The organism is Pseudomonas delhiensis (assembly GCF_900187975.1).
GTDB classification, from domain to species: Bacteria; Pseudomonadota; Gammaproteobacteria; order Pseudomonadales; family Pseudomonadaceae; genus Pseudomonas; species Pseudomonas delhiensis.
The window spans coordinates 111612-166369 of the sequence record NZ_FZPC01000016.1 but is presented as its reverse complement, the minus strand read 5'-3'; the positions used below and the strand labels follow the sequence as shown (position 1 = coordinate 166369).

Annotated in this window: 44 protein-coding genes and 2 pseudogenes (1 of these 46 only partly in view); 23 read left to right on the top strand and 23 right to left on the bottom strand. The window is 69.2% G+C overall.

Features of this window, described 5'->3' with window-relative positions:
* Positions 1-368 (bottom strand): annotated as a pseudogene (locus CHC02_RS16080) (outer membrane protein assembly factor BamA); the annotation flags it as partial.
* A 225-nt stretch (positions 369-593) separates the two neighbouring features.
* Here CHC02_RS16080 and CHC02_RS16075 point away from each other — a divergent pair.
* Both CHC02_RS16075 and CHC02_RS16070 read left to right on the top strand, forming a co-directional pair.
* Positions 594-1283, top strand: a complete 690-nt coding sequence (locus tag CHC02_RS16075; protein ID WP_089392460.1) for a response regulator transcription factor — start codon at positions 594-596, stop codon at positions 1281-1283.
* Positions 1280-2539: a HAMP domain-containing sensor histidine kinase gene (locus tag CHC02_RS16070; RefSeq protein ID WP_089392459.1), complete on the top strand. Its 1260-nt coding sequence runs from the start codon at positions 1280-1282 to the stop codon at positions 2537-2539. The genes CHC02_RS16075 and CHC02_RS16070 overlap by 4 nt, the downstream gene beginning before the upstream one ends.
* A 118-nt stretch (positions 2540-2657) precedes the next feature.
* On the opposite strand, the gene CHC02_RS16065 is transcribed toward CHC02_RS16070, so the two are convergent.
* From CHC02_RS16065 to CHC02_RS16055, 3 genes are read right to left on the bottom strand one after another with little or no spacing between them, the layout of a single operon-like run.
* A complete protein-coding gene (locus CHC02_RS16065) occupies positions 2658-4040 on the bottom strand; it encodes an efflux transporter outer membrane subunit (RefSeq protein WP_089392458.1) in 1383 nt (460 codons plus the stop codon).
* On the bottom strand, positions 4040-7177 hold the full coding sequence (locus CHC02_RS16060) for an efflux RND transporter permease subunit (protein ID WP_089392457.1): 3138 nt from the start codon (positions 7175-7177) through the stop codon (positions 4040-4042). Before CHC02_RS16060 ends, CHC02_RS16065 begins: the two co-directional genes overlap by 1 nt.
* 9 nt (positions 7178-7186) lie before the next feature.
* The gene (locus CHC02_RS16055; protein WP_089392456.1) at positions 7187-8362 is read right to left on the bottom strand and encodes an efflux RND transporter periplasmic adaptor subunit; all 1176 of its coding nucleotides are present in this window, start codon (positions 8360-8362) and stop codon (positions 7187-7189) included.
* A 153-nt stretch (positions 8363-8515) separates the two neighbouring features.
* Between CHC02_RS16055 and CHC02_RS16050 the strand changes: the two genes are divergently transcribed.
* The 6 genes and pseudogenes from CHC02_RS16050 to CHC02_RS16030 all read left to right on the top strand — a co-directional run bounded on the left by CHC02_RS16050 (position 8516) and on the right by CHC02_RS16030 (position 13945).
* Entirely contained in the window at positions 8516-9910 is a 1395-nt protein-coding gene (locus CHC02_RS16050) for an ATP-binding protein (RefSeq protein WP_089392455.1), read from the top strand.
* Positions 9907-10575 carry a response regulator gene (locus CHC02_RS16045; RefSeq protein WP_089392454.1) on the top strand — a complete coding sequence of 223 codons (669 nt, stop codon included), beginning with the start codon at positions 9907-9909 and terminating at the stop codon, positions 10573-10575. The genes CHC02_RS16050 and CHC02_RS16045 overlap by 4 nt, the downstream gene beginning before the upstream one ends.
* Positions 10576-10832: 257 nt before the next feature.
* Positions 10833-11261 (top strand): annotated as a pseudogene (locus CHC02_RS30565) (GNAT family N-acetyltransferase); the annotation flags it as partial.
* Positions 11247-11612 carry a DUF1801 domain-containing protein gene (locus tag CHC02_RS30560; protein ID WP_176450332.1) on the top strand — a complete coding sequence of 122 codons (366 nt, stop codon included), beginning with the start codon at positions 11247-11249 and terminating at the stop codon, positions 11610-11612. The pseudogene CHC02_RS30565 and the gene CHC02_RS30560, both read left to right, overlap by 15 nt.
* Before the next feature lie 96 nt (positions 11613-11708).
* A complete protein-coding gene (locus tag CHC02_RS16035) occupies positions 11709-12797 on the top strand; it encodes a glycerophosphodiester phosphodiesterase (RefSeq protein WP_089392453.1) in 1089 nt (362 codons plus the stop codon).
* A 206-nt stretch (positions 12798-13003) separates the two neighbouring features.
* A complete protein-coding gene (locus CHC02_RS16030; protein WP_089392452.1) occupies positions 13004-13945 on the top strand; it encodes an MBL fold metallo-hydrolase in 942 nt (313 codons plus the stop codon).
* A 112-nt stretch (positions 13946-14057) separates the two neighbouring features.
* Here the strand turns inward: CHC02_RS16030 and CHC02_RS16025 are convergent, their stop codons facing one another.
* Positions 14058-14372 (bottom strand): DUF2834 domain-containing protein, encoded by a 315-nt coding sequence (locus CHC02_RS16025; RefSeq protein WP_089392451.1) that lies wholly within the window; start codon positions 14370-14372, stop codon positions 14058-14060.
* A 108-nt stretch (positions 14373-14480) separates the two neighbouring features.
* On the opposite strand from CHC02_RS16025, the gene CHC02_RS16020 reads away from it, so the two are divergent.
* Positions 14481-15299: a helix-turn-helix domain-containing protein gene (locus tag CHC02_RS16020; RefSeq protein ID WP_089392450.1), complete on the top strand. Its 819-nt coding sequence runs from the start codon at positions 14481-14483 to the stop codon at positions 15297-15299.
* Positions 15300-15447: 148 nt separating this feature from the next.
* Complete coding sequence (locus CHC02_RS16015; RefSeq protein ID WP_089392449.1) at positions 15448-16197, top strand: DUF5677 domain-containing protein; 750 nt, start codon at positions 15448-15450, stop codon at positions 16195-16197.
* A 107-nt stretch (positions 16198-16304) separates the two neighbouring features.
* Here the strand turns inward: CHC02_RS16015 and CHC02_RS29975 are convergent, their stop codons facing one another.
* Positions 16305-16574, bottom strand: a complete 270-nt coding sequence (locus CHC02_RS29975) for a hypothetical protein (protein ID WP_139210196.1) — start codon at positions 16572-16574, stop codon at positions 16305-16307.
* A 569-nt stretch (positions 16575-17143) separates the two neighbouring features.
* Between CHC02_RS29975 and CHC02_RS16010 the strand changes: the two genes are divergently transcribed.
* Positions 17144-17416, top strand: coding sequence for a hypothetical protein (locus CHC02_RS16010; protein ID WP_089392448.1), 273 nt, complete (start codon positions 17144-17146; stop codon positions 17414-17416).
* Positions 17417-17512: 96 nt separating this feature from the next.
* On the opposite strand, the gene CHC02_RS16005 is transcribed toward CHC02_RS16010, so the two are convergent.
* Positions 17513-18346 carry an oxidoreductase gene (locus tag CHC02_RS16005; RefSeq protein WP_089392447.1) on the bottom strand — a complete coding sequence of 278 codons (834 nt, stop codon included), beginning with the start codon at positions 18344-18346 and terminating at the stop codon, positions 17513-17515.
* 24 nt (positions 18347-18370) lie between these two features.
* Here CHC02_RS16005 and CHC02_RS16000 point away from each other — a divergent pair, with 24 nt between their 5' ends.
* Positions 18371-19387 (top strand): AraC family transcriptional regulator, encoded by a 1017-nt coding sequence (locus CHC02_RS16000; RefSeq protein ID WP_176450329.1) that lies wholly within the window; start codon positions 18371-18373, stop codon positions 19385-19387.
* Positions 19388-19595: 208 nt separating this feature from the next.
* Here the strand turns inward: CHC02_RS16000 and CHC02_RS15995 are convergent, their stop codons facing one another.
* Entirely contained in the window at positions 19596-19937 is a 342-nt protein-coding gene (locus CHC02_RS15995) for a carboxymuconolactone decarboxylase family protein (RefSeq protein WP_089392445.1), read from the bottom strand.
* Between the two features lie 217 nt (positions 19938-20154).
* Between CHC02_RS15995 and CHC02_RS15990 the strand changes: the two genes are divergently transcribed.
* Positions 20155-21138: an AraC family transcriptional regulator gene (locus tag CHC02_RS15990; RefSeq protein WP_244160922.1), complete on the top strand. Its 984-nt coding sequence runs from the start codon at positions 20155-20157 to the stop codon at positions 21136-21138.
* A 35-nt stretch (positions 21139-21173) separates the two neighbouring features.
* Here the strand turns inward: CHC02_RS15990 and CHC02_RS15985 are convergent, their stop codons facing one another.
* The 3 genes from CHC02_RS15985 to CHC02_RS15975 form a co-directional block, all read right to left on the bottom strand.
* Positions 21174-23093 (bottom strand): tyrosine-protein phosphatase, encoded by a 1920-nt coding sequence (locus CHC02_RS15985; RefSeq protein ID WP_089392444.1) that lies wholly within the window; start codon positions 23091-23093, stop codon positions 21174-21176.
* 133 nt (positions 23094-23226) lie between these two features.
* The gene (locus CHC02_RS15980; RefSeq protein WP_089392443.1) at positions 23227-23619 is read right to left on the bottom strand and encodes a GFA family protein; all 393 of its coding nucleotides are present in this window, start codon (positions 23617-23619) and stop codon (positions 23227-23229) included.
* Positions 23620-23749: 130 nt separating this feature from the next.
* Positions 23750-24529, bottom strand: a complete 780-nt coding sequence (locus CHC02_RS15975) for an AraC family transcriptional regulator (RefSeq protein ID WP_089392442.1) — start codon at positions 24527-24529, stop codon at positions 23750-23752.
* Between the two features lie 323 nt (positions 24530-24852).
* On the opposite strand from CHC02_RS15975, the gene CHC02_RS15970 reads away from it, so the two are divergent.
* The 8 genes from CHC02_RS15970 (at position 24853) to CHC02_RS15935 (ending at position 36547) form a co-directional block, all read left to right on the top strand.
* Complete coding sequence (locus CHC02_RS15970; protein ID WP_089392441.1) at positions 24853-26481, top strand: APC family permease; 1629 nt, start codon at positions 24853-24855, stop codon at positions 26479-26481.
* Positions 26482-26549: 68 nt separating this feature from the next.
* Complete coding sequence (locus CHC02_RS15965) at positions 26550-27476, top strand: 4-hydroxyproline epimerase (protein ID WP_089392440.1); 927 nt, start codon at positions 26550-26552, stop codon at positions 27474-27476.
* Between the two features lie 52 nt (positions 27477-27528).
* Positions 27529-28476: a dihydrodipicolinate synthase family protein gene (locus tag CHC02_RS15960; protein ID WP_089392439.1), complete on the top strand. Its 948-nt coding sequence runs from the start codon at positions 27529-27531 to the stop codon at positions 28474-28476.
* Between the two features lie 89 nt (positions 28477-28565).
* Positions 28566-30155, top strand: a complete 1590-nt coding sequence (locus CHC02_RS15955; protein WP_089392438.1) for an aldehyde dehydrogenase (NADP(+)) — start codon at positions 28566-28568, stop codon at positions 30153-30155.
* Positions 30148-31437: an NAD(P)/FAD-dependent oxidoreductase gene (locus CHC02_RS15950; RefSeq protein WP_089392437.1), complete on the top strand. Its 1290-nt coding sequence runs from the start codon at positions 30148-30150 to the stop codon at positions 31435-31437. The genes CHC02_RS15955 and CHC02_RS15950 overlap by 8 nt, the downstream gene beginning before the upstream one ends.
* Positions 31438-31633: 196 nt before the next feature.
* Positions 31634-32788: a GGDEF domain-containing protein gene (locus CHC02_RS15945; RefSeq protein WP_089392436.1), complete on the top strand. Its 1155-nt coding sequence runs from the start codon at positions 31634-31636 to the stop codon at positions 32786-32788.
* Positions 32789-33302: 514 nt separating this feature from the next.
* Positions 33303-33881, top strand: a complete 579-nt coding sequence (gene gfa / locus CHC02_RS15940) for an S-(hydroxymethyl)glutathione synthase (RefSeq protein ID WP_089392435.1) — start codon at positions 33303-33305, stop codon at positions 33879-33881.
* A gap of 98 nt (positions 33882-33979) precedes the next feature.
* A complete protein-coding gene (locus CHC02_RS15935; protein WP_089392434.1) occupies positions 33980-36547 on the top strand; it encodes an excinuclease ABC subunit UvrA in 2568 nt (855 codons plus the stop codon).
* A gap of 42 nt (positions 36548-36589) precedes the next feature.
* Here CHC02_RS15935 and CHC02_RS15930 read toward each other — a convergent pair whose 3' ends face one another.
* The 7 genes from CHC02_RS15930 to CHC02_RS15900 form a co-directional block, all read right to left on the bottom strand.
* Positions 36590-37801, bottom strand: a complete 1212-nt coding sequence (locus CHC02_RS15930) for an MFS transporter (protein WP_089392433.1) — start codon at positions 37799-37801, stop codon at positions 36590-36592.
* A 265-nt stretch (positions 37802-38066) separates the two neighbouring features.
* Complete coding sequence (gene metE, locus CHC02_RS15925; protein WP_089392432.1) at positions 38067-40397, bottom strand: 5-methyltetrahydropteroyltriglutamate--homocysteine S-methyltransferase; 2331 nt, start codon at positions 40395-40397, stop codon at positions 38067-38069.
* A 334-nt stretch (positions 40398-40731) separates the two neighbouring features.
* Positions 40732-41430 (bottom strand): anaerobic ribonucleoside-triphosphate reductase activating protein, encoded by a 699-nt coding sequence (locus CHC02_RS15920; RefSeq protein WP_089392431.1) that lies wholly within the window; start codon positions 41428-41430, stop codon positions 40732-40734.
* Entirely contained in the window at positions 41427-41573 is a 147-nt protein-coding gene (gene nrdD, locus CHC02_RS30750) for an anaerobic ribonucleoside-triphosphate reductase (RefSeq protein ID WP_089392430.1), read from the bottom strand. The genes CHC02_RS15920 and nrdD overlap by 4 nt, the downstream gene beginning before the upstream one ends.
* A gap of 46 nt (positions 41574-41619) precedes the next feature.
* A complete protein-coding gene (locus CHC02_RS15910) occupies positions 41620-43644 on the bottom strand; it encodes a ribonucleoside triphosphate reductase (protein ID WP_089392429.1) in 2025 nt (674 codons plus the stop codon).
* 455 nt (positions 43645-44099) lie between these two features.
* Entirely contained in the window at positions 44100-46391 is a 2292-nt protein-coding gene (locus CHC02_RS15905; RefSeq protein WP_089392428.1) for an OsmC domain/YcaO domain-containing protein, read from the bottom strand.
* Positions 46392-46499: 108 nt separating this feature from the next.
* Complete coding sequence (locus CHC02_RS15900) at positions 46500-47285, bottom strand: substrate-binding periplasmic protein (RefSeq protein WP_089392427.1); 786 nt, start codon at positions 47283-47285, stop codon at positions 46500-46502.
* Between the two features lie 397 nt (positions 47286-47682).
* On the opposite strand from CHC02_RS15900, the gene CHC02_RS15895 reads away from it, so the two are divergent.
* Both CHC02_RS15895 and CHC02_RS15890 read left to right on the top strand, forming a co-directional pair.
* The gene (locus tag CHC02_RS15895; protein ID WP_089392426.1) at positions 47683-48426 is read left to right on the top strand and encodes an SDR family NAD(P)-dependent oxidoreductase; all 744 of its coding nucleotides are present in this window, start codon (positions 47683-47685) and stop codon (positions 48424-48426) included.
* Positions 48427-48542: 116 nt separating this feature from the next.
* Entirely contained in the window at positions 48543-49280 is a 738-nt protein-coding gene (locus CHC02_RS15890; RefSeq protein ID WP_089392425.1) for a class I SAM-dependent methyltransferase, read from the top strand.
* Between the two features lie 8 nt (positions 49281-49288).
* On the opposite strand, the gene CHC02_RS15885 is transcribed toward CHC02_RS15890, so the two are convergent.
* From CHC02_RS15885 to CHC02_RS15865, 5 genes are all read right to left on the bottom strand, one after another.
* Complete coding sequence (locus CHC02_RS15885) at positions 49289-49687, bottom strand: GFA family protein (protein WP_089392424.1); 399 nt, start codon at positions 49685-49687, stop codon at positions 49289-49291.
* A gap of 87 nt (positions 49688-49774) precedes the next feature.
* Positions 49775-49996: a formate dehydrogenase subunit delta gene (locus tag CHC02_RS15880; RefSeq protein ID WP_089392423.1), complete on the bottom strand. Its 222-nt coding sequence runs from the start codon at positions 49994-49996 to the stop codon at positions 49775-49777.
* On the bottom strand, positions 49993-52872 hold the full coding sequence (fdhF, locus tag CHC02_RS15875; protein ID WP_089392422.1) for a formate dehydrogenase subunit alpha: 2880 nt from the start codon (positions 52870-52872) through the stop codon (positions 49993-49995). Before fdhF ends, CHC02_RS15880 begins: the two co-directional genes overlap by 4 nt.
* Positions 52869-54431 (bottom strand): formate dehydrogenase beta subunit, encoded by a 1563-nt coding sequence (locus CHC02_RS15870; protein WP_089392421.1) that lies wholly within the window; start codon positions 54429-54431, stop codon positions 52869-52871. Before CHC02_RS15870 ends, fdhF begins: the two co-directional genes overlap by 4 nt.
* On the bottom strand, positions 54425-54758 hold the 3' portion of the coding sequence (locus tag CHC02_RS15865) for a formate dehydrogenase subunit gamma (protein ID WP_089392420.1). Its footprint extends 149 nt past the window's final position; only the last 334 of its 483 coding nucleotides appear in the window; its start codon lies beyond the right edge, outside the window; its stop codon occupies positions 54425-54427. The genes CHC02_RS15870 and CHC02_RS15865 overlap by 7 nt, the downstream gene beginning before the upstream one ends.

The window sequence follows — 54758 nt, the reverse complement described above, 5'->3', positions numbered from 1 at the left end:
ATCTCGCCTTCGGCCAGGCCCGACTGCTTGAGGCCCTTCATCAGGTCTTCGGTGCTGATGGCCTTGTTGCCCTCGATCTCGATGCTGGAGATGGAGGGGCGCTCGACCACGTCCACCACCAGCACGTCGCCGTCGCGGCCGAGGTGGATGTCCTGGAAGAAACCGGTGCGGAACAGCGAGCGCGAGGCCTCCACCAGGGCGTGGTCGTCGGCCTGGTCGCCCACGTTCAGCGGCAGGGCGGCGAACACGCTGCCGGCGGAGACCCGCTGCAGGCCGTTGACGCGGATGTCGGCGATCTTGAAGCCTGCGGCATGGGCCAGGGTGGCGTTGAACAGCAGGATCGGGAACAGCAGGCGGGTAGGGCGCATCGTGACTTCCAGGCAGGCGGTGGCAGGGGGCGCGGACGGCTCGCACGGCGATCGTCCGGGCGCTGCCGCCCGGCCCGGGCTGGCGGCCGATGAGGATAAGAGCGGGCTGTGTTCGGCGCGGTTAACCCAGGGTAAAGATGTGTAAAGTTTGCCCATGCGGCGGTGACACGGCGGCCTGGCGGAAGGGATCATTGCGGCTTCCAGGCCTTGAACCGCGTGCCCTCCATGATTCCCGTACTGCTGGTCGACGACGACCGCGAACTCACCGAAATGCTCGGCCAGTACCTGGCCCGCGAGGGCTTCCGCGCCACCGCCGTGGGCACCGGCGAGGAGGGCGAGGCCGAGGCCCTCGGCGGCGCCTACGCGCTGGTGGTGCTGGACGTGATGCTGCCGGGCATCTCCGGCATCGAGGTGCTGCGGCGCATCCGCGCGCGTAGCCAGGTGCCGGTGCTGCTGCTCACCGCCCGGGGCGACAACATCGACCGCATCGCCGGCCTGGAGCTGGGCGCCGACGACTACGTGCCCAAGCCCAGTTCGCCCGGCGAGCTGGTCGCCCGGCTGCGCGCCATCCTGCGCCGGGTGCAGCCCCAGGCGCCGGCCGAGAGCGCCCCGGAGGCGGTCGGCAGCGGCGCCCTGCTGCTCTGGCCCGGCAAGCGCCAGGCGCAGTGGCGCGGCCAGCCGCTGGAGCTGACCGGCACCGAGTTCAGTCTGCTGGAGGTGCTGGCCCGCCAGGCCGGGCAGCTGGTCGGCAAGCAGGACCTGTCGCTGAATGCCCTGGGTCGCCCGCTGACCCGCTACGACCGGCGCATCGACGTGCACATCAGCAGCATCCGCCAGAAGCTCGGCCCGCGCGCCGACGGCAGCAGCTGGATCCAGAGCGTGCGCGGCATGGGCTACCTGCTGATCGTCGAATGAAGCGCGGACGCCTGTTCTGGAAGCTGTTCCTGGCCTTCTGGCTGGCCAACGGCCTGACCTTCCTGGTGGGCGCCGGCGCCTTCATGTTCGACGAGCTGCGCGGCGACACCCCGGCGCTGCGCTCGCTGCTGGCCACCGAGGTGCGCCTGCTGCAGCGCTTCGGCGAGGCGGCGGGGCGCCAGTTGCTGGAGGTGTCGCCGCAGCCGCCGGACGTCCAGGTGGGCCTCTACGATGCCCGGGGCGGGCTGCTCGCCGGGCGGGCGGTGGCCCCGGTGCGCTTCGAGCTGGCGGTCACCAGCCAGGACGGCCAGCGCCTGGTGCTGCGCGCCTCGGCCGCCAGCTCCCTGGACCAGGCGCCGCCGCCGCGCTCCCTCGGCCCGCTGCTCACCGGCACCCTGATGAGCGCGCTCTTCGCCCTGCTGCTCAGCCACTACCTGGCCCGGCCGCTGGCCTGGTTGCGCCAGGCCATGGGCGAGGTCGCCCAGGGCCGCTTCGAGGTGCGCGTCAGGCCGCGCCTGGGCCGGCGCCGCGACGAGATCGTCGACCTGGCCGAGGACTGCGATCGCATGGCCGGCCAGCTCAAGGCCCTGGTGGAGGCCCAGCAGCACCTGCTGCACGACATCTCCCACGAGTTGCGCTCGCCGTTGACGCGGATGAACGCCGCCATCGGCCTGCTGCGGCAGGTGCCCGGGCAGCCCGGCATGCTGGAGCGCATCGAGCGCGAGTCGCGGCGCATGGACGAGCTGATCGAGCAACTGCTCACCCTGGCGCGGGCGCAGTCGCGCCAGGACAACGGCGAGCGCCGCCTGCTGGACGTCGTCGAGCTGCTGGCGCAGATCGTCGAGGACGCCCGTTTCGAGGCGGCGGGCAAGGGCTGCCAGGTGCGCCTGGTGGCCGACCAGCCGTTCCTCGGTCGCGCCCACGAGGAGTTGCTCTACCGGGCCTTCGAGAACGTCATCCGTAATGCCGTGCGCTACACCGCGGCGGGCACAGAGGTGCGCGTCGGCGCGAGCCTGGTGGAGGGGGGCGAACGCCTGGTGGTGTGCATCAGCGACCATGGGCCGGGCGTCGACGGGAGCCGCCTGGGCCGCATCTTCGAGCCCTTCGAGCGCGGCCCCGACGCCGGCCCGGACGGCTTCGGCCTGGGCCTGGCCATCGCCAGCCGCGCGGTGCAGCTGCACCGCGGGCGGATCACCGCCGAGCCCGCCGAGGGCGGCGGGCTGCTGGTGCGCATCGAGTTGCCGCGGCTGTTCTGAGGGCGCTATTCACGATCTCGCGAGCTGGAGCAGAACAAGGCAGAAACCGGCGAGGAAGCCGCTGAATGAGCATTCCTCGCCTGTTTCCAACGCAGTCATGCCGGCGCGCGGCTGATCGTCAGCCCTGCCAGCCGCCGCCCAGCACCTTGTACAGGGTGACGCGGTTGACCTGCTCGGACAGCTCCAGGCTGATCAGCGTCTGCTGCGCCGAGTACAGCGAGCGTTGCGCGTCGAGCACTTCGAGGAAGCTCTGCGAACCCTGCCGGTACAGCGCCAGGGACAGCGCGTAGCTGCGGTCGGTGGCCTGGGTCAGGCTGCGCTGGGCGTCGAGCCGCTCGCTGATGTGGCTGCGCACGGAGAGGGCGTCGGCCACTTCGCTGAAGGCGGTCTGCAGGGTCTTCTCGTAGTTGGCCACGTCGATGTCGCGGGTGATCTTCGCGGCGTCGAGGCTGGCGCGGTTGCTGCCGGCGTCGAAGATCGGCAGGTTGATCGAGGGCGCGAAGCTCCAGGCGCGGCTGCCGGACTTGAACAGCCCGGACAGCTCGCTGCTGGCGCTGCCGCCGCTGGCGGTGAGCGTCACGCTGGGGAAGAAGGCCGCCCGCGCCGCGCCTATGTCGGCGTGGGCCGCCTTGAGCGTGTGCTCGGCGGCGAGTACGTCCGGCCGCCGTTGCAGCAGCGTCGAGGGCAGGCCGGCCGGCACGCCGACCAGCAGGGCGACATCCAGTTTGGCGTCGCCCGGCAGCAGGCTGTCGTCCAGGCGCTCGCCCACCAGCAGTTCCAGGGCGTTGCGGTCCTGTTCCACCTGGCTGGCGTAGTTGGCCACGTCGGCGCGGGCCGACTCCACCGTGCTGCGCGCCTGGGCCAGGCTCAGCCCGGACTCGCCGCCCAGGCCGTGGGCCTGTTGCACCAGCGCGTAGGTCTTCTGCTGGCTGGCGTAGGTGTCGCGGGCCAGCTCGAGCAGTTGCCGGTCGGCGGCCAGGGTCATCCAGGCGCTGGCGACTTCCGCCACCAGGCTGATCTGGGTGCTGCGGCGGGTCTGCTCCAGGGACAGGTAGTCCTCCAGGGCGGCGTCCTTGAGGTTGCCCAGGCGGCCGAACAGGTCCAGCTCGTAGCTGCTCACCCCCAGGCCGACGCTGTACTGGCTGCTGACCGTGTTGCCGCTGCCTTCGGCCACGCCGCGCTGGCGGGTGCCGTCGGCGGTGGCGGAAAGCGTCGGGAACAGCTCGGCGCGCTGGATGCGGTACTGCGCCTGCTGGTACTTGACGTTCAACGCGGCCACCCGCAGGTCGCGGTTGTTGGCCAGGGCGCGGGCCACGGTGTCGCGCAGGCGGGTGTCGACGAACAGCTCGCGCCAGGCGATGTCGGCGCTGGCCTGGCCGGCCGCGGTGGCGCCGGGCCACTGGGCGGCCACCGGCGCCTCGGGGCGCTGGTAGTCCGGGGCGAGGTTCACGCAGCCGCCCAGGGCCAGCACGAGAACCAGGGGTAGAGGCGTAAGGCGCATCAGGCTTCTCCTTGCGCGCTGGCGGCATGGTTGGCGGCGGCCAGGCGCCCGGCCAGGCGTTGCACCAGCACGTAGAACAGGGGGATGAAGAACAGGCCCAGCAGCGTGGCAGCGAGCATGCCGCCGAGCACGCCGGTGCCGATGGCCTGGCGCCCGCCGGCGCCGGCGCCGCTGCTCAGGGCCAGCGGCAGCACGCCGAGGATGAACGCCAGCGAGGTCATCAGCACCGGGCGCAGGCGCACGCGCACGGCTTCGAGGGTCGCCGCGAGCAGGTCCTGGCCGCGTTCGAGGTTCTCCTTGGCGAACTCGACGATGAGGATGGCGTTCTTCGCCGCCAGGCCCACGGTGGTCAGCAGGCCGACCTGGAAGTAGACGTCGTTGGACAGCCCGCGCACGCCGGTCAGCAGCAGCGCGCCGAGGATGCCCAGCGGCACCACCAGCATCACCGCGAAGGGCACCGACCAGCTTTCGTACAGCGCCGCCAGGCACAGGAACACGAACAGGATGGAGATGGCATAGAGCAGCGGCGCCTGGTTGCCGGCCAGGCGTTCCTGGTAGGACTGCCCGGTCCAGGCGTAGCCGATGCCCTCGGGCAGCTGCGCCATGATCTCTTCCACCGCCGCCATGGCCACGCCGGAGCTGACCCCGGCCGCCGGCTCGCCCACCAGCTCGTAGGCGCCGAAGCCGTTGTAGCGCTCCAGCAGCGGCGAGGCGGTGCTCCAGCGGGTGCTGACGAACGAGGACATCGGCACCATGGCGTCGTCGCTGTTGCGCACGTACCAGTCGCCGATGTCCTCGGCCTGCATGCGCTTGTCGACGTCGCCCTGCAGGTAGACCTTCTTCACCCGGCCGGCGTCGAGGAAGTCGTTCACGTAGCTGCCGCCCAGGGCCACGCTGAGGGTGTCGTTGATGTCGCTGGAGGACACGCCCATGGCGCCGGCCTTGCGGTCGTCGATGGCGATGTCGAGTTGCGGGGTGTCCTCCAGGCCCTGGGCTCGCACGTTGGCCAGGCGCGGGTCCTTGCCCGCCAGTTCGAGGAACCTGTCGCGGGCCTTGAGCAGCTCGGCGTGGCCGAGGCCGCCGAGGTCCTGCAGCTGCACGTCGAAGCCGGAGCTTTCGCCCAGGCCCATGATGGCCGGCGGGGACATGACGAAGACGTTGGCGTCGAGGATCTTCATCAGCGCCATGTTGGCCCGGCGCGCCACCGCCGCGGCGCCGTGCTCCTCGCCGCGGCGCTCGGACCAGTCCTTGAGCTTGACGAAGGCGCGCCCGGAGTTCTGCGCGTTGCCGCCGTTGCCCAGGCCGCGCACGGTGAGGATCGAGGCCACCTCCGGCTGCGCGAGCATGTATTCCCGCACCTGCCGGGTCACCGCCTGCAGGCGTTCGTCGGTGCCGCCCACCGGCAGGGTCATCTGCATCATCAGCATGCCCTGGTCCTCGTCGGGGAGGAACGCGGTGGGCAGCTTGTGGAACAGCAGCGCCACGCCGCCCAGCACCAGCGCGTACACCAGCAGGGCGCGCAGCGGGCGCGCCAGCACCGCCCTGACGCCGCGCCGGTAGCTCTGCGAGCCGCGCTCGAAGGTGCGGTTGAACCCGCCGAAGAAGCCGCGGCGCTCCCCGCCATGCGCCTTGCCCGGCTTGAGCACGGTGGCGCACAGCGCCGGGGTGAGCGTCATGGCCACCAGCACCGAGAGCGCCATGGCGGCGACCATGGTCACCGAGAACTGCCGGTAGATGACGCCGGTGGAGCCGCCGAAGAAGGCCATGGGCACGAACACCGCCGAGAGCACCACGGCGATGCCGACCAGCGCGCCGCTGATCTCGCCCATGGATTCGCGCGTGGCCTCGCGGGGCGACAGGCCCTTCTCGGCGATGATCCGCTCGACGTTCTCCACCACCACGATGGCGTCGTCCACCAGCAGGCCGATGGCCAGGACCATGCCGAACATCGTCAGGGTATTGATCGAGTAGCCCATCAGCGAGAGCACGCCGAAGGTGCCCAGCAGCACCACCGGCACGGCGACGGCCGGGATCAGGGTGGCGCGCCAGTTCTGCAGGAACAGGTACATGATCAGCACGACGAGGGCGATGGCCTCGAACAGCGTCATGACCACTTCCTCGATGGATATCTTCACGAAGGGCGCGGTGTTGTACGCCACCTCGGTGTGCAGTTGCAGCCTGCTGGGGAAGAACTTCTCCAGCTCGGCCATCTTCGCCTGCACCGCTTCGGAGACGTCCAGCGCATTGGCGCCGCTGGCCAGGCTCACCGCCATGCCGCCGGACTGCCGGCCGTTGTGCTCGGCCACCACGTCATAGCTTTCGCTGCCCAGCTCCACCCGGGCCACGTCGGCCAGGGTCACCACGGCGCCGTTGCTGGCGTGCTTGAGCACCAGGTCGCGGAACTGCGCGGCGGTCTGCAGCTTGCTGCGCGCGCTGATGGTGGCGTTGAGCTGCTGGCCGGGCCGCGCGGGGAGGGCGCCGAGCTGGCCGGCGGAGGTGTCGACGTTCTGCGCCTGCAGGGCGCTGCTGATGTCCGAGGGCATCAGCGCGTACTGCTTGAGCCTGTCCGGGTCGAGCCAGATGCGCATGGCGTAGCTGGAGCCCAGGGTGGTCACCTGGCCGACGCCGTCGACCCGGCTGATCTGGTCGTACAGCGTGCTGGAAATGAAATCGCTGATGTCGGTGGCGCTGACCTCGGGGTTGTCGGAGACCAGCGAGAGGATGATCAGGAAGTCGCTGGAGGAGTTGCGGATCTCGATGCCCTGCTGCTGCACCGCGTCGGGCAGCCGCGCCTTGGCCTGCTCCAGCTTGGTCTGCACCAGCATCTGCGCGGTGTTGACGTCGGTGCCGGCCTCGAAGGTCAGGGTGATGCTGGCGCTGCCCGCCGAGCTGCTGCTGGAGGACATGTAGGTGAGGCCGTCCAGGCCGGTCATCTGCTGCTCGATGACCTGGGTCACCGAGTCCTCCATGGTCTTGGCCGAGGCGCCGGTGTAGGTGGCGTTGAGGGTGATCTGCGGCGGCGCGATGTCGGGGTACTGCGCCAGCGGCAGCTGGACGATGGCCATGGCGCCGCCGAGCATCACCAGGATGGCGATGACCCAGGCGAAGATGGGGCGGTCGATGAAGAAACGTGCCATGGCGTGCCCTCAGTCGCGTGCGTCGTTCTGCGCGCTGAGCTGCGCGTCCAGTACCTTCACCTGCTGGCCGACGCGAACCTTCTGCGTGCCCTGGACGATGAGCTGGTCGCCCTCCTTCAGACCCTGGCCGACCCACCAGCGGTTGCCCACCGCGCGGGCCAGGCTCAGCTGGCGCTGCTCCACCTTGCCGTCGACCACCACCAGGGCGGTGGCCTCGCCGCGCTCGTCGCGGGCCACGCCCTGCTGCGGCACCAGGATGGCGTCCTGCTGCACGCCTTCCTGCAGCGTCGCCTTCAGGTACATGCCCGGCAGCAACAGGCCCTCGGGGTTGGGCACCAGGGCGCGCAGGGTCACGCTGCCGGTGCCCTCGTCGACGCTCACGCCGTTGAAGGTCAGGGTGCCTTCGTGGGCGTAGCGGCTGCCGTCCTCCAGCTCCAGGCTGATGCGCGTGGCGTCCTTGTCGTCGGCGGGGGCGAGCTTGCCCTCGGCCAGCTCGCGCTTGAGGCGCAGCAGGGTGGCGCTGGGCTGGGTGAAGTCGACGTAGATCGGGTCCAGTTGCTGCACGGTGGTCAGGGCGCTGGTCTGCTCGGCGGTGACCAGCGCGCCGGGGGTGACCGAGGAGGTGGCGGTGCGCCCGGAGATGGGCGCGTCTATCCGCGTGTAGCCCAGGTTGATGCGCGCCGTCTTCAGCGACGCCTGGGCCGACTGCAGGCTGGCGCGGGCCTCCAGCAGGGCGGCCTGGGCGCTCTCGTTGTCTTCCGCGCTGATGGCGTCGATCTTCACCAGCCGGGCGTCGCGCCGGGCCTTGAGCTCGGCCGCCTTCAGCGTGGCGCGGGCCGAGGTGACGCTGGCCTCGGCCTGGGCCAGGGCGGCCTCGTAGGGCTGCGGGTCGATCTGGTACAGCGCCTGGCCGGCCTTCACCGTCTGGCCTTCCTCGAACAGCCGTTTCTGGATGATGCCGCCGACCTGCGGGCGGATCTCCGCCACCAGGTGCGCGCTGGCGCGGCCGGGCAGGGTGAGGCTGAGCGCCTGGGGCGCGCTGCGCACCCGGTAGACGCCGACCTCCTGCAGGTCGGGCTGCGGCGGGGCCGCCCGGTCGTCGAGGCAGCCGCCCAGGGCGAGCAGGCCGGCGCCCAGCAGCAGGGCGCGGGCCAGGGTGGAAAGCGGGGGTACGAGCGAGGGCATCCGGGACTCCGATCCTGGGTTGGATTCAGTGTCCAGGGTGCTCGGCGAATGTGCAGGCAATGTGCAGAAATATGGGAGATTGCCCGCCGCGCCTTGAAGGACCGCGGGGGCCGCGCTTCAATGGCGGCATCCCGACAGCGGCGCGGCGGTGCCATGAAAATCAGCCTTTCCAGCAAGTTCTTCCTGGCCATGCTGGCGGTCTGCGCCTTCGCCGTGCTGGGCATGGTCTTCGCCGCCTACCTGAGCCTGAGGTACGGCTTCCTCGGCTACCTCAACCAGCAGGCCGAGGAGCGCATGGAGCTCATCGTCCCGCGCGCCGAGCGGGCCTTCGCCACCCACGGCAGCTGGGACTTCATCCGCAGCGACCGCGACCAGTGGTTCGACATGCTGCGCCCCGAGAAGGTGGAGCAGGACCGCGACTTCGACCCCAGCCACCTGACCGTCTCCGACCTCACCGGCGCCTTCGTCCGCTTCGCCCTGCTGGACGAGGCGCAGCGCCTGATCATCGGCTACAACGCCCCGCCGGCGGAGATGCTCCTGCGGCCGATCCACCACCAGGGCCGGGTGGTCGGCTGGATGGCTCTGGCGCCGCTGCAGTCGGTGACCAGCGTCGGCGACCGGCGCTTCCAGCTCAACCAGCTGCGCTCCAGCCTGCTCATCGGCCTGGCCTGCCTGCTGGCCACCGCGGTGATCGCCTGGTGGCTGACCCGCAGCCTGCTGCGGCCCATTCGCCAGGTGGCCGGCGCCACCCACCGCCTGGCCGCCGGCGACTACGCCATCCAACTGCCGGTGCGCTCGGCCGACGAGGCCGGCCAGCTGGCCGCCGACTTCAACCGCATGGCCGCCACCCTGGCCAGCAACGAACGCCTGCGCCGCGACTTCATGGCCGACATCTCCCACGAGCTGCGCACCCCGCTGGCGGTGATGCGCGCCGAGCTGGAAGCCATGGAGGACGGCATCCGTCCCCTGGACGGCACCGCCGTACGCTCGCTGCAGGCCGAGGTGGGGGCGCTGACCAAGCTGGTGGAGGACCTCTTCGACCTGTCCCTGGCCGAGGTCGGCGGGCCCACCTACCGCCGCGAGCGCATCGACCTGCGGGTGCTGCTGCCGGTGGTGGCCGACGCCTTCCGCGCCAGCTTCGCCGAACGCGGCCTGGGCCTGGACCTGGAGCTGCCGGACGAACCGCTGTGGGTGCTGGGCGACGAGTCGCGCCTGGGCCAACTGCTGCACAACCTGCTGGAGAACAGCCGGCGCTACACCGACCCTGGCGGCCGCACGGTGCTGCGCGCGCTGCGCGAGGGCGAACGGGTGCTGGTACAGTGCGAGGATTCCGCGCCGGGCGTGGATGCGGCGGCGCTGGAACGCCTGTTCGAGCGCTTCTACCGCGCCGAGCGCTCGCGCAACCGCGCCAGCGGCGGCACCGGCCTGGGCCTGGCGATCTGCCGCGGCATCGCCGAGGTGCACGGCGGGCGCCTGAGCGCCCGGGCTTCCAGCCTGGGAGGGCTGCTGATGACACTGGAACTGCCGCTGGCGGGAGACGCGCAATGAGCCAGGGCGAGATCCTGCTGGTGGAAGACGAACCCAAGCTGGCCGCGCTGGTGGGCGACTACCTGCGCGCCGCCGGCTACGACGTGGCGCACCTGGCCGACGGCAACGCGGTGATCCCGGCGCTGCGCGGCAAGGCCTACGACCTGCTGTTGCTCGACCTGATGCTGCCCGGCCGCGACGGCCTGGACATCTGCCGCGAACTGCGCGGCTTCAGCCGCATGCCGCTGATCATGATGACCGCGCGCGTAGAGGAAATCGACCGCCTGCTGGGCCTGGAACTGGGCGCCGACGACTACATCTGCAAACCCTTCTCTCCCCGCGAACTGGTGGCGCGGGTCAAGGCCGTGCTGCGGCGCAGCGGCGCCCAGGCGCCGAACCCGGGCCTGGAACTGGACCCGCGGGCCTTCCAGGCGCGCTACCTGGGCGTGGCGCTGGACCTCACGCCGGTGGAGTTCCGCATGCTCGTCGCCCTGGCCGCACGCCCCGGCCAGGTGCTGTCCCGCGACCAGCTGATGAACCACATCTACCAGGACCACCGCGTGGTCGCCGACCGCACCGTCGACAGCCACGTGAAGAACCTGCGGCGCAAGCTGGCGGCGGTGGCGCCGGGGCACGACCCGATCCGCTCGGTGTACGGGGTGGGTTATAGCCTGGAGGTGGGGTAGGGCGGCGTACACAACCATCCCTCCCCTGTAGGAGCGCTCCTACAGGTGGGCTCGGAGGTGGGTGAATTGTAGGAGCGAGCCGTGCTCGCCTGAAACGTCGCGATCCGGCCGCCAGGCCGGTGCCAGGCCTTATCGCGGATGAGGCGGATTGCTCCCATTCCCGGAACCTCGGCTAACTTCCCGATACACCTTCCTCCTCAAGGCCCAGGGCGGGAGGCCTATGCTCGACAACCCATGCAAAGGCCGGAGCCTCGAAGATGATCCATATTCGCCCCGCCACCGAGACGGACGTGGCGACCCTGTTCGCCATCCGCACCAGCGTGCGCCAGAACCACCTGTCCCACGAGCAGTTGGCCGAACTGGGCATCACCCCGGCCAGCGTGGCCGAGGCCATCCGCCTCGGCCCATGCTGCTGGCTGGCCGAGGCGGATGGGGTGGCCGCGGGCTTCGCCATGGTGGACGGGACGGCAGGGGAAGTCTTCGCCCTGTTCGTTCGCCCGGAATACGAAGGCCGCGGGGTAGGGCGCCTGCTGCTGGCGACGGCCGAGACGAGCCTGTTCCGCGAGCATGCGCGCATCTGGCTGGTCACCGACGGCTCGGACGGCATCCGCGCCAACGCCTTCTACCAGCGCCAGGGCTGGCGAAAGGTGGCCAGCCTCGATGCCCGTGACGTGCGCTACGAGAAACAGGCTGGCGCCGTCGACAGGCTGCTGCAGGACGTGCGCCTGGTCAGCGAGACGAACTTCCGGCTGCTCTGCCGGGTACGTGAACTGGCATTGGCGGTGGCCCCCGATGTCCACGACGAAGTGAAGTACGGCGGCGTACTGTTCTCCCGGGCACGGCCCTTCGGCGGCGTCTTCGCCTATGCGGGTCACGTCACGCTGGAACTCAGCCAGGGTGCCAGCCTGGATGACCCCCACGGGGTGCTGGAGGGGAGCGGCAAGCAGCGGCGGCACATCAAGCTGCGCACGCCCGATGACGTCGAGGCGCGCCAGGTGGCCTACTACCTGCGCAGCGCCGCAGCACTGGCCGGGTAACCCGCCGGCCGTCTTCCGGCAACACGGCCCCGGCAGACTGGCGCCAGCCACCCGACTCGCGCGGGGCTCACCCTGAACCGCAGAAGGACCTCGACCATGCGCCATACCTTGCTCAAGACCCTCGGCCTCGCCGGCCTGCTCGCCACCAGCTTCGCCGGCGCCGCCGCGGGACACCCCGGCCAGGCCCTGAGCGCCAGGGCCGGCATCCCCTGGCCGACGGTGATCGCCCACCGCGGCGCCTCCCACGACGCCCCGGAGGAAACCGCCCCGGCCTACCTGGCGGCCCGCGAACTGGGCGCCGACTACCTGGAGGCCGACCTGCAGCGCACTCGTGACGGCGTGCTGATCGCCCTGCACGACGACACCCTGGAACGCACCACCAACGTCGCCGAGGTCTTCCCCGCGCGGGCCAAGGACCCGGTCAGCAGCTTCACCCTCGCCGAACTCAAGCGCCTGGACGCCGGCAGCTGGTTCAACCAGGCCTACCCCGAACGCGCCCGGGCGAAGTTCGCCGGTCTGCGGATACTCACCCTGGACGAGCTGATCGACATCGCCGAAGGCGGCGCCCACAAGCCCGGCCTGTACCTGGAAACCAAGGGCCCGGCGCAGTTCCCTGGCATCGAGGAAGACCTGCGCAAGGCCCTGCAAAGACGGGGCTGGCTCAGCCCGCAAAGCCTGGCCCGCGGCGGCGTGGTGCTGCAGACCTTCGAGAAAGGCAGCCTGGAACTGCTGCAAAAGAGCATGCCGCAGGTGCCCAAGGTGCTGCTGCTGTGGGTGGGCGATGGCTACATGGCGCCGCGCTCGGAGGTGACCTTCAAGGACTCCGGCGCTCCGGACAAGGCCACCTTCTACGCCGCCCGGCAAGTGAAATCCAAGGAAGAGTTCAGCGCCTGGATCGACTGGGCCAAGGCCCACGGCGCCGCTGGCACCGGCCCCTCGGCCACCCTCAGCGAGCGCGGCGAGCAGAGCTACATGGACCTGGTGAAACCCTGGATGAACCAGCTGACCCACCAGCGCGGCCTGTTCATCCACGCCTATGCGGTGGATTCCGACGTGGACTTCAAGCGCCTGTCCGAGGCCGGCGTGGACGGCTTCTTCACCAACCGCGCCGACCGCCTGCTGGCCTTCTACGGGCGCCCGGCCGCCAAGTCGGTGGGGGCGATACTGACGGGGCTGGGCTACTGATAGAAATACCTTCGTATATACCCCCGCCACAGAGGTATAGCCCTGCCGTCCCGATGGAGAAGTGCGCCAGGAAGTACCCGCCAATAGCATGGATTCACAGCGGACGATTCGCTGCAACGGCCCTGCATTTCGGCTCTCGCCTACCGCCCAGTCGAGCCCGAAGGAACGACTTCCAGGTTATTGGCCACTTCTTCCGAGGAAACGTCATGAACATGCATCTGAACTATTCCTTTCAAAAGAATTCCACCCAAAAGAATGCACAACACCAGACGAGGGAGGAGTTGGTGCCTTCGCGCTATGCGCTGCGGGTTGGCGAGATCGACGTGCTGGTGGTCAGCGACGGGGTATTGCCGCTGCCGACCGCGACCATGTCCACCAATGCCGACCCGGCCGCCCGCGCAGCCTGGTTCAGGGACATGTTCCTGGGCCCGGAGGCGTTCGACTGGGCGCTGAACGTACTGGTGGTGCGCAGCGGCGAGCAGACCATACTCGTCGACGCCGGCCTGGGTGGGCAGTTCCCCGGCTTCCCGCGGGCCGGGCAGTTCCCCCGGCGCCTGGAGGCGGCCGGTATCGACCTGGCATCGGTGACCGACGTGGTGATCACCCACATGCACATGGACCATATCGGCGGGTTGCTCGTCGACGAAGTGAAGAACCGTCTGCGCCCGGATGTGCGCATCCACGTCGCGGCCACCGAGGTGGCGTTCTGGGCGGCGCCCGATTTCTCCCTCACTTCCATGCCGGCACCGGTGCCGGACGTCCTGCGCTCGACCGCCGAACAGTTCATGAAGGCATACCGCGATAAACTGCACACCTTCGAGAATGAACACGAGGTGGCGCCGGGCGTGGTCGCCAGGCTCACCGGCGGCCACACGCCGGGGCACAGCGTGGTCCATGTCACGTCCGCCGGCGAGCGCCTGACCTTCGCCGGCGACGCCCTGTTCCCGGTGGCCTTCGACCACCCCGACTGGCACAACGGCTTCGAGCACGACCCCGAGGAATCGGTGCGCGTGCGCGTCCGCCTTCTGCAGGAGGCGGCGGCCAGCGGCGAGCTGCTGGTGGCCACGCACCTGCCGTTCCCCTCCGTTGGCCGGGTGGCCGTCGACGGCGATGCCTTCCGTTGGATTGCGGCCTTCTGGGATTACTGACCGCTAGCTCGGTCTGGGCCTGCGTCCAAGCCAAGGTAGCCCGCTCGCATGGGGGGATTGGACGTAGGCCTGAGTCTGATATTCGTTTCGGATCGGCAGTAGATGTAGCTATTCAGTTTTCCCTCTTAATCGCGAAGCCTTTGATGACGATGTACAGAAGCGGGCCTATTGAAACGAAGACTGCCGTGACTATTAGGTACGGGAGCGTCTCAAGTAATGAACGTCCTCGCGAGCGGGCATCCTGATACATCCACACGCAAGCAAGCGCAGCCATTACATATAGGTCGATAACAACCTGGGCGGTGTCTGGCTGAGACATCAGTTCAATGCCAAACGCAAGGAGCGTCTGATCTGTGATCAACAAGGTCCAGCCGGTGTAGAGCGCAAAACCGATCAATACGGCGAGCGCGATGCAGGGGCCTCTCATCTTTTTCTCCTGGACAAGTCACCCCGGCAAGATAGTGGTATGGTTTTCCGCCTCTCAATGACCTGACAGGTCATGGACGCTTTTCGCATGGACAGCCAGAGTTGAAGCATGAGTAGCCGCCATTTCCATCGGACCCCTCTGATGTCAGCCACATCAGCTGGCACCTACCTTCGCCGGTTCCGGCAGCAGGCCGGATTGAGTCAGCTTGATCTTTCGCTCATCGCCGGCATTTCTCAACGCCACCTCAGTTGCATCGAAACGGGCCGCGCCAAAGCGAGCCCCACCACCTTGCACGCTCTCCTATCGGTTCTTGACGTACCACTGGAGCAGTGCAACGAAGTGTTCCTGGCGGCTGGTTATGCTCCTCGCTATGCGACGTCCTCACTGGATGCGCAGCCAATGGCGATGGTGCATGGCGCTATCGATCACATCTTGCAGGCCAACAATCCAGCTCCGGCGATTGTCCTCACCAGCAACTGGGACATCGTCGCTGCTAACGCCAGTGCAGGATTGCTGCTCGGGATGCTCGGGGTACCAGTGATAGGTGACTCAGGGATTAATCTGCTGGAGACGCTGCTTCGCCCTGGTGGCCTGGGTGATCATTTGGTCAATGCAGCCGAGGTCAGGGCTATCGCCTGGCAAAGAGCCCGCCGGGAGGCAGTGAACAATTCCGATCTCGCTCGTCTTTTGCGAGACATCCCCAGCCCAATGGGCCCATCGATAGGTGTCGATTCATCGCCGGTAGCGCTGACGCGGATTCGCTCTACATGGGGGGAATTGGCGTTCCTGTCGACTTTCACCACCTTCGGCATGCCCCTCGACATTACCGTTGCGTCCTTGCGCATCGAACATTTGATTCCCGCCGACAGCCAAACCTGGCAAACAATGACGACGCTCTACGAGCAATCTCTGACGGTCCGGGATTGAGATGCTGACCGGTCGGCTTCGGCAGCAATCAGTCCATTTCTCGAGTGTCGCTCTGAGTCATAAAGCTGTCGTGCGCTGGTAACGGCTTCCGCCGTCGTTACGCACAAGGGTGTTCTCAACGCGAAGCCATAGCTGCTGGGAGGCGAGTATGTTGGAGGCGAAGGACTTCTTCGCGATTGCCGAGGCGATGCTGCGTTCCGCTCAAGGCACTGAGATGACGGGTGAGGCCCTGAATGGGCTGCATGATGGAGACATCATCTTCAAGCGGACTACTGAGATGCTGATCGAGAACGTTTCAGCGATCCAGTTGCTGACTGCGAATGGCCTGATACGCCCCGCATTCTCGACACTCAGGACCACGATTGACCTTGTGGCTTCCTTCTGCTGGTTATGCCAGAAACCAGAAGATAGGCGAGTGGCCTACCTGGATCATGAGCAGAAGGCTCAAAGAACGATGAAGGCTCTGGGGTGGGAGGTGGAGTATGAACAGTTCTACCGCTTGCTGAGCAAGTTCACTCATGGTGATTTCCGCTTGAATGACCTCTACAAGGTTGTTCTGGATGCCGAGGAAGCATCCAGGGAAGTATCTGCCAATGCTGAATACCTGTTCATGGAGACCGAGAGCGGCAGAGAGCTTCATATCATCGAGGATATGACCGGTGAGAGGTTGAACCAGGAGTTCGGGCATTTCATCGCGTTTAAGACGTTCGATTACGTGCTGGCCATGCTGTTGAATGGTTCCGGTTCCTACGCCGACTCCCACATCTGGTGGCCAGGCAGGCCCTTCATGGAGAGGTTCGACCGCTTCGCTAATGAACTGGTGTCTTTTCCACGGTTACTTTGGTTGCAGGAGAAAGCCAAGCTGTCGGTGTACCAGATAGAGGGTTGGTGCCGGTGATGTAGTTGCCGTTTCTTCTAGAGTGTCCACTATTGGCCGGAAAGATTCGCTTGGCTTTGGCACTCTGACTCTGTCCGCAGAGCCTGTTTTGCGCGGAAACATTAAGTTCAGGGACAGGAAACAACCTCACCTGCATCGTTGTAATAGCAATACTTGCCAGCGCTACCGTTCCATTGGTAACTAGTCGCTCCCTTTTTCTGCTTGTCCTCGCGAAGGGCCCTGTCCAGTCGGTCACAGGACGGTGTTCCGTTGTTCGCGCGGAACATCGAACTGGCTTCCTTCGCGCATTTTGCTTTCAATTCGGTGATCTTGCTGGATTCCTCGGCAAACGAAGCCGTGGTAACCAGAAGCGTCAGAAGAAACAAAGGAAGTCGCATGCTCACGTCCTTCTTGTGCTGAAAGGTCTCGCCGTCATGAGGTGGAGTCGTTTGTCTTTTGATGGGGCAATACTTTCATCGTCCTTTCAGGGGGAACAGCGCCGAGGTGTGCAAAACATCCTTACAGCAACGGCGACAATGTCGAGCAATATCGAGAGGCTCTACGAAGGCGCCGCAGCGATCATGAACAGCGAAATTTCCCACCCACATCCTCCCTTGTGGGCCTATAAGCCCCCTCGCTAGATTCCCTTCCCGCCACGGTCAATCCCGTGGCCCGGATCGCAGTCCGGTCGAGTAGAGGAGTGCACGAAGCGCCGACGCACCTTGCACAGGCGCCTTTTCTTGCCTGCTGCGAGATGCAGTTATGGCGGGTCGTGCGGGGCGGGCTTCGGTCTGGCCGGTTCTTGCTTCTCTCGCCGGTACTGCGACCCCGCACGATCCGCCACCCATTCCCGGGTTGGCGGCTCCTTCCTCCATACAAGGAGCAATGGAAATGCCGTATCACTTCGTGTCTGTCGTGTATCCCCCGTTGTCCCATCCGTCCTTCGCCTTCCTCCGGGAGGTGCGCCATGGCTGATCGCAGGCTGGTTGCGTTGCAGGCCCAGGCGTCCGAGGGCGTGCTCTATGTCGATACCGCCGCGTCGGCGGAACATATCTACGATGTGGCCGAACGCCGGCTGAATGCGCTGGAGGACCTGTTGCGGGTGCTGGAAGTGCATGACGTTGGCGACGTGCTGATGCACGAGACGTCGCGCCTGGCCTCCGCCCTGGTGCCGCTGGTGGGCGAGGCGCGGCAGTTGTACGAGCTGGCGCGGGAGAAGGCCCAGGTGGTCGGCCGGTAGGCGCGGGCCCTGCCCGCGATTCGCGCGCAGGGCGCGCTCCTACAGGGGGCTGTGTCCGGCGTGGCCGGTGAATCCAATCGCGGACAGGCCTACGCCTTATCCATCCGTGGAACGGGTGGTGGTTTCCCAGGCCGCTATTTCCTCTTCCAGCGCCCCCAGTTTCTGGCGCACCAGGCCGAGGGCGTCGCTGCCCAGCAGCAGGTGGGCCGGGGGATTCGCCGAGCCGATCGCTTCCAGCATGGCGCGCGCCGCCTTCTTCGGGTCGCCGAGCTGCTTGCCGCTTTTTTCCTGCCGCGCCTGGCGGACGGGGTCGAAGAGGGCATCGTAGTCGGCGATGCTGCGGGGGCTTCGCACCATGGAGCGGCCGGCCCAGTCAGTGCGGAAGGAGCCGGGCGCGACCGCGGTCACGGCGATGCCGAAGCCTTCGACTTCCTTGCCCACCACTTCTGATATGCCCTCCAGCGCGAACTTGCTGCCGCAGTAGTAGGCGATGCCGGGCATGGTGATGAAGCCGCCCATGGAGGTGATGTTCAGGATGTGGCCGCGGCGGCGCTGGCGCATGTAGGGCAGCACGGCCTTCATCATCGCCACGGCGCCGAACACGTTCACCTCGAACTGCCGGCGCATCTCCGACAGCGGAGACTCTTCGAGGATGCCTTCGTGGCCGTACCCGGCGCTGTTCACCAGGACGTCCAGCGGGCCGAGGGTGCTTTCGACCTCGGCGACCATCGGCTCGATGGCCGCGAAGTCGGTCACGTCCAGCAGGCGGCCCGTTGCCCGGCCGGGGGCCAGCGCTTCGAGCGCGGCCTTTGCCTGCGCGGTACGCACCGTGCCCACCACGCGGTGCCCGTCGGCCAGTGCCTCCTGGGCGAGGGCGAGCCCGAAGCCGCTGCTGGCGCCGGTGATCAGCAAGGTTTTGGAAGATGACATGGCGATGGCTCCATTGCAGGGGGAATGAGTGCACAATACTCACCATTCGGCCCGCTTGAGAGACCTCATCTTCTGACTTCATTGCCTGATTCTATGAGCAGCATTGCATCCGACCGCAACCGGGCGCGCATGGTCGCCCTGCTGGAGGCGCTGGCCCCCAACGAGGGATACAACCTCACGTCCCTGGCCAGCGTGCGCATCCTCAGGTCGGATCGCCCGCTGGCCCGGACGCCGGTGCTCTACGACCCCGGTATCGTGATCGTCTGCCAGGGCTGCAAGCGCGGGTACTTCGGCGACCAGGTCTATGTGTACGACGAGCAGCATTACCTGGCCGTCGCGGTGCCCGTGCCCTTCACCATGGAAACGGACGCGACGGCCGAACGCCCGCTGCTGGCCCTCTACATGCACCTGGATTTCCAACTCGCCGCCGAACTGATGATCCAGATCGACCAGCAGCGGGCACCCGCGCCGGAGGATGCGCCGCGGAGCATGATGTCCAGCCCCATGGACGAGGCGCTGGCCGCTTCCGTCCTGCGCTTTCTGGCGGCGCTGAACGACCCCCTGGAGGCGAGGGTTCTCGGCCCCGCCCTGCTGCGCGAGCTGTATTTCCGAGTGCTGACCGGCGCCCAGGGCAATGCCATGCGCGCGGCGCTGGCCATGCAGGGGCGCTTCGGCAGGATCGCCAGGGCGCTGCGGCGCATCCACGCCGATTACGCGCAGCCGCTCGATCTGCCGCAGCTTGCCGACGAAGCCGGCATGAGCGTTCCGTCGTTCCACAGCCACTTCAAGGCGATCACCCAGACCTCGCCCATGCAGTACGTGAAGTGCACGCGCCTGCACCAGGCCCGGCTGCTGATCGTGCGCCAGGGCATGACGGCGCAGGCCGCCAGCCATGCCGTCGGCTATGCCAGCGCCTCGCAGTTCAACCGGGAGTTCAAGCGGCTGTTCGGCCGTTCGCCCCAGGCGGAAGCCAGGCGGATGCGCGAGAGTTTTGCGATTCCGCCGGTGCATGGGGAGGCGGTGTATGTGTCTTCCCATTAGGCCGTTCGGGGCAATCGCGGACGGAGTCCTACGTAGCCCGGCCCGCGCCATTCCCTTGTAGGAGCGCGCCCTGCGCGCGAATCGCGGGCAGGGCCCGCTCCTACAGGTTTACGCCGTTCCCTCTCCCTGAAGGGAGAGGGGGCTGTCCGGCGTGGGCGGCAGGTTCGGCGTCAACCTGCAGGAGCGGACTCCGTCCGCGATTTTCCTTTCAGACACCGCCCGCCTGCTCCACCGCGGCCAGCACCCGCGTGGAGTACACCAGGGCGGCGCCGGTGTTCATCGCCACCGCCACGCCCAGGGCCTCGGCGATTTCCGCCTTGCTGGCGCCTTCCTTCACCGCTTCGGCGGCGTGTACCGAAATGCAGCCGTCGCAGCGGGTGGTCACCGCCACGGCCAGGGAGATCAGCTGGCGCGTCTTGGCGTCCAGGTGGCCGGTTTCCTGGCCGGCGCCGCTGGCGGTGAGGTAGCCGTCGACGGTGCCCGGGGAGAGCTTCCCGAGCTCGCCCACGCCGGCCATCAGCTGATTGCGGTGTGCGTTCCAGTCCATCATGCGTCCATCCTCCGGGTGATGCTGCCTTGGCAGCCGACAGGTGCCGATGACGCTACCCACTGGCGCGGCGCGGGGCACTACGCCTTTGGCGGTGGATGGGCGGGACTTTGGGAGGAGGGCGCGGCATCACGCGCTTGTAACCTGCGGCCGCTACCCTGCGCCCCCGCATGCTGCCCGCCGTGCCGGGCAGTTCCTTGGCGTTGCCGGCAGAGGGGGCATGAAGGTGGACACAGGTACTGCGCGCAAGCCGTTTCTCATCCGTTCCGAGGACATGCACGCCGACGAGTTCGGCGCGCTTTTCACGCGGATGTTCGGCGACCTCTATGCCGGGCTGCCGCCGCCGCAGCGCAAGGTCGCCATCGCCGGCGTCTACGGGCGCTACGAGGGCGTCAGCTTCCGGCGCCTGAGCTTTCGCGGCGATTTCCTCACCGCGCTGCCCGACCTGGACGACGAGATCACCTTCGTCTTTCCCACCGCCGGGCGCATCGTCTTCAACCAGGCGGACCAGATCGTGGGCGTGCCCCAGGTGGGCCTTGCCATCGAGAAGGCCGCGGTGCGCTCGGTGGGCTTCGTCGATGGCCACTCGCAGCATGGGCTGTCGGTGCGCCGCGGGTTGTTCGCCCGGCGGCTGTCGCTGCTGCTCGGCCGGCCGGTCGTGCAGCCGGTGCGTTTCCAGCCGGTGGTGGACCTGAAGGTGGAGGCCTTCCAGGGGATCAAGGCCATCGTCGGCCTGGCCACCGGCGCGGAGTTCGACGCCCTGGTCGCCTCCAGCGCGCTGATGCCCGCCCGCCTGCAGGAGATGCTGGTGGATTCGGTGCTGGAAGCCTGGCCGCACAACTACAGCGAGGCGCTGCGCCGGCCGGGGCCGTCGATCGCGCCGCGCCACGTGAAGCTGGCCGTGGAGTACATCCGCGCGCATCCCGACGCCCTGGTCAGCGGCGGTGAGCTGGCCGCGCTGACGAACGTCAGCCTGCGCGCCCTGCAGGAGGGCTTCCGGCGCTTCGTCGGCAGCTCCATCGTCGCCTACCAGCGCCAGGTCCGCCTGGAGCGGGCGTACGACGCGCTGCGGCAGGACGCTTCGCCCTCGGTCAGCGAGATCGCCCTGGGCCTGGGCTTCAGCAACGTCGGCCGCTTCTGCCAGTACTTCCAGGGCGCCTTCGGGCTGAGCCCGGCGGAGGTGCGCAAGGGCATCCGCCACTAGCGATGCCCGGCCAGCCGGCCGGGCAGGGCGGGCGGTCAGAACTGGTAGCTGGCCTTGAGGCTGCCGCTGTAGCCATGGCTGCCGCTGCCGGCGAGGGCGCCGACCTCGGCGCCGACGCTCAAGTCGCCGAGGCTGGCCATGACGTTCACCGCGCCGCTGAACTGGTCGCGGCTGTCGAAGGCGGCGCGCTGGGCGACGTCCAGGCCCAGCAGGTGGCCTTCGCTGTCGACCTGGTAGTCGCCCAGCGCGTGGTCGTAGCCCAGGTCCAGGCCCGGCGCCAGTTGCCAGCCGCCGCGCAGCGCGATGGGCATGAAGCTCACCTTCAGGTTGGCGACGGCGCTGCGACGGGTCTGCTCGATGCCGTCGACGTCCAGGGCCAGTTCGCTGCCTTTCTCCTGGAAGCCGGACAGGTCCAGGTGGCTGATGCGCAGGCCCAGGCTCGGTTCGAGGATCGCGTCGCGCACCGGGACGCGGTAGCCCAGCGCCAGGCTGCCGCCGCTGAGGGTGCCGTGGGTGTCGCCCTTGGCGCTGCCCAGGCCGCCGCCCAGCTCGCGCTTGCTGTCGTAGTCGAGCCAGCCGGCGCTCAGGTTCGCGTCGACGAACAGGCCCCGTTCCAGGCTGCCTGGGGCGAAGCGCGCGCCGGCGCGGAGGAAGGTCAGCTCGGTGTCCACGTCGCCGCCCGCGCCGCCGACGCTGCCGCGGCTGTAGCCGAAGCCGGCGTTGGCGCTGAGCTGCTCGCTGAAGCGCTGGGTCAGGCCGATCATCAGGCCCTGGCTGTGCTCGTTGCTGCTGGCCGCCCGGGCCGAGCCGTCGTTGCCCTGGTAGCCGGCCAGGGCGGTGCTCCACAGGCGGCGCTGGCCGGCCTTGAGGTCGGTGCCGCTGGCGAAGGGCGCGGCGGCCCTGTCGATCAGCGCGTCCTGGCGCAGCAGGTAGCTGGCCGCATCGGCGTGCACCTGGCCGCCGACGGTGGCTTCGACGCCGCCGAGGCTGCCGGCGTCGATGGCCGATTGCAGGTAGTAGTTGTAGGCGCTGTAGGCGCCGGAGAGGCTGGTGTTCTGCAGTTGCTGCAGCAACTGCGCGCCGGCGGCGGCGTTGCCGGAAAGGCCCAGGGTGCCGGGCAGGCTGTTGTAGTAGACCATCTTGCCGCGCAGCACATAAATGGTTTCCTGGGACAGGCCCAGGCCTTCCTTCAGGTAGTTGTCCATGCTGCCGTACTGCGCCACCACCTCGTCCAGGCCGGCCTGCAGGTAGCTGGCCTGTACGCCGAGCAGGGGCGCGTAGATGGCGGCCATGCTCGGTGGCAGCGCCGCCAGGGTGGCGGCGACGCGGGCGGCGGTGTAGTCGTTGGTGGCCAGGTAGCTCTGCATGATGGTGGTGCTGTCCACCCCGGCGATGCTCAGCAGCACGGCGGCGGTCCAGCCGGTGCGGTCCTTGCCGGCGGTGCAGTGGAAGAGGGCGGCGCCGTCGGCCGCGGCCAGCTCGTTGAACAGCACGGCGAACTGGCTGCGCATGCCGGCGTCGCTGACGAAGGCGCGGTTGGTTTCTTCCATCATGGCCACCGCCTGGGCGGCGCTGCTGAAGGAAATGTTGGTGACGTTGGCGCCGGAGGTGGTGCTGCCGATGATGTCGATGTTCCGGTAGGCCGCGCCGGCCGGCAGGGTGTCGGGCGTGGCGGCGATTTCGCTGGGGGTGCGCAGGTCGAAGACGTTGCTGATCCCCAGGCCATCGAGCGTGGCCAGGTCCGAGGCCGTGGGCGTCAGCGCGTTGGAGCGGTAGAACACCCCGGCGCGCAGGGTGCCGTCGTTGGCGGTGGTGTAGGCGGTGGTGGTTCCGGCGATGTCGCGGAAATTGTCGATGCCGGTCAGCCGCGGGGTGTCGAGGGTATAGGTCTCGGCGGCGTGGGCGGCGATGGACAGGCTGAGGGCGGACAGGGAGAACAGGACACGATGCAGCACGATGTAGCCTCTTCGAGCGGGTTGGCGGGGGCTACTATCGGCATGCTTGCGAACCGGGATATTACAGTTCGCGGCGCCGGGAGAATCACGGCGCGATCTGTCCGTGGGCTGCGTTTTCCGTCCGTTGCGCCGCTTACTCCTCGAAGCGGCCGGTACCCTCGCGATCGCGCTCGTAGTGCCTGGCCAGCGGAAACGCCGGCAGCCAGGATTCGCGTCGAACGGTCCAGAGTTCGTAGGTCGGCACGAACTGGTCCGGGGCGTCCAGGGCGCCCAGGTTCACTTCCACTTCGTCCGCGCTGCGCAGGAACACCGAAGAGCCGCACCGCGGGCAGAAATGGCGCCCCGCGTAGTCGTGGGTCTCGCCTTCGATGGCCACCGCGGCCTCGGGGAATATCGCCGAGGCGTGGAACAGGGCGCCATGGTGCTTGCGGCAGTCTAGGCAGTGGCAGAGGCCGACCCGGTAGGGACGCCCCGATGCCACGAGACGGACGTTGCCGCACAGGCAACCGCCGGTGAACCGGTCCATGCTGCATCTCCTCTGCAATCGAACCCTTGGAATCTCTCCCGCCGGCCGGCGGTCGCCGTGAAAAAATAGCAGGCGGAGCGTTGGCGGGCCCGGGCTTCCGACGTTCGCGCGCCGCGGCGGGGCGGGCGCGCTAGGCTTCCAGGCCGGTCGCCTGGCGGTACTGCCGCGGGGTGAAGCCGGTCAACTGCTTGAACTGCCGGCTGAACGCGCTGTGGTCGGTGTAGCCGCATTGCAGGGCGACCTCGGTGATCGGCAGGTCGGTATGCAGCAGCCGGTGGGCGTGTTCCAGGCGCACCTTGTGGATCAGCTGCCGTGGCGTGAGGTGGAACACGCGCTTGCAGTAGCGCTCGAGCTGGGCCACCGAGAGGTCGCTGATCCGCGTCAGCTCGTCCAGGCTGATGGGCTGGTGGAAGTGCGCGCGGATGTACTCGTCCACCGCGGCGAGGCGCCGGTAGGCCGGATGGGTATCGCTGGCCGATTGCAGGTCCACCGAGATGCCCACCAGGCCGATGATCCCGCCGTTGCGGTTGTACAGGGGGCGCTTGTGCGTCAGGCACCAGCCCGGCTCGCGGCTGCCGTACAGGTGCAGCTCCAGCTTGTCCTCCAGTACCTGGCCCTGCTCCAGCACGCGGCGATCCTGCTCGGTATAGCCCGGGCCCAGTTGCGCCGGGAACACCTCGGCGCTGGTCTTGCCCAGCAGCGGCTGCAGGTGCTTCAGGCCGCAGCGCTGGACCAGCGTGCGGTTGGCCATGACGTAGCGCGCCTGGGTGTCCTTGATGAAGATCGCGGCATTGGGGATCACGTCCAGCATCGGCAGCAGCAGCGACACGCCCGCCAGCAGCGCTTCCATGGTCTCGGGCCGCTGCAGTCCGTGCCCCTGGCACAGCAGCGCGAGCAGGTTCTGCGTCATGGTTCCGTGCCTCCCGAAAGCCGCCTGGCAACAAGGTGGCGGGCAGCTTGCCGCAAGGCCCCTCGGCCTGTCGAGCGCATGCCGGGGCAGTGCGGGCGAGCCGCTGACGAGCGGCGCAATTGTGCCGATTTCGTCATCCGTGCTGAAGAAAACCATCAAGCGCGCGGGCGCCGCCCGGGTCCACTCTATGGCCGACGCGGGTAGCCGAGCTTCACAGAACAAGCGGTTGCCGCCGGCCGACTCGTCCCTGCGGGCAGCACCTGGGCCGCAGCCTCGAGTGGCAACGCATCTGCCTATCCAACAACGCACAAGAAGGCGACGCCATGTCAGGCAAGTTCAAGAAACAACTCTCGTTGATGGACCTCACGTTTATCGGGTTGGGAGCCATCTTCGGTTCCGGATGGCTGTTCGCGGCCAGTCACGTTTCCGCCATCGCCGGCCCGGCGGGCATCTTCTCCTGGCTGCTGGGCGGCTTCGCCGTGCTGCTGCTGGGCATCGTCTACTGCGAGCTGGGGGCGGCCCTGCCGCGCGCCGGCGGCGTGGTGCGCTACCCGGTGTACTCGCACGGCCCGCTGCTGGGCTACCTGATGGGCTTCATCACCCTGATCGCCTTTTCCAGCCTGGTGGCGATCGAGGTCGTCGCCTCCCGCCAGTACGCCGCCGCCTGGTTCCCCGGGTTGACCCAGGCCGGCTCCAGCGACCCCACGGCCGCTGGCTGGCTGGTGCAGTTCGGCCTGCTTTGCCTGTTCTTCCTGCTCAACTACCGCAGCGTGAAGACCTTCGCCAAGGCCAACAACCTGATCAGCCTGTTCAAGTTCGTCGTGCCGCTGCTGGTCATCGGCGTGCTGTTCAGCTTCTTCAAGCCGGAGAACTTCTCGGCCCAGGGCTTCGCGCCCTTCGGCCTGTCGGGCGTGGAGATGGCGGTTTCCGCCGGTGGCGTCATCTTCGCCTACCTGGGGCTGACGCCGATCATCTCGGTGGCCAGCGAGGTGAAGAACCCGCAGCGCACCATCCCCTTCGCGCTGATCCTTTCCGTGCTGCTCTCCACGGCCATCTACGTGCTGCTGCAAACGGCCTTCCTCGGCGGCGTGCCCACGGAAATGCTGGCCAACGGCTGGGCCGGCGTCTCCCGGGAACTGGCCCTGCCTTACCGCGACATCGCCCTGGCCCTGGGCGTGGGCTGGCTGGCCTACCTGGTGGTGGCCGACGCGGTCATTTCCCCCAGCGGCTGCGGCAACATCTACATGAACGCCACCCCGCGGGTGGTCTATGGCTGGGCGCAGACCGGGACCTTCTTCAAGGTGTTCACCCGCGTCGACGAGAAGTCCGGCATCCCGCGCCCGGCGCTGTGGCTGACCTTCGGCCTGTCGGTGTTCTGGACCCTGCCGTTCCCGTCCTGGGAAGCGCTGATCAACGTGGTCTCGGCGGCCCTGGTGCTCAGCTACGCCGTGGCGCCGGTATCCGTGGCGGCCCTGCGCCGCAGCGCGCCCGGCATGCCGCGCCCGTTCCAGGTCAAGGGCATGGGCGTGCTCGGCCCGCTGTCCTTCGTCATCGCCGCGCTGATCGTCTACTGGTCGGGCTGGGGCACCGTGTCCTGGCTGCTCGGCCTGCAGATCCTGATGTTCGTGGTGTACCTGCTGTGCGGCCGCTTCGTGCCGACCCGCCACCTGGACCTGCGCCGGCAGGTGCGTTCCTCGGCCTGGCTGATCGGCTTCTATGCCGTGACCATCGCGCTGTCCTGGCTCGGCAGCTTCGGCGGCATCGGCGTGCTCGCCCATCCGTTCGACACCCTGGCCGTGGCCGTCTGCGCCATGGGCATCTACTACTGGGGCGCGGCGACCGGCGTGCCCGCCCACCTGGTCCGCCTGACCGGCGACGACGAAAGCGACGCCGAGGCCGACGAGGCCGACGGCCGGCGCCCCCTGGGCGGCTACGCCCAGGCCTCGTCCTGACGCCGGGCGAGCGGAGCAGGGGACACGAGCGACCTCATCGCCTTCGGGCACTTTCAACGGACAGCTACATGAAACGCATACACATCATCGATTCCCACACCGGTGGCGAACCCACCCGCCTGGTGATGAAAGGCTTCCCCGAGCTGGCCAGCGCCAGCATGGCCGAGAAGCGCGATGCCCTGCGCGAGCGGCACGACCACTGGCGCCGCGCCTGCCTGCTGGAGCCGCGCGGCAACGACGTGCTGGTGGGCGCGCTCTATTGCGAGCCGGTGTCGGCCGACGCCACCTGCGGCGTGATCTTCTTCAACAACGCCGGCTACCTGAACATGTGCGGCCACGGCACCATCGGCCTGGTCGCCTCGCTGCACCACCTCGGGCTGATCGGCCCGGGCCTGCACAAGATCGACACCCCGGTGGGCCCGGTCAGCGCCACCCTGCACGAGGACGGCGCCGTCACCATCGGCAACGTGCCGGCCTACCGCTACCGCCGGCAGGTGCCGGTGGAGGTGCCCGGCCACGGCCGCGTGCACGGCGACATCGCCTGGGGCGGCAACTGGTTCTTCCTGGTGGCCGAGCATGGCCTGCGGCTGCAACTGGACAACGTCGAGGCCCTCACCGACTTCACCTGGGCGCTGCTCAAGGCGCTGGAGGCCCAGGGCATCCACGGCGAAGACGGCGCGCCGATCGACCACGTCGAGCTGTTCGCCGACGACGAGGAGGCCGACAGCCGCAACTTCGTCATGTGCCCGGGCAAGGCCTACGACCGTTCGCCCTGCGGCACCGGCACCAGCGCCAAGCTGGCCTGCCTGGCCGCCGATGGCAAGCTGGCCCCCGGGCAGGCCTGGGTGCAGGCCGGCATCACCGGCAGCCGTTTCGAGGGCCGCTACGAATGGGAAGGCGAGCGCATCCGCCCGTTCATCACCGGCCGCGCCTACATGACCGCCGACAGCACGCTGCTGATCGACGAGCAGGACCCCTTCGCGTGGGGCATCTGAGCCGCCACGCCCCTTCTCCCTACCCGAACGAGTGCTTCAAGGAGCCAGAACCATGAGCGACAACATCTTCACCGGCTGCATTCCCGCGCTGATGACCCCCTGCACCGCCGAGCGCAAGCCGGACTTCGACGCCCTGGTCGCCAAGGGCCGCGAGCTGATCGACATCGGCATGAGCGCGGTGGTGTACTGCGGCTCCATGGGTGACTGGCCGCTGCTCACCGGGGCCGAGCGCCAGGAGGGCGTGGCGCGCCTGGTGGCCGCCGGCGTGCCGACCATCGTCGGCACCGGCGCGGTCAACACCCGCGAGGCGGTGTCCCACGCGGCCCATGCCGCCAGGGTCGGCGCCCACGGCCTGATGGTGATCCCCCGCGTGCTCTCCCGCGGCGCCTCGCCGGTCGCGCAGAAGGCCCACTTCGCCGCCATCCTCAAGGCCGCGCCGGGCCTGCCGGCGGTGATCTACAACAGCCCCTACTACGGCTTCGCCACCCGTGCCGACCTGTTCTTCGAGCTGCGCCGCGAGTTCCCCAACCTGATCGGCTTCAAGGAGTTCGGCGGCGCGGCCGACCTGCGCTACGCGGCCGAGAACATCACCTCCCAGGACGACGAGGTGACCCTCATGGTCGGTGTCGACACCCAGGTGGTCCACGGCTTCGTCAACTGCAACGCCACCGGCGCCATCACCGGCATCGGCAACGCCCTGCCGCGCGAGGTGCTGCACCTGGTGGCCCTGAGCAAGCAGGCCGCCAGGGGCGATACCAGGGCGCGCCGCCTGGCCCGCGAGCTGGAGTCGGCGCTGGCGGTGCTTTCGTCCTTCGACGAGGGCTGCGACCTGGTGCTGTTCTACAAGCACCTGATGGTGCTCAACGGCGACAAGCAATACAGCCTGCACTTCAACGAGACCGACGTGCTCAGCGACGCCCAGCGCCGCTACGCCGAGAACCAGTACGCGCTGTTCCGCCAGTGGTACGCCAACTGGTCGGCCGAGCAGAACCTCGCCTGAGCCGGCCGGCAGGGCACAGCCATGACCGACGCCCCTGCGGGGCGCGCCCGTTCCGCAGCCGGGCCCACTGCATTCATCCAGGAAACACCATGAACCTGACAGGCAAGATGCTGATCGGCCAGCAGGCCGTGGCCGGCAGCCGCGAGGCGAGCCAGGCCATCGACCCGGCCACCGACGAACCCCTCCAGCCGCCATACGCCGGCGGCACCATCGAACAGGTGGATCAGGCCTGCGCCCTGGCCTGGGCCGCCTTCGACAGCTACCGCGAAACCTCCCTGGAAGTGCGCGCCGGCTTCCTCGAGACCATCGCCGAGGAGATCGAGGCCCTGGGCGAGCGACTGATCGAACGCGCCATGGCCGAGACCGGCCTGCCACGCCAGCGTATCCACGGCGAACGGGGCCGCACCTGCCAGCAGCTGCGCACCTTCGCCCGCACCGTGCGCGCCGGCGAGTGGCTGGACGTGCGGGTGGACAGGGCGCAGCCGGCGCGCCAGCCGCTGCCGCGCCCGGACCTGCGCCAGCGCCAGGTGCCGCTGGGGCCGGTGGCGGTGTTCGGCGCCAGCAATTTCCCGCTGGCCTTCTCCGTCGCCGGCGGCGACACCGCCTCGGCCCTGGCGGCCGGTTGCCCGGTGGTGGTCAAGGCCCACGGCGCACACCCCGGCACCAGCGAGCTGGTGGGGCGCGCGGTGGCCCGCGCCGTGGCCAGGTGCGCCTTGCCGGAAGGCGTCTTCTCGCTGTTGTATGGCTCCGGCCGCGAAGTGGGCACCGCCCTGGTGGCCGACCCGCGCATCAGGGCGGTGGGCTTCACCGGCTCGCGCAGCGGCGGCCTGGCCCTGTGCCAGGTGGCCCAGGCGCGCCCGGAACCCATCCCGGTGTACGCCGAGATGAGTTCGATCAACCCGGTGTTCCTCTTCCCCGCGGCCTTGCAGGCACGCGGCGAGGCACTGGCGCAGGGCTTCGTCGCCTCGCTGACCCAGGGCGCCGGCCAGTTCTGCACCAACCCGGGCCTGGTGATCGCCCGCCAGGGCCCGGCGCTGGAGCGCTTCGTCGCCGCGGCCGCCGAGCGGGTGCAACGCAGCCCGGCGCAGACCATGCTGACGCCGGGCATCTTCCAGGCCTTCGAGGCCGGCGTCGGCGCGCTGGCCGAACAGCCCCTGGCGCGGACGCTGGCCACGGGCCTGCCGGGCGAGGGGCCCAACCAGGGCCAGGCCCACCTGTTCGCGACCCAGGCGCAGGCGTTCCTCGCCGAGCCGGCGCTGCAGGCCGAGGTGTTCGGCGCCGCGTCGCTGATCGTGGCGTGCGCCGACGCCGAGCAGGTGCGCCAGGTCGCCGAGCACATGGAAGGCCAGCTCACCGCCACCCTGCACCTCGACGAGGCCGACCTGGACGAGGCCCGGGCGCTCCTGCCGACCCTGGAGCGCAAGGCCGGGCGCCTGCTGGTCAACGGCTGGCCGACGGGCGTCGAGGTGTGCGACGCGATGGTCCACGGCGGCCCGTTCCCGGCCACCTCGGACCCGCGCACCACCTCGGTCGGCACCGCGGCCATCCTGCGTTTCCTGCGCCCGGTCTGCTACCAGGACTTCCCCGACGCCCTGCTGCCCGCCGCGCTCCGGCACGGCAACCCGCTGCAGTTGCGCCGCCTGCTCGATGGCCAGAGGGAAGCCCGGCAACATGCTTGACGCCCAGGTTTCGAACGCACCGCAACCCCAGCTGGACATCGCCGTGGTCGGCGCCGGCATCGTCGGCGTCGCCTGCGCCCTGCAACTGGCGCGCCAGGGGCTGCGGGTGCTGGTCGTCGACCAGCAGGCGCCGGGGCAGGGCGCCTCGTTCGGCAATGCCGGGCACCTGGCCACCGAGCAGGTGTTCCCCATCGCCGACCTGTCGATCCTCAAGCGCCTGCCGGCCATGCTCATGGACCCCATGGGCCCGCTGCGCCTGGACTGGAAGTACCTGCCGCGCGCCCTGCCATGGTTCGTGCGGCTGCTGCTGAACCTGCGCCCGGCGCCGTTCCGGCGCACCGTCGCCGGCATCCGTGCGCTCAACGAGGGCAGCCTGGAGGCCTGGCGGCGGCTGTTGGCGAGCCTCGACCGCCCGGGCCTGCTGAAGGAGGACGGCTCGCTGCTGGTGTACGAGCGCGCCGGGTCGCGCCAGGCGCTCGACGCGCTGCAGGCGCGCCTGCGCGAACAGGCGGTGGCGGTCGACTTCTGGCCTGCGCAGGCGGTACGCGACGCCGCTCCGCAGCTCAGCGAGCGCCTGCTGGGCGGGCTGTTCTTCCCGCGCACGGGGCATTTCATCGACCCCTACCGGGTGGTCCGCGAGCTGGTGGACGCCGCCCGCGCCCTGGGCGTGCAGTTCCTCCGGCGCAAGGTCCTCGGCGGCCAGCTGCTCCCGGACGGCGTGGCCCTGGCTACGGAAGAGGGCGGCCTGCGGGCCCGCCAGGTGCTGGTCGCCTGTGGCGCCCACTCGGCCGGGCTCACCGCGGCGCTGACCGGCAGGAAGGTGCCCCTGGACACCGAGCGCGGCTACCACCTGATGCTGCCCCATGAGCACGATCGCCTGCCGTTCGCCGTCACCTCGCTGGAGCGCAGGTTCATCATGACGCCCATGGCCGATGGCCTCAGGCTGGCCGGCACCGTGGAGTTCGCCGGCCTGGAGAGCCCGCCGAACATGGAGCGCGCCTGGCAACTGCACCGGCTCAGCCAGGGCCTGTTCGGCCGCGGCCTGGATGCCGAGGCGGCCACGCCCTGGATGGGCATGCGCCCGTCGCTGCCGGACTCGCTGCCGATCATCGACCGGGTGTGCGGGGGCAGGGTGCTGCTCGCCTTCGGCCACCAGCACCTCGGCCTGACCCAGGCGGCGATTACCGCCGAGCACATCGCCCGGCTGGCGGCCGCGCCGGCAACGGGCGGCGCGCCGCAGGGCCTGCCGGGGCTCGAGGCCTACAGGCTGGATCGCTTCTGAACCCTGGCCGGGGCGCGCAAGGGCGGTGGCTTCGCCAGCATGGCCTGGCGAAGGGGCTATGCTCCCGGGAGCATGTCGCGGCCCATCGCGGGCATCCGGGCGCTTCCCGTCGGCAGGGGCGGGGAGGGCCCTGCGAAAAAGCGCCGCGAACGCTTAGAATCCGCCCCCCACCGCTAGGCAGCCCCGTTCAGAAGTCATGGCGCTCGATCCTCCCACGATGTTGACCCTCTCGATCGCCCTGGCAGCGGCGGCCGCGCTGTACCTGGCGATCGAGTGGCACGGCGTTCGCGAACCCTCGCTGCTGTCCTGGAGCGCGGGCTTCGCCATCATCACCGTCGGCTCGACCCTCGCCCTGCTGCGCATGCGCGGCTTCCCGCTCATCGGCATCTGGTTCGCCAACGGCCTGCTGGTCACCGCCCACTGGCTGTTCCTGCTGGGCGTCGCGCGCTTCACCGAGGCGCGCCTGTCCCGCGCCTGGTACCTGATCTTCGTCGCCTGGGCGGGCATGTTGCTGCTGCCGGACGGGCAGGCCTGGTCGAAGGTGATGCTGCTGGCCAACTCGCTGCTGGTGGCGTTGCCGACGCTGCGCGCCAGCGCGCTGCTGCGGCCCCATGGCAAGTCGCTGAGCGTGGGCGCGGTGCAGCTGCGCTACGTGCTGCTGGTGCACGGGCTGTTCTACCTGGCCAAGGCGCTGACGGCGGTGCTGCCGGGCACGCTGATCGACCTCACGGCCTTGCGCGGCGAGATCATCCAGGTCTCGCTGGTGGAGGGGGCGATGGCGATCATGCTGATCGCGCTGTCGATGACCGGCACCGAGCGCTACCGCCGCGAGAAGCGCATGGCCCGGCTGGCCGCCCGCGACCCGCTGACCGCCCTGTACAACCGCCGCGCCCTCGAAGTGCGCGCCCCGCGGCTGCTGGAGGAAGTCTCCAGCGTGCGGCCGGGCGCCCTGCTGCTGATCGACATCGACAACTTCAAGCTGGTCAACGACCTGCACGGCCACATCGCCGGCGACCGGCTGCTGGTGACGCTGAGCGAGATGATCCGCTCGCTGCTGCCCGAGGGCGCGCTCGCGGCCCGGCTGGGCGGCGACGAGTTCGTCATCCTGCTGAGCGACGTGACCCCCGAGCGCGTCGTGGCGCTGGGCGGCGCGCTGCGCGAGCAGTTCCACAAGGCCGCCGAGCAGGCCTTCGCCACCCCTGCGGCGGTGACCCTGAGCATCGGCGCCAGCCTGTTCGACCAGCCGCCGGCGAGCCTGGCGGCGCTGATCGAGCAGGGCGACGCCGCGCTCTACGAATCCAAGCGCGGCGGGCGCGACAGCATCCGCCTGGTGGACCGCAGCTTTTCGTAGGAGCGAGGGGGGCGCCTAGCTCTGGCTCGCGAACCCTGGGTTTCCGCGTTCGCGATAGGTCGTAGGGCGCATAACGCCTACGGCGTTATCCGCCAAATCGCGGACAGAGTCCGCTCCTACGCGGGCCGAGCCATGCCATTCCCCTGTAGGAGCGCGCCCTGCGCGCGAATCGCGGGCAGGGCCCGCTCCTACAGCTCCAGGAAGCACCGTCGCAGGAGCGGACTCCGTCCGCGATTGGATTCACCGGCCACGCCGGACGCCCCGGTAGCACGGCCAACGGCGGATAACCGCGAACGGTTATTCGCCCTACGGTCGGGCACTGTCGTAAGGACTCTGTCCGCGATTGGAGATGCCCCTACCGGATGTCCGGCCCGCCACCGGAGCCGCGCGTTTGGCGGGACAATCCACCGATGGCCCGTCCGGGCCACGAGCCACCCATCCCGACCGGCAGGGCTTCGCGGCACGGCATGTCGCGGTGCCGGCCCGCCGGCGCGAACGCCAGGAGGTCAACCCCATGAGCGCGATTCACATTCACCCCTCGCTGGACAACGGTATCCGCCCGGAACAGCCCGGTTTCGCCGGCGGCACCCTGCAATGCCTGTGCGCGACCGACAAGGTGGAAGTCGCGGTCGGCGCCCAGACGCTGCACAACCACGCCTGCGGCTGCACCAAGTGCTGGAAGCCCGCGGGGGCGACCTTCTCGGTGGTCGCGGTGGTGCCGCGGGACAAGGTCAGCGTGCGCGCCCACCCCGAGAAGCTGCACATCGTCGACGAGAGCGCCGTCATCCAGCGCCATGCCTGCCGCGAGTGCGGCGCGCACCTGTTCGGCCGCATAGAGAACCAGGGACATGCCTTCTACGGCCTGGACTTCGTACACACCGAGCTGTCCCCGCAGGAGGGCTGGTCGGCGCCGGGCTTCGCCGCGTTCGTCTCCTCGGTGATCGAGAGCGGCACCCCGCCGGCGCAGATGGAGGCGATCCGCCGGCGCCTGCGCGAACTGAACCTGGAACCCTATGACTGCCTGTCGCCGCCGCTGATGGACGCGCTGGCCACCCACGCCGCCAAGCAGAAGGGTACCTACCGCGAGGCTTGACGGCGGCGGGGCGGAGCCCACCCACCCGATCGAGGCTCTCGGATAGCGCGGGCCTCGTCAGGCATACTGCCGGGCAACAGAGCACCGAGTCCGTCCCCATGCCCCACAGCAAGCCCTCCGTTTGCGCCCCCGGCGCCAGCGGTTTCGTCGAAGTGCGCGGCGCGCGCGAGCACAACCTCAAGGACGTGGATGTCGCCATCCCGCGCGATGCGCTGGTGGTGTTCTCCGGCGTATCGGGTTCCGGCAAGTCCTCGCTGGCGTTCGGCACCCTCTATGCCGAGGCGCAGCGGCGCTACTTCGAGTCGGTGGCGCCCTATGCCCGGCGGCTGATCGACCAGGTGGGCGTGCCGGACGTCGACGCCATCGACGGCCTGCCGCCGGCGGTGGCGTTGCAGCAGCAGCGCGGCGCCAGCAACGCGCGCTCCTCGGTGGGCAGCGTGACCACCCTGTCCAGCCTGGTGCGGATGATGTACTCGCGCGCCGGCACCTACCCGGCGGGCCAGCCGCTGCTGTACGCCGAGGACTTCTCGCCGAACACGCCGCAGGGCGCCTGCCCGGCCTGCCATGGCCTGGGCCACGTGTACGAGGTGACCGAGGCGCTGATGGTGCCGGACCCGTCGCTGAGCATCCGCGACCGGGCCATCGCCGCCTGGCCGCCGGCCTGGCACGGGCAGAACCTGCGCGACATCCTGGTCACCCTGGGCTACGACGTCGACCGCCCCTGGCGCGACCTGCCGAAGAAGGACCGCGACTGGATCCTGTTCACCGAGGAAACGCCGACGGCGCCGGTGTACGCCGGCTTCACCCCCGCCGAGACCCGCGCGGCGCTCAAGCGCAAGCTGGAGCCCAGCTACATGGGTACCTTCACCGGTGCGCGGCGCTACGTGCTGCACACCTTCGCCAGCACCCAGAGCGCCCTGATGAGAAGGCGCGTATCGCGCTTCATGGAAGGCCGGCCGTGCCCGGCCTGCGGCGGCAAGCGGCTCAAGGCCGAGGCGCTGGCGGTGACCTTCGGCGGGGTGGACATAGGCGCGCTGGCGCAGATGCCGCTGGACCAGGTGGCGGCGCTGCTGGAGCCCATCGCCCGGGGCGACTTCCGCGCCCGGCCCGGCGGCGCGCTCTCGGAGGAGAAGCAGCTGGCGGCGCGGCGCCTGGCCGAGGGCGTGGTGGCGCGGCTGCGCACCCTGCAGCAGCTGGGCCTGGGCTACCTGAGCCTGGACCGCGCCACGCCGACGCTGTCCACCGGGGAACTGCAGCGCCTGCGCCTGGCCACGCAGCTGAGCTCCATGCTGTTCGGCGTGGTCTACGTGCTCGACGAGCCCTCGGCCGGGCTGCACCCCTCCGACAGCCAGGCCCTGTACGATGCCCTGGACAAGCTGCGCGACGCGGGCAACTCGGTGTTCGTGGTGGAGCACGACCTGGAGCTGATGCGCCGCGCGCAATGGCTGGTGGACGTCGGGCCCGACGCCGGGGAGCGTGGCGGCCGGGTGCTCTACAGCGGCGCGCCGGCCGGCCTGCGCGAGGTGGCGCAGTCGCACACCGCCCGCTACCTGTTCGACGAGCTGCCCGCGCCGCCCAGCCGCGGGCGCGAGGCCGCCGGCTGGCTGGAGCTGCGCGGCATCCACAGGCACAACCTGCGCGGGGTGGACGCGCGCATCCCGCTGGGCGTGCTCACCGCGGTCACCGGCATCTCCGGTTCGGGCAAGTCCAGCCTCATCGCCCAGGCGCTGCCCGAGCTGATGCTGGCGCACCTGGGGCACGAGCCCGAGGACGATGCCGCCCAGGGCGGCGACGAGGGCCCGGCGATCCTCGAAAGCACCGGCGGCCACCTGGCCGGCGATGTCGACGCCGTGCAGCGCGTGGTGCAGGTGGACCAGAAGCCCATCGGCCGCACGCCGCGCTCCAACCTGGCCACCTACACCGGCCTGTTCGACCACGTGCGCAAGCTGTTCGCCGCCACCCCCGACGCGCGCCGCCGCCGCTACGACGCCGGGCGCTTCTCGTTCAACGTGGCCAAGGGGCGCTGCGACACCTGCGAGGGCGAGGGCTTCGTCAGCGTGGAGCTGTTGTTCATGCCCAGCGTCTACGCGCCATGCCCCACCTGCCACGGCGCCCGCTACAACGAGGCCACGCTGCAGGTGCGCTGGAACGGGCGCAACATCGCCGAGGTGCTGCGCATGACGGTGGAGGAGGCCTGCGACTTCTTCGCCGCCGAGGAAGCGGTGGCGCGCCCGCTGCGCCTGCTGCGCGAGATCGGCCTGGGCTACCTGCGCCTGGGCCAGCCGGCCACCGAGCTGTCCGGCGGCGAGGCGCAGCGCATCAAGCTGGCCACCGAGCTGCAGCGCAGCCAGCGCGGCCGCACCCTGTACGTGCTGGACGAGCCCACCACCGGCCTGCACGTGGCGGATGCCGACCGCCTGATGGTGCAGTTGCAGCGGCTGGCCGACGCCGGCAACAGCGTGGTGATGATCGAGCACGACATGCGCGTGGTGGCCCAGGCCGACTGGGTGATGGACGTGGGCCCGGGCGCCGGCCAGGCCGGCGGCCGCCTGGTGGCCTGCGGCACCCCGCGGCAACTGGCGAAGGCGAAGGGCAGCCGGACCGCGCCCTACCTCGCCGCGGAACTGGCCCGCCACGCGCCGCGCCCGCGCCGCGGCAAGCGCTGAGGGCGGATGGCGACAGGCGCTCGTGCGAGCGCCCGGGGCCGGTCAGGCCCGTTTGGTAGACGGCAGCAGGATGGTCAGGCAGCCCAGCAGCGGCAGGTAGGAGCACAGCTTGTACACGTACTCGATGCCGTGGATGTCGGCCAGGTGGCCGAGCAGGGCGGCGCCGATGCCGCCGAAGCCGAACATCAGGCCGAAGAACACCCCGGCGATCATGCCGACGTTGCCGGGCACCAGTTCCTGGGCGAAGACCACGATGGCGGAGAACGCCGAGGCGAGGACGAAGCCGATGACCATGCTCAGCACGCCGGTCCAGAACAGGTCGACGTAGGGCAGGGCCAGGGTGAAGGGGGCCACGCCGAGGATGGAGAACCAGATCACCGCCTTGCGCCCGATCCTGTCGCCCACCGGGCCGCCGAAGAAGGTGCCGGCGGCCACGGCGCCGAGGAACAGGAACAGGTACAGCTGCGAGCTGGCCACCGAGAGGTGGAACTTCTCGATCAGGTAGAAGGTGAAGTAGCTGGTGAAGCTGGCCATGTAGAAGTACTTGGAGAACACCAGCAGCGCCAGCACCACCAGCGCGGCGTTCACCCGGCCCCTGGACAGGCCGTGGGTGGCCTTGCTGCCCTGCTTGAGCCTGAACAGGTTCAGGTGGTTGCGGTACCAGCGGCTGAGGCCGTAGAGCACGCCGATGGCGAAGACCGCGAACAGGCCGAACCAGGCCACGTTGCCCTGGCCGTAGGGCACGATGATGGCCGCGGCCAGCAGCGGGCCGAAGGCGCTGCCGGCGTTGCCGCCGACCTGGAAGCTGGATTGCGCCAGTCCATAGCGCCCGCCCGAGGCCAGGCGCGCGATGCGCGAGGTTTCCGGGTGGAAGGTCGAGGAGCCTATGCCCACCAGCGCCGAGGCCAGGAGGATCGCCGGGAAGCTGCCGACGAAGGCCAGCAGGAGGATGCCGACCAGGGTGCAGACGCTGCCCGCCGGCGCCAGCCAGGGCTTGGGATGGCGGTCGGTGTGGTAGCCCACCCAGGGCTGCAGCAGCGAGGCGGTCAGCTGGAAGGTCAGGGTGATCAGGCCGACCTGGGTGAAGCTCAGCCCGTAGTTGGCCTTGAGCACCGGGTAGATCGACGGCAGAACGGCCTGGATCAGGTCGTTGATCAGGTGGGCCAGGGCGCAGGCGCCGATCACGCGCATGACCAGGGGGCTTGCTTGGCTGGCGACGGAAGCGGCAGCCGTGGGGGCGGCGATAGTGGACATGGTACTCCGGGCAGCAAGGTGCGGCCGGCGCGCGGGCGCGGCCATCGTTATTGATTGGCGGGGTCCTATCCTAGGCAGTGCCGGGCCGCCCGTCTTGCGAGTTTCGGACGTCGGGTATCGAGAAACGGGCAATTCGCACCGGGAAGGCCCTGGGCGGGAGCGCTTGGCCGTGGCCAGGCCCCCGCACCGGGCATCGAGGCCCGCCTTGCGCGGGCCACAAGGCGAAACGGGACGCCAGGCGTCCCGTTCCATCATCGCCGGCCGCTCAGGCCAGGGCGGCGAGGTCGTTGCGCAGCTCGCGGGCCGCCGCCACCATGTTCACCAGCGCGGCCTCGGTCTCCGGCCAGGCGCGGGTCTTCAGGCCGCAGTCCGGGTTCACCCACAGGCGCTCGGCGGGGATGCGCTGGGCCGCCTTGCGCAGCAGCTTGACCATCTCTTCCCGGCTCGGCACCCGCGGCGAGTGGATGTCGTAGACGCCCGGGCCGATCTCGTTCGGGTAGTCGAACTTCTCGAAGGCCTCCAGCAGCTCCATGTCCGACCGCGAGGTCTCGATGGTGATGACGTCGGCGTCCATGGCGGCGATGGATTCGATCACGTCGTTGAACTCGCTGTAGCACATGTGGGTGTGGATCTGGGTTTCGTCGCGCACGCCCGAGGCGCACAGGCGGAAGGCCTCGGTGGCCCACTCCAGGTAGGGTGCCCAGGCGCTCCTGCGCAGCGGCAGGCCTTCGCGGAAGGCCGCCTCGTCGATCTGCACGATCCTGATGCCGGCCGCTTCCAGGTCGACCACTTCGTCGCGGATGGCCAGCGCCAGCTGGCGCGCCTGCACCTCGCGGGGCACGTCCTCGCGCGGGAAGGACCACATCAGCATGGTCACCGGGCCGGTCAGCATGCCTTTCATCACCTTGTCGGTCAGGCTCTGGGCGTAGGTGATCCACTCCACGGTCATGGCCTTCGGGCGGCTCAGGTCGCCATAGATCACCGCCGGTTTCACGCAGCGCGAACCGTAGCTCTGCACCCAGCCGAAGCGGGTGAAGGCGTAGCCGTCGAGCTGCTCGGCGAAGTACTCGACCATGTCGTTGCGCTCGGCCTCGCCGTGCACCAGCACGTCCAGGCCCAGGTTCTCCTGGATCTGCACGGCATGGCGGATCTCGCTGTGCATGGCCTCGGTGTACTCGGCCTGGCTCAGCTTGCCCTGCCTGAACGACTGGCGCGCCAGGCGGATGGCCGAGGTCTGCGGGAAGGAACCGATGGTGGTGGTGGGGAATGCCGGCAGGTCGAGGCCGGCGCGCTGCTTGGCGATGCGCTCGGCGAACGGGGAGTGGCGCTGGGCATCGCTCGGCTCGATGGCGGCCAGGCGGGCCTGCACGGCCGGCTTGTGGATGCGCGGCGAGGCGGCGCGGCTGGCCTGCACGGCGCGGCTTCGTTCCAGGGCGGCAACGACGTCGGTGGCCTGCGGCTCGGTGGCGGCGCGGGCCAGCACGGCCACTTCGGCGCACTTCTGCACGGCGAAGGCCAGCCAGCTCTTCAGCTCGGCGTCGAGCTGGTCTTCGCGTTCCAGGTCGACCGGGCTGTGCAGCAGCGAGCAGGACGGTGCGAGCCACAGGCGCTCGCCGAGGCGTTCCTGGGCGTGGCGCACGACGTCCAGGGCCTTCTCCAGGTCGCAGCGCCAGACGTTGCGGCCGTTGACCAGGCCCAGGGACACGACCTTGTAGGCCGGCAGGCGGTCGAGGATGCTCGGGTACTGTTCCGGGGCGCGCACCAGGTCGATGTGCAGGCCGTCCACCGGCAGGCCGGCGGCCAGGCCGAGGTTGTCTTCCAGGCCGCCGAAGTAGGTGGCGACCAGTTTCTTCAGCGGCTCGCTCTGCAGCAGGTTGTAGGCGCGCTCGAAGGCGTTCTTCCAGTCCTGCGGCAGGTCGAGCACCAGGATCGGCTCGTCGATCTGCACCCATTCCACGCCCTGGGCGGCCAGGCGGCGGAAGATCTGGCCGTAGAGCGGCAGCAGGCGCTCCAGCAGGTCGAGCTTGTCGAAAGCGGAGCCTTTGGCCTTGCCCAGCCAGAGGTAGGTCAGCGGGCCGATCAGCACGGGCTTCACATTGTGGCCCAGGGCCTTGGCCTCATCGACCTCTTCGAACAGCTGTTCCCAGCTCAGCTCGAACCGCTGGTCGGCAGTGAATTCGGGGACCAGGTAGTGGTAGTTGGTGTCGAACCACTTGGTCAGCTCTTGTGCGAGAAGGGGCTGGGCATGGGCACCGCCGCAGCAGCTGTCGCTGCTCTTCGTTCCAACGGCGCCACGGGCCATGCCGAAGAGCGTCTGCAGGGTCGGCTTGGCATCGCCATGGCCACGGAAGCGCTCGGGGATGACGCCGAAGGTCAGCGAGTGGGTCAGCACCTGGTCGTACCAGGCGAAGTCGCCCACCGGCAGCAGCTCGATGCCGGCGTCCTTCTGTACCTGCCAGTGGGCGGCGCGCAGCTGCTTGCCGACGGCACGCAGGCCGGCCTCGTCCAGTTCACCCTTCCAGAAGGCCTCCAGGGCTTTCTTCAGTTCGCGGTCCCGGCCGATGCGCGGGAAGCCGAGGTTGTGGGCCAATGCCATGGGTAAATCTCTCCATTGAAAAACCAGTGGAGGGATTTTCGGGATCGGCGATGCATGAGACAAACTCAATTTATTTACGATGAAATCAAGTTTTACTCATGATTGAACTTCGTCATCTACCTCGGCGCTCGGGCTTTCCCCCCGGATCGCGGATGAGTCCGCTCCTACAGTTTGGCCTCTTGCGCCGAGTCTCCCTGTAGGAGCGGGCCCTGCCCGCGATTCGCGCGCAGGGCGCGCTCCTACAGGGGAATGGCGTGGATGGGGATAGCCGTAGGAGCGGACTCCGTCCGCGATTTTCGGCAACCGGCGAACACCCTTGGCGAGCAGGAACCCGCTAGGCGTCCCGCAATTCGAATCGCGGGAACAGCGCTTCCAGCTCGCCCCACAATGCCGCTGCGCCCTGCGGGGCCGGCGTTGCAATGAGCTGCGGATCAAGCTGCCGTCCACTGCGGGCCAACTGCACCACGAAGCTTTCCACGCCCATCCCGCGCAGCCGCATGGCCAGGCGCCGGAGGCGCGCCAGGTCGAACAGTTGCCAATGCACCGTGGTCCGGCATTCGTGGTCCACGCCACTCTCCAGCAGCAGTTCCAGGCTGCGCCAGTTGGCGCGGCCGCTGCGGGGCACGCCGGTGATGGCGTCCATGTCCTCGGCCAGCGCCTTCACGTCGAACCCCACCCAGTCCGTGTGCGGCAGCGCCCGGGCGAAGGCGCGCGGCTGGATGCCGGCGCTGTGCAGGCCGACGTGAAAGCCCAGTTCGCGGACGGCGGCCATGGCCCCGGGCAGCGCGGCCTGCAGCGTCGCTTCGCCGCCGCTGAACACCGCGGCCTGCAGCAGGCCCTGGCGCCGGCGGAGGAAGGCGAGGATGTCTTCCCAGGGGAGCTGCGCCTCGCCGCGAGCCGGGATCAGCTGCGGGTTGTGGCAGTAGCGGCAGCGCCAGGCGCAGCCCTGGCAGAACAGCACGCAGGCCAGCAGGCCAGGGTAGTCGAGGGTGGTCAGGGGCACCAGGCCCCCGACCCTGAGCGTAGCGCTCATCGCGTCTCGCGGAAGTGGCGGCGCTCGCGGTGCTCGGACTGCTTGCCGGCGTTGAAGGCCGACACCGGGCGGTGGTAGCCCATCACGCGGGTCCAGACTTCGCAGCGCTGGCGCTGGCTTTCGGGCAGTTGGTTCGCTTTCATCGGTAGAGCTCCTTTCTTGCGGTTGGTGAAGCGGAGGGCCGCCGGCTCAGCCGCCGCAGCTGCCGCAGCAACTGGCGGCGCGTTGTTGCAGCAGGGCTTCGTCGCACCTGGGGCAGAACTCGTGTTCGCCGGCGAGGTAGCCGTGCACCGGGCAGATGGAGAAGGTCGGCGTGACGGTGAGGTAGGGCAGGCGGAAGCGCCCGAGGGCGCTGCGCACCAGGGTCTTGCAGGCCTCGGCGCTGGAGATGCGCTCGGCCATGTACAGGTGCAGCACGGTGCCGCCGGTGTACTTGCATTGCAGGGCGTCCTGCAGTTCCAGCGCCTCGAAGGGGTCGTCGGTGAGGCCCACCGGCAGCTGCGAGGAGTTGGTGTAGTAGGGCGCATCCGGCGTGCCGGCCTGGAGGATGTCCGGGTGGCGCTTGCGGTCCTCGCGGGCGAAGCGGTAGGTGGTGCCCTCGGCGGGCGTCGCCTCCAGGTTGTAGAGGTGGCCGCTGTCTTCCTGGAAGCCCACCAGCCGCGCCCGCACGTGGTCCAGCAACGCCAGCGCCATCTGCCGGCCGGCCTCGGTGTGCAGGCCCTCGCGGTCGTCGGTGAAGTTGCGCACCATCTCGTGCAGGCCGTTCACGCCGATGGTGGAGAAGTGGTTGCGCAGGGTGCCCAGGTAGCGCTTGGTGTAGGGGTAGAGGCCGGCGTCCATGTGCTGCTGGATGACCTTGCGCTTCACCTCCAGGCTGTCGAAGGCCAGGGCCAGCAGGTAGTCCAGCTGGCGGTAGAGCCCGGCGAGGTCGCCGCGGTGGCGATGGCCCAGGCGCGCGCAGTTGAGCGTCACCACGCCCAGCGAGCCAGTCTGTTCCGCCGAGCCGAACAGGCCGTTGCCGCGCTTGAGCAGCTCGCGCACGTCCAGCTGCAGGCGGCAGCACATGGAGCGCACCTGGTTGGGCTGCATGTCCGAGTTGAGGAAGTTCTGGAAGTACGGCAGGCCGTAGCGCGCGGTCATCTCGAACAGGCGCGTGGCGTTGTCGCTGTCCCAGGGGAAGTCGTGGGTGATGTTGTAGGTGGGGATGGGGAAGGTGAACACCCGGCCATGGGCGTCGCCGGCCTGCATCACCTCGATGTAGGCGCGGTTGATCAGGTCCATCTCCGCCTGCAGCTCGCCATAGGCGAAGGGCATTTCCTCGCCGCCGACGTAGGGGACCTGCTCGCGCAGGTCCTCCGGGCAGACCCAGTCGAAGGTCAGGTTGGTGAAGGGCGTCTGGGTGCCCCAGCGCGACGGCACGTTGAGGTTGTAGATGAACTCCTGGATGGCCTGGCGCACCGCGTCGTAGCCCAGCCGGTCCTTGCGCACGTAGGGGGCGAGGTAGGTGTCGAAGGAGCTGAACGCCTGGGCGCCAGCCCACTCGTTCTGCAGGGTGCCGAGGAAATTCACCATCTGCCCGAGGGCGCTGGACAGGTGCTTCGGCGGCCCGGCCTCGACCCGCCCCGGCACGCCGTTGAGGCCCTCGTTGAGCAGCGTGCGCAGCGACCAGCCGGCGCAGTAGCCGGCCAGCATGTCGAGGTCGTGGATGTGCAGGTCGGCTTCGCGGTGGGCGGCGGCGATGGCTTCGTCGTACACCTCGTCCAGCCAGTAGTTGGCGGTGACCTTGCCGGAGACGTTGAGGATCAGCCCGCCCAGGGAGTAGCCCTGGTTGGCGTTGGCGCGCACCCGCCAGTCTTCCCGCGAGAGGTATTCGTTCATCGAGGCGGCGACGTCCACCAGCGTCTTGCGCTCGCGGCGCAGGCGGCCGTGGCGTTCGCGGTAGACGATGTAGGCCCGCGCGGTGGGGTAGTGGCCGGCCTCCATCAGGCTGCGCTCGACCAGGTCCTGCACCTGCTCCACGTCCAGCTCGCCCTGCATCGGCAGGCGCGCCAGCACGCGGCGCGTCAGTTCCTGCGCATGGGGCGCGGCGAACTCGCCGCTGGCCTCGCCGGCGGCGGCGATGGCGCGTTCGATCTTGCTCGGGTCGAAGGGGACGGCGGCGCCGTTGCGCTTGCGCAGGCGGCCGGGAAACGGGGCATTCCGTGGCTGGGTCATTTGGCTGGATTCCACAACATGATGTGTTTTGAATTTTCAAGACAACAAGATGTTGTGGAATCTAACGGCGTCGGCCGAGGAAGGATTGACCTCGGTCAATGTTCGGTGCCAGGCGGTTCCGGCCATCGGAGGTATTGACCGACCGGGCCCTGCGCCCTACGTAGGGCGGCTTCGGCGGGGATATCCATCCGCCGTTTCCGGCGACGGAGTTCGCTCCTACGCCCGTGCTTCCTGGAACTGTAGGAGCGGACCTTGTCCGCGATAACCGGATGGCCCGGCGCGATTCGCGGATGAGATCCGCTCCTGCGCTGCCCCACCACACCGTGCCCATGTAGGAGCGCGCCCTGCGCGCGAATCGCGGGCAGGGCCCGCTCCTACAGGTTGCCGGTGGTCATGGCATATCCGTAGGGCTCCGTCCGCGATCGAACCCGCGGGCCAACCCACGCCCGGCGTGATCAACCCGCCGGCCGGCCCCGCGCCGCATTCGGCTTGCGGATCGCCAGGCGCCGCGGCTTGAGGCCGCTGCCGGGGCCGTTCGCGCCAGCATCCGCCACGGGCTGCAGCCTGGCCCGCGCCGCGTGAAGCTTCCGGTAGCTGTCGATCAGCCGCAGGTGCCTGTCGAGGCCCTCCAGCTTCATGCTGGTCGGCGTCAGGCCGTAAAAGCGCACGCTGCCGTCCACCGAACCCAGCGCCGCGTCCATCCGCTCGTCGCCGAACATGCGGCGGAAATTGGCCTCGTAGTCGGCGATTTCCAGTTCGTCGTCCAGCACCACCTCCAGCACCACGTTCAGGGCCTGGTAGAACAGGCCGCGCTCGACCGTGTTGTCGTTGTACTGGAGGAAGGCCTCCACCAGCTCCTTGGCGTCTTCGAAGCGCTGCAGGGCGAGGTGGATCAGCAGTTTCAGTTCGAGAATGGTCAACTGGCCCCAGACCGTGTTGTCGTCGAACTCGATGCCGATCAGGGTGGTGATGTCGGTGTAGTCGTCCACCTCGCAGTCTTCCAGGCGGTCGAGCAGCGCCTCGAGGCGGGCGTCGTCCAGGCGGTGCAGGTCGAGGATGTCCTCGCGGAACGCCAGCGCCTTGTTGGTGTTGTCCCAGACCAGGTCCTCCACCGGGTAGATTTCCGAGTAGCCCGGCACCAGGATGCGGCAGGCCGTCGCCCCCAGGTGCTCGTACACCGCCATGTACACTTCCTTGCCCAGGTCTTCGAGGATGCCGAACAGGGTGGCGGCTTCCTCGGCGTTGGACTCCTTGCCCTGGCCGGAGAAGTCCCATTCGACGAACGCGAAGTCGGCCCGGGCGCTGAAGAAGCGCCACGACACCACGCCGCTGGAGTCGATGAAGTGCTCGACGAAGTTGTTCGGCTCGGTCAGCGCCTGGCTTTCGAAGGTGGGCTGCGGCAGGTCGTTCAGGCCTTCGAAGCTGCGGCCCTGGAGCAGCTCGGTCAGGCTGCGCTCCAGCGCCACCTCCAGGCTGGGGTGGGCGCCGAACGAGGCGAACACGCCGCCGGTGCGCGGGTTCATCAAGGTCACGCACATCACCGGGAACCGGCCGCCCAGGGACGCATCCTTGACCAGCACCGGGAAGCCCTGTTCCTCCAGGCCTCGGATGCCGGCCAGGATGCCCGGGTACTTCGCCAGCACCTCCTGCGGCACGTCCGGCAGCGCCAGTTCGTTCTCGAGGATTTCGCGCTTCACCGCGCGCTCGAAGATTTCCGACAGGCACTGCACCTGCGCTTCGGCCAGGGTGTTGCCGGCGCTCATGCCGTTGCTGAGGTAGAGGTTCTCGATCAGGTTGGACGGGAAGTACACCACCTTGCCGTCGGACTGGCGCACGAACGGCAGCGAGCAGATGCCGCGCCGCACGTTGCCGGAGTTGGTGTCGTACAGGTGCGAGCCGCGCAGTTCGCCGTCGGGATCGTAGATGGCCAGGCAGTGCGCATCGAGGATTTCCGCCGGCAGCGCGTCCTTGTGGCCGGGCCTGAACCAGCGCTCGTCGGGGTAGTGCACGAAGGGCGCGTTGGCGATCTCCTCGCCCCAGAACTGGTCGTTGTAGAAGAAGTTGCAGTTCAGGCGCTCGATGAACTCGCCCAGGGCCGAGGCCAGCGCGCTTTCCTTGGTCGCGCCCTTGCCGTTGGTGAAGCACATCGGCGACTGCGCATCGCGGATGTGCAGCGACCAGACGTTGGGCACGATGTTGCGCCAGGAGGCGATCTCGATCTTCATGCCCAGGCCGGCGAGGATGCCTGACATGTTGGCGATGGTCTGCTCCAGCGGCAGGTCCTTGCCCGGGATGCAGGTGCGCGCGCCCGCGTCGGCACCGGGCATCAGCAGCGCCTGGGCATCGGCGTCGAGGTTCTCCACTTCCTCGATGACGAACTCGGGCCCGGTCTGCACCACCTTCTTCACCGTGCAGCGGTCGATGGAGCGCAGGATGCCCTGGCGGTCCTTTTCCGAGATGTCCGCCGGCAGCTCCACCTGGATCTTGAAGATCTGCTTGTAGCGGTTCTCCGGGTCGACGATGTTGTTCTGCGACAGGCGGATGTTGTCGGTGGGGATGTTGCGCGTCTGGCAGTAGAGTTTCACGAAGTAAGCCGCGCACAGCGCCGACGAAGCCAGGAAGTAGTCGAACGGACCCGGCGCGGAGCCGTCGCCCTTGTAGCGGATCGGCTGGTCGGCTATCACCGTGAAGTCGTCGAACCTGGCTTCGAGCCGAAGGTTATCGAGAAAATTGACCTTGATTTCCATGCGGGTTTACCACGGCAAAAAATAAAATGAATAACCCGCCATTATAAGCATTGCGCAAATCTATCCGCCCATTTAACCGCCCGGCGCGCCAGGGCCTCGGCCGGAACGCTAGTTCCCGCTCGCCGCCTGGTAGCGCCAGGCCGCCCGTTGCACCCAGCCCTCGTCGAGCATCTGCCGCAGGGCGCCTTCGATCAGCTGGCGCTCGGCCGTCAGCGGGCGCTGGTGGGAGAAGCCGAGATAGAGGTCGGTGCGGCTGTCCGGCTGGAAGCGGGTGCGCACGATCTGCCGGGCCAGCTGCGGGTCGCGCAGTTCGTAGTCCACCTGGCAGTCGGTGCCTATCACCAGTTGCAGGCGGCCGAGGGCGAGCATCTGCAGCAGCTGCGTCTCGTTGTTCACGCCGAACTTCTTCAGGCGCTTGTCGGAGTCGAAGGGTTCGAAGTAGGCGGACTCCAGCACGTAGCCGATGGTGGGGCCGAGCAGGTCGTCGTAGCGGGCGATGGCCGGCGCCACCTGCGGCGAGGCATACAGGCGCGGCGCGCAGGAGTAGTAGGGCAGGGGCAGGTAGTCGATGTAGTGCTCGCGCTCCGGGGTGCGCGCAAGGCCGGTCATCAGGTCCGCCGCGCCGCTCTGCAGGGCGGCCAGGCCGCGGGCCCAGGGCGCGCGGTGCACCTCGAAGCGCAGGCCGGTGCGCCTTTCCAGCTCGGCCAGCAGGTCCATGTCCAGGCCGCTGATGCGGCCGTCGGCGCCCTCGATGCGGAAGGGCGGCCAGTAGTCGGTCATCACCCGCAGCGGCGCGTGTTCGTCAGCACCGGCGGCGCCTGTCAGCGCGAGCAGGCCGATGCCCAGCCAGCGGCGAGCGGACGCGACGAACCTGGTGAAGGGCTGGCAAGGCATACCGGCTCCCGGTGATGAAAGGGGTGAGGTCGGCGGCTCCCTTGCCGAGGGGCGCTGCAGGCCCCGGAGCATTCGGTCGGCGGACGTTCCATGGGGTGGAGACGTCGCAGAATCCTTACGAATTATCTGAAGGATAGCTTTCTGCCGCCATCTTGCGGAATGCCGATGGAATAGGGCGAAAAGGCGTAGGCGTCCGGGCCGGTATGCAGTCCGAAGTACCTCGTGTGCAGTCGAAAGCACTCGCTTTGCGGCGAGTCATGATGACTCCTTTGTATTTCAAGCTATTGATAATAAAACGGTTAAGCCCTGGCATGGAAGTTGTTGACGGCTCCTGGCGCCGGTGTGTGGAACGCCACGCGCCAGGCGCATCCCACTGAAGACCATCAGGAGCATGTACATGCCAAGCAATGATTCCAGGTCCCCCCTGGCGGTGATCACCGGTGCCGGTTCGGGCATCGGTCTGGCCGTGGCCCGGCGGCTGTTGCGCGAAGGCACCAGGGTAGTGGCCATGGCCCGGCGCGAGGTGCCGCCGGCCGAACTCGACGAGGCCGGCGGCCATCTGTGCTGGCTGAGCGGCGACGTCACCCGCGCCGATGATCTCCAATGCCTGGCGGACCTGGCCCGGGAACTGGGGCCGGTGGACTACCTGCTGCCCAACGCCGGCATCGCGCAACTGGCCGACGGCCTGGACGAGGCGGCGTTCCAGCGGCAGTGGGCGGTGAACGGCGCCGGCGCGCTGAACACCCTGGCCGCCCTGCGCGGGCAGATGGCGCGGCCATCTTCGGTGGTGTTCATCGGCACCTTCCTGTCCCAGGTCACCTTCCCGGGGCTGGCGGCCTACATCGCCTCGAAGTCGGCGCTCAAGGCCCGGGCCCGCACCCTGGCGGTGGAGCTGGCGGCCGAGGGCATCCGTGTCAACATCGTGTCCCCCGGGCCCACGGCGACACCGATCTGGGGCACCCTGGGGCTGGACGACGAGGCCCTGGGCAAGGTCGCCGCCACCGTCAGCGTGCGCCTGCTGGATGGCCGTTTCCTGGAGGCGGAGGCGGTCGCCGATGCGGTCCTCTTCATGCTCTCGGAGCGGGCCCGCGGCATCCACGGCCAGGACCTGGTCGTCGACAACGGCTACACCCTGCGCTGAAGCCTGCCTGCGCCGCCTTCGCGGCGCAGGCCGCGGGCTTGTGCCGCGCCCGCCGCTCTGCTTGCATGTCCGCCCAGGGCTGCATGGCCCGGTCGACGTACACCCAGGAGCCCGCAATGGCGCAGAACATCTACGACAACCCCGATTTCTTCGCCGGCTACACCCGGCTGCCGCGCCAGGTGCATGGCCTGGACGGCGCGCCGGAGTGGCCGCAACTGCGCGCCATGCTGCCGGCGCTGGCCGGGGCGCGGGTGCTGGACCTGGGCTGCGGCTTCGGCTGGGCCGCGCGCTGGATGCGCGAGCAGGGCGCGGCCTCGGTGCTGGGCATCGACCTGTCGGAGAGGATGATCGAGCGCGCCCGCGCCGACACGCCGGACGCGGCCATCGAGTATCGCCGGGCCGACCTTGAGACCCTGGAGCTGCCGGCGGCCGCCTTCGAGCTGGCCTACAGCTCGCTGACCTTCCACTACCTGCGCGACTTCCCGCGCCTGGTGCGCATGCTCCAGCGGGCCCTGGTGCCGGGCGGCGAGCTGGTGTTCAGCATCGAGCACCCGATCTACATGGCCGCCGCGCACGCCGGCTGGCTGGCGGACCAGGGCGGCCGCAAGACCTGGCCGGTGAACCAGTACGCGCTGGAGGGCGAGCGCCGCACCGACTGGTTCGCCAAGGGCGTGCTGAAGTACCACCGCACCCTGGCCACCACCCTCAACACGCTGATCGGCAACGGCTTCGCCATTGGCGAGGTGCACGAGTTCGCGCCCAGCGCGGAGCAGCTGGCGGCGCAGCCCGCGCTGGCCGAGGAGCTGGAGCGGCCGATGCTGCTGCTGGTGGGCGCCCGGCGCCTGGGTGATTAACGCGTCGCTCAGGGCTCCTGCGGCCAGCGGTCGTCGATGTCGTACCAGGGCGCCTTGGAGGCGGTGTAGATGTGCTTCTGGCTGGACGGCCGGAAGTCGCTGTCCAGGGTGCCCAGGGCCACCGCGATCCAGTCCGGGTAGTCGCCCTGGCTGTCCGACCAGAACAGCGTGGCGCCGCACTGGCCGCAGAACTGGCGGCTGACCGTGGGCGTGGAGTGGAAGGTCTTCAGCTGCTCGGCGCCCTGCAGGCTCAGGGCGCTGCGCGGCACGCTGCCGTAGGTGGCGAAGGCGGCGCCATGGCCCTTGCGGCACTGGCTGCAGTGGCAGTGCGAGACCGCCTTGGGCGGCGTCGCCAGTTGGTAGCGGATGTGGCCGCAGAGGCAACTGCCGTGGAGAGGGTCGCTCATGTTCGCAAATCCCGGAGTCGGTGGGTGGCCTGGCGTTGGACCGCCGGCCGGCCCGGCATCATAGCCCGGCCGGCCCCGGCGTGCCCGCTAGGCGCTTTCCGCCGGTTCCTTCAGCGCTTCCTGCACCAGCGGGTGCAGGTCGGCCTCCGGGTGCTGCGCCAGCCAGGCCGCCAGTTCGCGGCGCATGGCCGGTGTCCAGAAGCTGCGCAGGTGCTGGCGCACGCCGCTCACGGCCAATTCGCGGTCCGGCTCGCTGGCGAAGTACTGGCCGATCTGGTTGGCCATCTTGACCAGGTTGTCGATGCTCATCGGCGCACCTCGGCTTTCTCGGCGTGGCGGCGTTCGCGCAGCAGGCGGCGTTGTTCGTCGCTGAAGGCCTGGTAGCGCTTCTGCCATTCGGAGGGCTGGTAGACGTGCACCACTTCCACCGCGGTGACCTTGTATTCCGGGCAGTTGGTGGCCCAGTCGGAGTTGTCGGTGGTGATCACGTTGGCGCCGGATTCCGGGAAGTGGAAGGTGGTGTACACCACCCCCGGGGCCACCCGCTCGCTGACCTTGGCGCGCAGCACCGTCTGCCCGGAGCGGCTGCCCACCCCGACCCAGTCGCCGTCGGCGATGCCGCGGGCCTCGGCGTCGCTGGGGTGGATCTCCAGGCGGTCCTCGGGGTGCCAGGCGACGTTGCCGGTGCGCCGCGTCTGGGCGCCGACGTTGTACTGGCTGAGGATGCGCCCAGTGGTCAGCAGCAGCGGATAGCGGCTGTTGACCTTCTCGTCGGTGGGCACGTAGCCGGTGAGCATGAAGCGCCCCTTGCCGCGCACGAACTGCTCGATGTGCATGGTCGGGGTGCCGTCGGGCGCGGCGTCGTTGCACGGCCACTGCAGGCTGCCGTGGCGATCCAGCTCGGCGTAGCTGACGCGGGCGAAGGTGGGCGTCAGGCGGGCGATCTCGTCCATGATCTCGGACGGGTGCCCGTAGTGCATCGGGTAGCCCAGGGCGTTGGACAGCGCCATGGTGGCTTCCCAGTCGGCCTTGCCGCCCAGCGGCTCCATCACCTTGCGCACCCGCGAGATGCGCCGCTCGGCGTTGGTGAAGGTGCCGTCCTTCTCGAGGAAGGAGCTGCCCGGCAGGAACACGTGGGCGAACTTGGCCGTCTCGTTGAGGAAGATGTCCTGCACCACCACGCATTCCATGGCCGACAGGGCGGCGGTGACGTGCTGGGTGTTGGGGTCGCTCTGGGCGATGTCCTCGCCCTGGCAGTACAGCGCCTTGAAGCTGCCGTCCAGGGCCGCCTCGAACATGTTGGGGATGCGCAGGCCCGGCTCGGGCTGCAGGGTCACGTTCCAGGCCTGCTCGAACTGGCTGCGCACCTGGGCGTTGGAGATGTGCCGGTAGCCGGGCAGCTCGTGGGGGAAGGAGCCCATGTCGCAGGAGCCCTGGACGTTGTTCTGGCCGCGCAGCGGGTTCACCCCCACGCCCTCGCGGCCGATGTTGCCGGTGGCCATGGCGAGGTTGGCGATGCCCATCACCGCGGTGCTGCCCTGGCTGTGCTCGGTGACGCCCAGACCGTAGTAGATGGCCGCGTTGCCGCCGGTGGCGTAGAGCCGCGCGGCGGCGCGGATCTGCCCGGCGGGCACGCCGCACACCGGGCCGAGCACCTCGGGGGCGTTCTGCGGCTGGCTGACGAAGTCGCGCCAGTGGGCGAAGTCCGCCGCCTCGCAGCGCGCCTCGACGAAGGCCTGGTCGACCAGGCCCTCGGTGACGATGACGTGGGCCAGGGCGTTGAGCATGGCCACGTTGGTGCCCGGGCGCAGCTGCAGGTGCAGCTCGGCGCGGGCGTGGGGCGAGTCCACCAGGTCGATGCGCCGCGGGTCGATGACGATCAGCCGCGCGCCCTGGCGCAGGCGGCGCTTGAGCTGGGAGCCGAACACCGGGTGGGCGTCGGTGGGGTTGGCGCCCATCACCAGGATGACGTCGGCCTGCATCACCGAGTCGAAGCTCTGGGTGCCGGCGGACTCGCCCAGGGTCTGCTTCAGGCCGTAGCCGGTGGGCGAGTGGCAGACGCGCGCGCAGGTGTCGACGTTGTTGTTGCCGAAGGCGGCGCGCACCAGCTTCTGCACCAGGTAGGTCTCTTCGTTGGTGCAGCGGCTGGAGGTGATGCCGCCGATGGAGTCGCGCCCGTACTTGAGCTGGATGCGGCGGAATTCGCCGGCGGCGTAGGCGAGCGCTTCTTCCCAGCTGACTTCCTGCCAGGGGTCGCTGATGCGCTGGCGGATCATCGGCTTGGTGATGCGCTCGGGGTGGGTGGCGTAGCCCCAGGCGAAGCGGCCCTTGACGCAGGCGTGGCCGTGGTTGGCCTGGCCGTTCCTGTCCGGGACCATGCGCACCAGTTGCTCGCCCTTGAGTTCGGCGCGGAAGGAGCAGCCCACGCCGCAGTAGGCGCAGGTGGTGATGACGCTGCGCTCCGGCTGGCCCAGCTGCACCACGCTCTTCTCCATCAGCGTGGCGGTGGGGCAGGCCTGCACGCAGGCGCCGCAGGACACGCACTCGGAGTCGAGGAAGTCGTCGCCGCCGGCCGCCGCCACCCGCGAGTCGAAGCCGCGGCCGGCGATGGTCAGGGCGAAGGTGCCCTGGATTTCCTCGCAGGCGCGCACGCAGCGGTTACAGACGATGCACTTGCTCGGGTCGTAGTCGAAGTAGGGGTTGGAGACGTCCTTGGCCTCGTCCAGGTGGTTGGCCCCGGCGTAGCCGTAGCGCACCTCGCGCAGGCCCACCTGGCCGGCCACCGTCTGCAGCTCGCAGTTGCCGTTGGCCGGGCAGGTCAGGCAGTCCAGCGGGTGGTCGGAGATGTACAGCTCCATGACGTTGCGCCGCAGCGTCGCCAGCTTCGGCGTCTGCGTGCGCACCACCATGCCCTCGGCCACCGGCGTGGTGCAGGAGGCGGGGTAGCCGCGCATGCCGTCGATTTCCACCAGGCACATGCGGCAGGAGCCGAAGGCTTCCAGGCTGTCGGTGGCGCAGAGCTTGGGAATGCTGGTGCCCAGCAGCGCCGCGGCGCGCATCACCGAGGTGCCGGCGGGCACGCTGATCTCGCGGCCGTCGATGCTCAGGCTGACCTGCGCCTCGCTGTCGCGGGGCGGGGTGCCGAGGTCGACGATGTCGCTGGAGGGGTCGAAGAGGTTGATCACTGGTCGGCCTCCGTGGTCGCCAGACCGAAGTCGGCGGGGAAGTGCTTGAGGGCGCTGGTCACCGGGTAGGAAGTCATTCCGCCCAGGGCGCAGAGCGAGCCGTATTGCATGGTGTCGCAGAGGTCGGTCAGCAGCCGCGCCTGTTCCTCGCGGGCGGTGACGTCGGTGGCGGCGATCAGCCGGTCCACCACCTCCACGCCGCGGGTGGAGCCGAGCCGGCAGGGCGTGCACTTGCCGCAGGATTCCTCGGCGCAGAACTGCAGGGCGAAGCGGGCCATGCGCGCCATGTCCAGGCTGTCGTCGGCCACCACCACGCCGCCGTGGCCGAGCATGGCGCCCATGGCGGCGAAGGCCTCGTAGTCCAGCGGCGTGTCGAACTGCGCCGGCGGCACCCAGGCGCCCAGCGGGCCGCCCACCTGCGCCGCCTTCAGCGGCCGGCCGCTGGCGGTGCCGCCGCCGTAGCCTTCCACCAGCTCGCGCAGGGTCAGGCCGAAGGCGCGTTCCACCAGGCCGCCGTGGCGCACGTTGCCGGCCAGCTGGAAGGGCATGGTGCCCAGCGAACGGCCCATGCCGAAGTCGCGGTAGAAGGTAGCGCCGCGGGCCAGGATCACCGGCACCGAGGCCAGGGTGAGCACGTTGTGCACCAGCGTCGGCTGGCCGAACAGGCCCTGCAGGGCCGGCAGCGGCGGCTTGGCGCGGACCACGCCGCGCTTGCCCTCCAGGGAGTCGAGCAGGGCGGTTTCCTCGCCGCAGATGTAGGCGCCGGCGCCCACCCGCACCTGCAGGTCGAAGGCGCGGCCGCTGCCGAGCACGTCGGCGCCCAGGTAGCCGGCCGCGCGGGCGATGGCCAGGGCCTGGTCGAGGGTGGCGATGGCGTCCGGGTATTCCGAGCGCACGTAGATGTAGCCCAGGCTGGCGCCCACGGCGAGGCCGGCGATGGCCATGCCCTCGACCAGCAGGAAGGGGTCGCCCTCCATCAGCATGCGGTCGGCGAAGGTGCCGGAGTCGCCCTCGTCGGCGTTGCACACCACGTATTTCTGCGTGGCCGGCGCCTCGCGCACGGTGCGCCACTTGATGCCGGCGGGGAAGGCCGCGCCGCCGCGGCCGCGCAGGCCGGAGTCGAGCACGGCGGCGACCACGTCCGCGGTGTCCATCGCCATGGCCCGTTCCAGGCCGGCGAAGCCGCCCTGGGCGCGGTAGTCCTCCAGGGACAGCGGCCGGGTGATGCCGGCGCGGGCGAACAGCAGGCGCTGCTGGCTCTTCAGGTAGGGGATGTCCTCCACCGGCCCCAGGGCCAGCGGGTGGCCGGCGGGGTCGGCGGCCAGGGCGTCGAGCAGGCCGGGCACGTCCTGCTCGGCGAGCGGGCCGAAGCCCAGGCGGCGGCCGTCGGCGTCTTCCAGCTCGACCAGCGGCTCCAGCCAGTACAGGCCGCGGGAGCTGGTGCGGCGCAGCTCCAGCGGCAGTTGCCGGCGTTCGGCCTCGCGGGCCAGCGCGGCGGCCACCTGTTCCGCGCCCACGGCGCGGGCCACGGAGTCGCGGGGGACGCAGAGCCTCAGCATGGGTCGTCCTCCACGCAGCCGCTCACCAGCTCGCGCAGGCGCTCGGCGGTGAGCCGGGCGTGCAGCCGGCCATCCAGCTCCAGGGCCGGCGAGCAGGCGCAGGCGCCCAGGCAGTACACCGGCCGCAGGCTGATGCGCCCGTCGGCGCTGGTGCCGTGGTCGTCCAGCGCCAGCTGTTCGCGCAACTGCGCGGCCAGGCGCTCGGCGCCCATGCTCTGGCAGGATTCGGCGCGGCACAGGCGCAGGGTATGGCGCGCCGGCGGCGTGGTGCGGAAGTCGTGGTAGAAGCTGATCACCCCGCGCACCTCGGCCTGGCTGAGGTTGAGG

Excerpts from the sequence above, each read along its gene's own strand:
- CHC02_RS16075 (WP_089392460.1), top strand. The coding sequence starts at position 594 with ATGATTCCCGTACTGCTGGTCGACGACGACCGCGAACTCACCGAAATG.
- CHC02_RS16070 (WP_089392459.1), top strand. The coding sequence starts at position 1,280 with ATGAAGCGCGGACGCCTGTTCTGGAAGCTGTTCCTGGCCTTCTGGCTG.
- CHC02_RS16065 (WP_089392458.1), bottom strand. The coding sequence starts at position 4,040 with ATGCGCCTTACGCCTCTACCCCTGGTTCTCGTGCTGGCCCTGGGCGGC.
- CHC02_RS16060 (WP_089392457.1), bottom strand. The coding sequence starts at position 7,177 with ATGGCACGTTTCTTCATCGACCGCCCCATCTTCGCCTGGGTCATCGCC.
- CHC02_RS16055 (WP_089392456.1), bottom strand. The coding sequence starts at position 8,362 with ATGCCCTCGCTCGTACCCCCGCTTTCCACCCTGGCCCGCGCCCTGCTG.
- CHC02_RS16050 (WP_089392455.1), top strand. The coding sequence starts at position 8,516 with ATGAAAATCAGCCTTTCCAGCAAGTTCTTCCTGGCCATGCTGGCGGTC.
- CHC02_RS16045 (WP_089392454.1), top strand. The coding sequence starts at position 9,907 with ATGAGCCAGGGCGAGATCCTGCTGGTGGAAGACGAACCCAAGCTGGCC.
- CHC02_RS16035 (WP_089392453.1), top strand. The coding sequence starts at position 11,709 with ATGCGCCATACCTTGCTCAAGACCCTCGGCCTCGCCGGCCTGCTCGCC.
- CHC02_RS16030 (WP_089392452.1), top strand. The coding sequence starts at position 13,004 with ATGAACATGCATCTGAACTATTCCTTTCAAAAGAATTCCACCCAAAAG.
- CHC02_RS16025 (WP_089392451.1), bottom strand. The coding sequence starts at position 14,372 with ATGAGAGGCCCCTGCATCGCGCTCGCCGTATTGATCGGTTTTGCGCTC.
- CHC02_RS16020 (WP_089392450.1), top strand. The coding sequence starts at position 14,481 with ATGAGTAGCCGCCATTTCCATCGGACCCCTCTGATGTCAGCCACATCA.
- CHC02_RS16015 (WP_089392449.1), top strand. The coding sequence starts at position 15,448 with ATGTTGGAGGCGAAGGACTTCTTCGCGATTGCCGAGGCGATGCTGCGT.
- CHC02_RS29975 (WP_139210196.1), bottom strand. The coding sequence starts at position 16,574 with ATGCGACTTCCTTTGTTTCTTCTGACGCTTCTGGTTACCACGGCTTCG.
- CHC02_RS16010 (WP_089392448.1), top strand. The coding sequence starts at position 17,144 with ATGGCTGATCGCAGGCTGGTTGCGTTGCAGGCCCAGGCGTCCGAGGGC.
- CHC02_RS16005 (WP_089392447.1), bottom strand. The coding sequence starts at position 18,346 with ATGTCATCTTCCAAAACCTTGCTGATCACCGGCGCCAGCAGCGGCTTC.
- CHC02_RS16000 (WP_176450329.1), top strand. The coding sequence starts at position 18,371 with ATGAGTGCACAATACTCACCATTCGGCCCGCTTGAGAGACCTCATCTT.
- CHC02_RS15995 (WP_089392445.1), bottom strand. The coding sequence starts at position 19,937 with ATGATGGACTGGAACGCACACCGCAATCAGCTGATGGCCGGCGTGGGC.
- CHC02_RS15990 (WP_244160922.1), top strand. The coding sequence starts at position 20,155 with ATGAAGGTGGACACAGGTACTGCGCGCAAGCCGTTTCTCATCCGTTCC.
- CHC02_RS15980 (WP_089392443.1), bottom strand. The coding sequence starts at position 23,619 with ATGGACCGGTTCACCGGCGGTTGCCTGTGCGGCAACGTCCGTCTCGTG.
- CHC02_RS15975 (WP_089392442.1), bottom strand. The coding sequence starts at position 24,529 with ATGACGCAGAACCTGCTCGCGCTGCTGTGCCAGGGGCACGGACTGCAG.
- CHC02_RS15970 (WP_089392441.1), top strand. The coding sequence starts at position 24,853 with ATGTCAGGCAAGTTCAAGAAACAACTCTCGTTGATGGACCTCACGTTT.
- CHC02_RS15965 (WP_089392440.1), top strand. The coding sequence starts at position 26,550 with ATGAAACGCATACACATCATCGATTCCCACACCGGTGGCGAACCCACC.
- CHC02_RS15960 (WP_089392439.1), top strand. The coding sequence starts at position 27,529 with ATGAGCGACAACATCTTCACCGGCTGCATTCCCGCGCTGATGACCCCC.
- CHC02_RS15955 (WP_089392438.1), top strand. The coding sequence starts at position 28,566 with ATGAACCTGACAGGCAAGATGCTGATCGGCCAGCAGGCCGTGGCCGGC.
- CHC02_RS15950 (WP_089392437.1), top strand. The coding sequence starts at position 30,148 with ATGCTTGACGCCCAGGTTTCGAACGCACCGCAACCCCAGCTGGACATC.
- CHC02_RS15945 (WP_089392436.1), top strand. The coding sequence starts at position 31,634 with ATGGCGCTCGATCCTCCCACGATGTTGACCCTCTCGATCGCCCTGGCA.
- gfa (WP_089392435.1), top strand. The coding sequence starts at position 33,303 with ATGAGCGCGATTCACATTCACCCCTCGCTGGACAACGGTATCCGCCCG.
- CHC02_RS15935 (WP_089392434.1), top strand. The coding sequence starts at position 33,980 with ATGCCCCACAGCAAGCCCTCCGTTTGCGCCCCCGGCGCCAGCGGTTTC.
- CHC02_RS15930 (WP_089392433.1), bottom strand. The coding sequence starts at position 37,801 with ATGTCCACTATCGCCGCCCCCACGGCTGCCGCTTCCGTCGCCAGCCAA.
- metE (WP_089392432.1), bottom strand. The coding sequence starts at position 40,397 with ATGGCATTGGCCCACAACCTCGGCTTCCCGCGCATCGGCCGGGACCGC.
- CHC02_RS15920 (WP_089392431.1), bottom strand. The coding sequence starts at position 41,430 with ATGAGCGCTACGCTCAGGGTCGGGGGCCTGGTGCCCCTGACCACCCTC.
- nrdD (WP_089392430.1), bottom strand. The coding sequence starts at position 41,573 with ATGAAAGCGAACCAACTGCCCGAAAGCCAGCGCCAGCGCTGCGAAGTC.
- CHC02_RS15910 (WP_089392429.1), bottom strand. The coding sequence starts at position 43,644 with ATGACCCAGCCACGGAATGCCCCGTTTCCCGGCCGCCTGCGCAAGCGC.
- CHC02_RS15905 (WP_089392428.1), bottom strand. The coding sequence starts at position 46,391 with ATGGAAATCAAGGTCAATTTTCTCGATAACCTTCGGCTCGAAGCCAGG.
- CHC02_RS15900 (WP_089392427.1), bottom strand. The coding sequence starts at position 47,285 with ATGCCTTGCCAGCCCTTCACCAGGTTCGTCGCGTCCGCTCGCCGCTGG.
- CHC02_RS15895 (WP_089392426.1), top strand. The coding sequence starts at position 47,683 with ATGCCAAGCAATGATTCCAGGTCCCCCCTGGCGGTGATCACCGGTGCC.
- CHC02_RS15890 (WP_089392425.1), top strand. The coding sequence starts at position 48,543 with ATGGCGCAGAACATCTACGACAACCCCGATTTCTTCGCCGGCTACACC.
- CHC02_RS15885 (WP_089392424.1), bottom strand. The coding sequence starts at position 49,687 with ATGAGCGACCCTCTCCACGGCAGTTGCCTCTGCGGCCACATCCGCTAC.
- CHC02_RS15880 (WP_089392423.1), bottom strand. The coding sequence starts at position 49,996 with ATGAGCATCGACAACCTGGTCAAGATGGCCAACCAGATCGGCCAGTAC.
- CHC02_RS15870 (WP_089392421.1), bottom strand. The coding sequence starts at position 54,431 with ATGCTGAGGCTCTGCGTCCCCCGCGACTCCGTGGCCCGCGCCGTGGGC.